The 44330-nt window shown below is 70.1% G+C and carries 35 protein-coding genes, 1 pseudogene and 1 riboswitch; of the genes and pseudogenes, 14 read left to right on the forward strand and 22 right to left on the reverse strand.

Features of this window, described 5'->3' with window-relative positions; genetic code table 11:
* Nucleotides 1-260, reverse strand: a pseudogene (locus tag ABT352_RS39245) (hypothetical protein); the annotation flags it as partial.
* Between the two features lie 145 nt (nt 261-405).
* Here ABT352_RS39245 and ABT352_RS39250 point away from each other — a divergent pair.
* A complete protein-coding gene (locus ABT352_RS39250; RefSeq protein WP_350950137.1) occupies nt 406-1044 on the forward strand; it encodes a DUF4190 domain-containing protein in 639 nt (212 codons plus the stop codon).
* Between the two features lie 52 nt (nt 1045-1096).
* Here the strand turns inward: ABT352_RS39250 and ABT352_RS39255 are convergent, their stop codons facing one another.
* A complete protein-coding gene (locus ABT352_RS39255) occupies nt 1097-1552 on the reverse strand; it encodes a sterol carrier family protein (protein ID WP_350950171.1) in 456 nt (151 codons plus the stop codon).
* 231 nt (nt 1553-1783) lie between these two features.
* Here ABT352_RS39255 and ABT352_RS39260 point away from each other — a divergent pair, with 231 nt between their 5' ends.
* Complete coding sequence (locus tag ABT352_RS39260) at nt 1784-3883, forward strand: PhoX family protein (protein ID WP_350950138.1); 2100 nt, start codon at nt 1784-1786, stop codon at nt 3881-3883.
* An 82-nt stretch (nt 3884-3965) separates the two neighbouring features.
* On the opposite strand, the gene ABT352_RS39265 is transcribed toward ABT352_RS39260, so the two are convergent.
* The gene (locus tag ABT352_RS39265; protein ID WP_350950139.1) at nt 3966-5402 is read right to left on the reverse strand and encodes an MFS transporter; all 1437 of its coding nucleotides are present in this window, start codon (nt 5400-5402) and stop codon (nt 3966-3968) included.
* A 95-nt stretch (nt 5403-5497) separates the two neighbouring features.
* Between ABT352_RS39265 and ABT352_RS39270 the strand changes: the two genes are divergently transcribed.
* The gene (locus tag ABT352_RS39270; RefSeq protein ID WP_350950172.1) at nt 5498-6163 is read left to right on the forward strand and encodes a TetR/AcrR family transcriptional regulator; all 666 of its coding nucleotides are present in this window, start codon (nt 5498-5500) and stop codon (nt 6161-6163) included.
* Here ABT352_RS39270 and ABT352_RS39275 read toward each other — a convergent pair.
* Genes ABT352_RS39275 through ABT352_RS39285 form a run of 3 tightly spaced genes read right to left on the reverse strand, consistent with a single transcriptional unit; the run spans nt 6149 to nt 10459 of the window.
* Nucleotides 6149-7633 (reverse strand): MFS transporter, encoded by a 1485-nt coding sequence (locus ABT352_RS39275; protein ID WP_350950140.1) that lies wholly within the window; start codon nt 7631-7633, stop codon nt 6149-6151. The two genes, ABT352_RS39270 and ABT352_RS39275, sit on opposite strands and share 15 nt — an antisense overlap.
* 42 nt (nt 7634-7675) lie before the next feature.
* Complete coding sequence (locus ABT352_RS39280; RefSeq protein ID WP_350950141.1) at nt 7676-8344, reverse strand: Crp/Fnr family transcriptional regulator; 669 nt, start codon at nt 8342-8344, stop codon at nt 7676-7678.
* Nucleotides 8345-8401: 57 nt separating this feature from the next.
* Nucleotides 8402-10459 (reverse strand): adenylate/guanylate cyclase domain-containing protein, encoded by a 2058-nt coding sequence (locus tag ABT352_RS39285; RefSeq protein WP_350950142.1) that lies wholly within the window; start codon nt 10457-10459, stop codon nt 8402-8404.
* A gap of 243 nt (nt 10460-10702) precedes the next feature.
* Here ABT352_RS39285 and ABT352_RS39290 point away from each other — a divergent pair, with 243 nt between their 5' ends.
* The gene (locus tag ABT352_RS39290; protein WP_350950143.1) at nt 10703-11725 is read left to right on the forward strand and encodes a collagen-like domain-containing protein; all 1023 of its coding nucleotides are present in this window, start codon (nt 10703-10705) and stop codon (nt 11723-11725) included.
* Between the two features lie 403 nt (nt 11726-12128).
* Here ABT352_RS39290 and purL read toward each other — a convergent pair whose 3' ends face one another.
* The 4 genes from purL to purS all read right to left on the reverse strand — a co-directional run bounded on the left by purL (nt 12129) and on the right by purS (nt 16181).
* The gene (gene purL, locus ABT352_RS39295; RefSeq protein ID WP_350950144.1) at nt 12129-14384 is read right to left on the reverse strand and encodes a phosphoribosylformylglycinamidine synthase subunit PurL; all 2256 of its coding nucleotides are present in this window, start codon (nt 14382-14384) and stop codon (nt 12129-12131) included.
* Entirely contained in the window at nt 14381-15064 is a 684-nt protein-coding gene (gene purQ / locus ABT352_RS39300) for a phosphoribosylformylglycinamidine synthase subunit PurQ (protein ID WP_350950145.1), read from the reverse strand. Before purQ ends, purL begins: the two co-directional genes overlap by 4 nt.
* Nucleotides 15065-15325: 261 nt before the next feature.
* On the reverse strand, nt 15326-15793 hold the full coding sequence (locus tag ABT352_RS39305; RefSeq protein WP_350950146.1) for an ATP-binding protein: 468 nt from the start codon (nt 15791-15793) through the stop codon (nt 15326-15328).
* Nucleotides 15794-15935: 142 nt separating this feature from the next.
* Nucleotides 15936-16181, reverse strand: a complete 246-nt coding sequence (purS, locus tag ABT352_RS39310) for a phosphoribosylformylglycinamidine synthase subunit PurS (RefSeq protein WP_350950147.1) — start codon at nt 16179-16181, stop codon at nt 15936-15938.
* A 410-nt stretch (nt 16182-16591) separates the two neighbouring features.
* On the opposite strand from purS, the gene pdhA reads away from it, so the two are divergent.
* The 5 genes from pdhA to ABT352_RS39335 all read left to right on the forward strand — a co-directional run bounded on the left by pdhA (nt 16592) and on the right by ABT352_RS39335 (nt 23304).
* A complete protein-coding gene (gene pdhA, locus ABT352_RS39315) occupies nt 16592-17683 on the forward strand; it encodes a pyruvate dehydrogenase (acetyl-transferring) E1 component subunit alpha (RefSeq protein ID WP_350950148.1) in 1092 nt (363 codons plus the stop codon).
* On the forward strand, nt 17680-18657 hold the full coding sequence (locus ABT352_RS39320; protein ID WP_350950149.1) for an alpha-ketoacid dehydrogenase subunit beta: 978 nt from the start codon (nt 17680-17682) through the stop codon (nt 18655-18657). The genes pdhA and ABT352_RS39320 overlap by 4 nt, the downstream gene beginning before the upstream one ends.
* 14 nt (nt 18658-18671) lie before the next feature.
* Nucleotides 18672-20288 (forward strand): dihydrolipoamide acetyltransferase family protein, encoded by a 1617-nt coding sequence (locus ABT352_RS39325; protein ID WP_350950150.1) that lies wholly within the window; start codon nt 18672-18674, stop codon nt 20286-20288.
* Between the two features lie 888 nt (nt 20289-21176).
* Nucleotides 21177-22907 (forward strand): ABC transporter ATP-binding protein, encoded by a 1731-nt coding sequence (locus ABT352_RS39330; protein ID WP_350950151.1) that lies wholly within the window; start codon nt 21177-21179, stop codon nt 22905-22907.
* A gap of 103 nt (nt 22908-23010) precedes the next feature.
* Entirely contained in the window at nt 23011-23304 is a 294-nt protein-coding gene (locus ABT352_RS39335; RefSeq protein ID WP_350950152.1) for a Dabb family protein, read from the forward strand.
* A 42-nt stretch (nt 23305-23346) separates the two neighbouring features.
* On the opposite strand, the gene ABT352_RS39340 is transcribed toward ABT352_RS39335, so the two are convergent.
* The 6 genes from ABT352_RS39340 to ABT352_RS39365 all read right to left on the reverse strand — a co-directional run bounded on the left by ABT352_RS39340 (nt 23347) and on the right by ABT352_RS39365 (nt 30039).
* Nucleotides 23347-23571, reverse strand: coding sequence for a DUF6458 family protein (locus ABT352_RS39340; RefSeq protein ID WP_350950153.1), 225 nt, complete (start codon nt 23569-23571; stop codon nt 23347-23349).
* A gap of 53 nt (nt 23572-23624) precedes the next feature.
* Entirely contained in the window at nt 23625-24851 is a 1227-nt protein-coding gene (locus ABT352_RS39345) for an adenylosuccinate synthetase (protein ID WP_350950154.1), read from the reverse strand.
* A gap of 325 nt (nt 24852-25176) precedes the next feature.
* Nucleotides 25177-26133, reverse strand: coding sequence for a hypothetical protein (locus ABT352_RS39350; protein ID WP_350950155.1), 957 nt, complete (start codon nt 26131-26133; stop codon nt 25177-25179).
* A gap of 139 nt (nt 26134-26272) precedes the next feature.
* Nucleotides 26273-27250: a lipopolysaccharide kinase InaA family protein gene (locus tag ABT352_RS39355; protein WP_350950156.1), complete on the reverse strand. Its 978-nt coding sequence runs from the start codon at nt 27248-27250 to the stop codon at nt 26273-26275.
* Nucleotides 27247-27999, reverse strand: a complete 753-nt coding sequence (locus tag ABT352_RS39360) for an NUDIX hydrolase (protein WP_350950157.1) — start codon at nt 27997-27999, stop codon at nt 27247-27249. The genes ABT352_RS39355 and ABT352_RS39360 overlap by 4 nt, the downstream gene beginning before the upstream one ends.
* Nucleotides 28000-28209: 210 nt before the next feature.
* Nucleotides 28210-30039 carry an acyl-CoA dehydrogenase gene (locus ABT352_RS39365; protein ID WP_350950158.1) on the reverse strand — a complete coding sequence of 610 codons (1830 nt, stop codon included), beginning with the start codon at nt 30037-30039 and terminating at the stop codon, nt 28210-28212.
* Nucleotides 30040-30230: 191 nt separating this feature from the next.
* Between ABT352_RS39365 and ABT352_RS39370 the strand changes: the two genes are divergently transcribed.
* From ABT352_RS39370 to ABT352_RS39380, 3 genes are all read left to right on the forward strand, one after another.
* Nucleotides 30231-31016 (forward strand): class I SAM-dependent methyltransferase, encoded by a 786-nt coding sequence (locus ABT352_RS39370; protein ID WP_350950159.1) that lies wholly within the window; start codon nt 30231-30233, stop codon nt 31014-31016.
* 21 nt (nt 31017-31037) lie between these two features.
* Nucleotides 31038-31103, forward strand: a riboswitch (guanidine-III (ykkC-III) riboswitch).
* A 19-nt stretch (nt 31104-31122) separates the two neighbouring features.
* Nucleotides 31123-31446, forward strand: coding sequence for a DMT family transporter (locus ABT352_RS39375; protein WP_350950160.1), 324 nt, complete (start codon nt 31123-31125; stop codon nt 31444-31446).
* Between the two features lie 280 nt (nt 31447-31726).
* Nucleotides 31727-32098: a VOC family protein gene (locus ABT352_RS39380; protein WP_350950161.1), complete on the forward strand. Its 372-nt coding sequence runs from the start codon at nt 31727-31729 to the stop codon at nt 32096-32098.
* A 210-nt stretch (nt 32099-32308) separates the two neighbouring features.
* On the opposite strand, the gene ABT352_RS39385 is transcribed toward ABT352_RS39380, so the two are convergent.
* The gene (locus ABT352_RS39385) at nt 32309-32776 is read right to left on the reverse strand and encodes a hypothetical protein (RefSeq protein WP_350950162.1); all 468 of its coding nucleotides are present in this window, start codon (nt 32774-32776) and stop codon (nt 32309-32311) included.
* Nucleotides 32777-32919: 143 nt separating this feature from the next.
* On the opposite strand from ABT352_RS39385, the gene ABT352_RS39390 reads away from it, so the two are divergent.
* Nucleotides 32920-33369: a GNAT family N-acetyltransferase gene (locus ABT352_RS39390; RefSeq protein WP_350950163.1), complete on the forward strand. Its 450-nt coding sequence runs from the start codon at nt 32920-32922 to the stop codon at nt 33367-33369.
* Nucleotides 33370-33452: 83 nt separating this feature from the next.
* On the opposite strand, the gene ABT352_RS39395 is transcribed toward ABT352_RS39390, so the two are convergent.
* The 3 genes from ABT352_RS39395 to ABT352_RS39405 all read right to left on the reverse strand — a co-directional run bounded on the left by ABT352_RS39395 (nt 33453) and on the right by ABT352_RS39405 (nt 38052).
* A complete protein-coding gene (locus ABT352_RS39395; RefSeq protein WP_350950165.1) occupies nt 33453-35471 on the reverse strand; it encodes a molybdopterin-containing oxidoreductase family protein in 2019 nt (672 codons plus the stop codon).
* 171 nt (nt 35472-35642) lie between these two features.
* The gene (locus tag ABT352_RS39400) at nt 35643-37478 is read right to left on the reverse strand and encodes a M28 family metallopeptidase (RefSeq protein WP_350950166.1); all 1836 of its coding nucleotides are present in this window, start codon (nt 37476-37478) and stop codon (nt 35643-35645) included.
* Between the two features lie 136 nt (nt 37479-37614).
* Nucleotides 37615-38052 (reverse strand): RpiB/LacA/LacB family sugar-phosphate isomerase, encoded by a 438-nt coding sequence (locus ABT352_RS39405; protein ID WP_350950167.1) that lies wholly within the window; start codon nt 38050-38052, stop codon nt 37615-37617.
* A 73-nt stretch (nt 38053-38125) separates the two neighbouring features.
* Here ABT352_RS39405 and ABT352_RS39410 point away from each other — a divergent pair, with 73 nt between their 5' ends.
* Nucleotides 38126-40552, forward strand: a complete 2427-nt coding sequence (locus ABT352_RS39410) for a lysylphosphatidylglycerol synthase transmembrane domain-containing protein (protein WP_350950168.1) — start codon at nt 38126-38128, stop codon at nt 40550-40552.
* A gap of 111 nt (nt 40553-40663) precedes the next feature.
* On the opposite strand, the gene mgrA is transcribed toward ABT352_RS39410, so the two are convergent.
* On the reverse strand, nt 40664-41692 hold the full coding sequence (gene mgrA, locus ABT352_RS39415; protein ID WP_350950169.1) for an L-glyceraldehyde 3-phosphate reductase: 1029 nt from the start codon (nt 41690-41692) through the stop codon (nt 40664-40666).
* Nucleotides 41689-43749, reverse strand: a complete 2061-nt coding sequence (locus tag ABT352_RS39420) for a S9 family peptidase (protein WP_350950170.1) — start codon at nt 43747-43749, stop codon at nt 41689-41691. The genes mgrA and ABT352_RS39420 overlap by 4 nt, the downstream gene beginning before the upstream one ends.
* Nucleotides 43750-44330 lie beyond the last annotated feature (581 nt).

The following is a 44330-nucleotide window of genomic DNA, read 5'->3' on the forward strand; positions in this document are numbered from 1 at the left end:
TTCTCGTTGAGCGTGTAGCCGTACTCCTCGTACAGCCTGCGCACCGGCACGTCCCACTCGTCCCAGCCGGGAGGCACGTGGGAGCCGTCGGTTCCCGAGCCGTGGGAGGAGCCGGACCCGGAAACACCCGTGCCCGATCCCAACGAGCCGACCTGGAAACCGTCCTCCATTCCCACGGAGCCGCGGCTGCCGCCGCACCCGGACACGCCGACCGCGCCCGAGGTACCCCCGCCCGACCAGGGGAGCGGCCGGCACGTCACGCCGGGCTCCTCCGGGACCCCGGGAAGTCCCGGGGCGCAGGGAGCGCCGATCGGCCCGTCGCCCGAGGGGGCGCCCGAGAGGACACCCGAAGGAGCACGGGAGGGGACGGAGGGAGCCGGGGAGCCCGAGGGGCAGCCCTACACGGTGCCCGGCACCACGCCGTCCGCCTACCCCGGCTGGGAGAGCGCCTCGGAGACCTCCGGCGAGTCCGGCAGGCCCGAGACGCATCACCCCGAGGTCCCCGAGCCTCCTACCCCGCCCTCGCGCTACGAGCAGCCGGGACCGGGGTACGAGCAGCCGAGATACGGGGAGGCGCAGCAGGCCGGGCAGCCCTACGGTGGTCCGGGAGTGCCGCCATCCGGGATCGACCCCTCCCAGCAGCCCCATGCCGGCACCCCGTATCCGGCGCCGCCGGGTGCGCCCGCCTATCCGTACCCCACGCCGTATCCGGCGTATCCGGACGAGGAGCGCCGGTCCAGCGGGAAGCTGGGCACCGCCGCGCTCGTGCTCGGGATCGTCGCGATCCTCTCGCTCGTCGTCTGCGGCTTCGGCGTACTGGTGGCGGTCGTCGGCCTGATCATCGGCATCGTCGCGCTCGCCAAGCGGTCGGCTCCCGGCAGGGCCTGGGTGGGAATCGTGCTGAGCCTGCTCACCCTGGTGATCGCGGCGGTGTTCCTGAGCTGGGTCTACAGCAAGGTCGGCGACTGCATGAACCTGCCTCCCGAGCTCCAGCGGCGCTGCATCGAGGACAGGTTCGGCGTCCAGGTGCGGCCCGCCCCGTAACGGCGGGTGGCCGGACCGGGGGTTGTCGCAGGGGCGGGTGGCCGGACCGGGGTTACCGCAGGGGCAGGTGGCCGGACAGGTCGGCGCGGGCGCCGCTCGCCGCGATCTTTCCCGCCGCCGTCGCCTCCGACCAGGTCAGGCCGCCGGTGGCGAGTTCCAGCCAGGTGCGCGCGTCGGTCTCCACCACGTTGGGCGGGGTGCCCCGGGTGTGTCGAGGCCCCTCCACGCACTGCACCGCCGCGTAGGGCGGGACCCGAACCTCGACGGTCCTGCCGGGGGCCGCCGTCGCGAGCTCGTCCAGCAGGTGCCGTACGGCGAAACGGGTGATGTCCCGCTCCGGGCGGACCTCCCGGGCGAAGGCTCGCAGCACCACGCTCACGCAGGCGCCGAGCAGCGCCGCGAGCCCTCCCGGCCCGTCGTAGGGTGGTTCGTCGAGGGCGCTCAGCTGGGTGTCGAGAGCGGCGCGGACCTTGGCCGGGTCGGGTTTGTGAGGTGGCACGCCCTCCATGATGCCCGCCCGAGCCGCGCCCACGGACGACGCGGACGACTCCGGACCCACTCGCGCCTTCCGGACGGTGTCGGAGCGGCCCGTACCGGCCACTCGTCCGGGGCGTGACGCTCACCTGAACAGCTCATTCGGACAGACGGTTCATTATCCCGGCAAACGTCGTTCACCTCAGGTTCGGTCGGCGCACGTAGCCTCCGGGCCGGAAGACCTCGCCCCTTTTTGGAGGACCCCGTGGCGAACACGTCACCGCGCCGACTGCTCCCCCTGCTCACGAGCCCGCACAAGGGGGGCCGCAGCGCGCTCACCTGCCGGTTCCGCTGCGGTGACCAGTGCGCCCACGATGTGGTGAACACCAGCGACAACACCTACTTCGGCGACGTGGTCGCCGAGGCGATGACCCGCAGGGGCATGCTGCGCGCCGGTGCCCTGGGCGCGGTCGTCGCCGGCGTCGGGCTCGGTACGGCGGCCCCCGCCCTCGCCGACCCGGACACGGATGTGAACGCGAAGACCCTCGGCGGAGGCCACGGTCCGGGCCACGGCCCCGGCCGGCAGGACGGCCTCCGCTTCACCGCCATCGCGCCGAACACCGACGACAAGGTGACGGTCCCCTCGGGCTACCTGTCGGCGGCCGTGGTGCGCTGGGGCGACCCGGTTCTGCCCGGCGCCCCCGCGTTCGACTTCGAGAGACAGACGGCCGCCGCGCAGGCCAAGCAGTTCGGCTACAACTGCGACTACGTCACCCTCTTCCCGATGGGGCAGCACCGGGGGCTGCTCTGGGTCAACCACGAGTACACCGACGAGAACCTCATGTTCCGCGGCTACACGGACGGCACCGCCGCGACGGAGGAGCAGATCAGGATCGCGCTGGCGGCGCACGGCGGTTCGGTGGTCGAGATCGAGCGGGTGAAGAACTCCGGCCAGTGGAAGCTGGTCACCAACGGCGCTCGCCGTTACAACCGCCGCATCACCGTGCAGACCCCGATGAAGTTCACCGGCCCGGCGGCCGGAAGCGCCCTGCTGAAGACCGCGGCCGACCCCCGGGGCACCACGCCGATCGGCATGCTGAACAACTGCGCGGGCGGCACCACGCCGTGGGGCACGGTGCTCAGCGGCGAGGAGAACTTCAACCAGTACTTCGTCAACGGCAACGGCGTGCCCGAGGCGCAGAAGCCGTACCTCGCCCGGTACGGGGTGAGCACCACCGCGGGCATCCCGAGCGGCAACCGCAGGTTCGACCGGGTCGAGGAGCGCTTCGACCTGGCCAAGCACCCGAACGAGATCAACCGCACCGGCTGGATCGTGGAGATCGACCCGTTCGACCCCGACTCCACCCCGATCAAGCGCACCGCCCTGGGCAGGATGGCCCACGAGGGCGCCACCACCTCCCTCGCCGCCGACGGCCGGGTGGTCGCCTACATGGGCGACGACTCCCGGTTCGAGTACGTCTACAAGTTCGTCTCCCGGCAGCGCTACATCCGGGGCTTCGACCGGCACAACCGGACCCTGCTGGACGACGGCACGCTGTACGTGGCGAGGTTCACCGGCGACAGCCCGGCCGCCGAGATCGACGGCACCGGCACGCTTCCCGCCGACGGGCGGTTCGACGGTTCGGGCGAGTGGATCCCGCTCGTCACCGGCAAGGTCTCGCACGTTCCCGGGATGACGGCCGAGGAGGTGCTCGTCTACACGCGTACGGCGGCCGACAAGGTCGGCGCGACGAAGATGGACCGTCCCGAGGACGTGGAGCGCAACCCCGTCACCGGCGGCGTCTACGTGGCCCTGACGAACAACACCAACCGGACCCCGGCCCAGGTGGACGAGGCCAACCCGCGTCCGGCCAACAAGCACGGCCACGTCCTGGAGATCGTCGAACGGCGCGACGACGCCGGGGCCACCACCTTCGCCTGGTCCCTGCCCCTGGTCTGCGGAGACCCGAACGACCCGGCGACCTACTTCGCGGGGTTCGACAAGACCAAGGTCTCGGCGATCTCCTGCCCCGACAACGTCGCCTTCGACGCGGACGGCAATCTCTGGATCGCCACCGACGGCAGCCAGCTCGGCGCCAACGACGGCCTGTTCGTCATGCCGGTCCGCGGTCCCGAGCGCGGCCACCTGAAGCAGTTCCTGAGCGTGCCGGTCGGCGCCGAGACCTGCGGCCCGCTGGTCAGCGAGGACCAGCGCAGCGTCTTCGTCGCCGTACAGCACCCCGGTGAGACCAACGGCGCCACCCCTGAGGCCCCCAGCAGCCGCTGGCCCGACGGCGGCACCTCCCAGCCCCGCCCGTCGGTCGTGGTCGCCTGGCACGCGAAGGGCGACAAGATCGGCTCCTGACCAGGCCGCCGGCCCGCGCCCTTCGGGAGGGGCGCGGGCCGGTGCCGTTCCAGATGTGCGGTCTCGGTAGGCGGGAGCCTCCCTAGCCCACCGGTACGGCCGGACGCTCCTCGGCGGCCATGGGCGGGTTCGCGGTCCGGGAGGCCCGCAGGGAGAGCAGGCTGACCGGCACGCCCACCAGCACGATGGCCGCGGCGACGACCAGTGTGTACCGGTACGCGTCCAGGAAGGCGGTCAGCTGTCCCACGCCCTCGGCCAGGAGCGAGGACTGCCGCGCGTTGAGGATCGCCCCCAGGACCGTGATCCCGAGCAGGCCGAAGACCTCGCGCGAGACGTTCAGCACCCCCGAGGCGACTCCCGTCCTGCCGGCGGGCAGCGCGCCGAGGATCGCCGTGGTGAGCGGCACCAGCATGCCGCCGCCCAGCCCGTAGACCAGGAACCACGGCAGCAGGTCGCCGAACGACCCGTCCTCCCCGATGAACGAGATCCCGAACACCGACACGGCCATCAGCAGGAGCCCGGCCGCCACGGTCCGCGCGGTTCCCAGCGCCCTGTCCAGTCTCGGGGCGAGGGTGGCGGTGACGGCCATCACCAGCGCCATCGGCACGAACGCGGCCCCGGCCTCGATCGGCGAGAAGCCCAGCGCGTTCTGCAGGTACAGCGCGGTGAAGAAATAGATCCCGAACACCCCGAAGGACCACAGGCCCATCGACAGCGTGCCCCCGCTGAACACCCGCGACCGGAACAGCGACAGGTCGATCATCGGCTCCCGGCTCCTGAGTTCGATCGTCACGAAGGCCAGCGCCGACACGGCGGCGATCCCGAAGGCGCCCAGGATCTCCGGCGAGGCCCATCCGGCACCCGCGCCCTCGATGAGCGCGTACGTCAGCGCGAACAGCGTCAGGCTCGATGTCACCAGGCCCGGGACGTCGAGACCGCGCCGTACGGTCTCCCGCGGGGCCGTCCTGATCGCCCAGAGAGCGAGGCCGAGCGTCACGGCCCCGATCGGCACGTTGATCAGGTAGATCCAGCCCCAGTGCCAGCGTTCGCTGATCAACCCGCCGGTCAGCGGGCCGAGGGCGAGGGCCAGCGCGCCGATCGCGCTCCACAGGCCGACCGCCGTGGCGCGTTCCCTGCCGTCGGGGAAGGTCGAGGTGAGCAGTGCCAGCGCCGTGGGGGTGAGGAAGGCCGCTCCCACACCCTGCACCGCCCTGGTGGCGATCAACACGCCGCCGTCGGTGGCCATCCCGGCCGCGAACGACGCCGCGGTGAACACGACGAGGCCGATCAGGAAGACGCGCCGCCGCCCGAAGACGTCGGCCAGGCGCCCGCCGACGAGCATCAGCCCGGCGAACACCAGGATGTAGCCGCTCACGATCCATTCCAGCCCGGAGATGCTCAGCCCGAGGTCACGCTGGATCGTCGGCAGCGCCACGTTCACCACGTTGTTGTCGAGATATGTCATGAAAGTGGCCAGTGAGATCGCTCCCAGCGCCCACCACCTGCGGGTGTCCGTCATTCCCCGTCCTCTACGTTGTACTTATACGTCGTACATGTACGGCGTACATGTACGGCGTACAGTGGAACCCGTACGGCGTATAGTTGTCAAGCGTGATGGGGAAACTGACCCGTGAAGCGGTCGTCGAGCAGGCGCTGGAGATCGGCGACGCCGAGGGACTGCCGGCGGTGACCATCCGGAGGCTCGCCCAGGAGCTGGGCGTCACCCCGATGGCGCTCTACTGGCACTTCAAGAACAAGGAGCAGCTGACCGTCGGCATGGCGGACCACCTGATCGAGGACTTCGTGATCGAGGGGGGCTACACGGGCCCGTGGCAGGAAGGGCTCCGTGAGCTCGTCGCGGGCCTGGTCAGGGTGCTCCGGCGCCACCCGTGCGCGGCGGACGTGCTGGACGCGGTGGACCACACGGAGGTGCCCACCTTCCTGGAGGTCTGGGACACGACCCTCGGTCTCGCCAAGCGCGGCGGGTTCTCCCCCGAGGAGAGCTGCATGATCTCCCAGTACCTGCTCAGCGGGGCGATCGCGCTGGCGGCGGGGCCGGGGCGGCATTCCCCTCCCGGGGTCTCCGAGCAGGAGGCGGCCGAGCGGATGCGCCTCAAGCGGCTCAGGCTCCAGTCGTTGCCGCCGGACGTCTACCCGCACATCGTGGAGATGGCCGTTCCCCTCTCCGAGGGCGGGGATCCCGACCTCTACGACACCTTCGGCGTCGACGTCCTCGTCTCCGGCATCGAGCTGCTTTCCGCCCGTTCAGGAGGGCGCTGACCTCGCGCGTCCCGGGCGGCGGGGACGGGCGAGGGCGGCCGTGAGGACACCGGTGAGCGCGACGGCGAACAGGACGGCGTAGGTCCGCTGGAAGCCGGTCATCAGGTGCTCGACGGCGACGGGGGAGAGGCGCGACAGCGTGCCCGCGTAGACCTGGCCGCGCAGCCCGGCACTGACCGAGCCGGTCAGGACGCTGAGCGTGAGGGCGACGCTCAGCACGATCCCGACGTTCATGATCATGAGTCGGAAGCCGTTCACCACGCCCAGGCTCCCCGCGGGCAGGGCGGACATGACCTGGGTCGTGTTGCCGGTCATGAAGGTGCCGCTGCCGCAGCCGCACAGGAACAGGCCCACCGCGATGATCCAGTACGGCGTGGCGGGGGCGGTGTTCAGCAGCAGGACGCCCAGCCCGGTCGCGCTCAGCAGGGCGCCGCCCACCGAGAGCGCGTACGGCCTGATGCGGCGGCCGAGGGCGCCGGTGATCGGGGAGGCGAGGGCCATGCCGATCGGGACGGGAAGCACGCCCAGGGCCGCGGTGACGGCGTCGAGGCCCCTGGCGGCCTGGAAGTAGAGGGCGACCAGCAGGATCAGCGCGGAGCGCGCCAGCGCGTTGCAGAAGGAGGCGAGGTTGGCGAAGGCGAGCACGCGCTCGCCGAACAGCCCCACGTCGAGTACGGGATGCGAGGCCCGGCGCTCCACCACGACCAGCGCCGGCACCAGTACCGCCGCGATCGCCGCGCCGACGATCACCACGGGGCTCGACAGGCCGCGCGATCCCGCCTCGGACAGCGCGATCAGGGCCGCGGAGAGGGCGGCGAACACGATCAGGTTGCCGAGCGCGTCCACCGGCCGGCGCGCCCCCCGCGAGACGTGGCGGAGCGTGAACGCGCCCCAGACGAGGGCGATCAGTCCCGCGGGCACGTTCATCCAGAAGACCCACTGCCAGCCCGCGGTGTCGGCGATGAGGCCGCCCAGGGTGGGACCGGCGAGCTGGGCGACCGAGAGGGTGCCGATGTAGACGCCCATGCCCTGGCTGAGCCGGTCGGGCGGGAAGGCGTCGGTGATGATCACGGTGCCGTTGGCGAGGATCATCGCGGCGCCGATCGCCTGCACGACGCGCATCGCGATCAGGAACCAGATTCCCGGCGAGAGCCCGGCCAGCAGTGATCCCACGGTGAACAGGACGAACCCCGCGAGGTAGATCTCCCGGCGCCCGAGCAGGTCGGCCACCCTGCCGAAGAACACCAGCGTCGCGGTGTTGACGAGCAGGAAGGCGAGCAGCACCCAGCCCGCGGAGAACGCGTCGGCGTGGAAGTGCCTGACCACGGTGGGAAGCGCCACGTTCAGGGTGCTGCCGGAGATGCCGATCAAGACCAGGCCGAGGCTGGTGACCGAGCAGACCCGCCATGCGTAGCGGAGCTTGGATGCGTATTCGGGGGATCCGGGTAGGTCTTGGGGGATTGCGACCATACCTACCAGTCTGCCGGACGTTGCACCTCGCCCCTCGGACCCTCAGCGGGCCCGTTTGCGCAGGCCCTCCATGTCGTGGATGATCACGCGGCGCCGGCCCGTCTCGATCAGCCCGCGATCGCGCAGGGAGCGCAGCGCCTTGCTGACCGCCTCGCGGGAGGCCCCGGTCCAGCCGGCGAGCTCGTCCTGGGAGAGCGGCAACGCCACCCGCACCCCGCCGTTGTCCGGCTCGCCGTACCGCTCGGCCAGCTCCACCAGCCGGGTGGCCACCCGGCCCGTGGTGTCGAACGCGCCGTACTCGATGCGCTTGCGGTCGGAGTCGCGCATCTTGCCGATCACCATCCGCATCAGCAGCACGGCGACCCTCCCGTGGTCGCGCAGGTACGAGGAGAAGTCGCGGACCGTGATCCCCTCCACGGGTTCGAGGGCGGTGACCGTGGCGGACCTGGGCAGCCCGTCGATCGCCGCGAACTCGCCGAGCAGCGCACCGGGTCCTCGTACCGCGAGGACCACCTCACTGCCGACCGCGGTGTGCGAGGAGACCTTGACGCGGCCGGAGGTGAGGACGAGCACCCAGTCGCTCTCGTCGCCCTCGGTGCACAGCGTGTCACCCCTGTCCCAGCGCCGGGGCCTCCCGGCGGCGTACAGGGCCTTCACCTCGTCCTCCGTGAGCAACGTGATGAATTCGCCCGGTTCGGGGGAAGAAATCATGACCACCTCCTGGCGACTTCGATTGTGTGCGCGCCGCTCTCGCGGCGAAAGGTACTTTTACCTGAGATCGGACAGTACGTAGGCATGGACGGGTTGCGCCCTTCCCTTGAGGCTGAGCGGGCCCAGCGATCGGGTCTCGGCCCGGGAGCCGATCAGGTCGAGGGTGCTCTGGCCGATCACGACGCTGCCCGGCTCGGCGATCCCCTCAAGCCGGGCGGCCACGTTGACGCAGTCGCCCATCGCGTTGAAACCGCGCAACTCGGGGCTGCCGATGTTTCCGACGAGCGCCTCACCGGTGTTGATCCCAATTCTGAAGCGAGGATATCCGGGCATTCCCTCCGCGATCTCCTCGGCGGCCCGCTGCATCGCGAGGCCCGCCCGCACCGCGGCGAGGGCGTGGTCCTCCTGCCGGGCCGGGGCGTTGAACAGCGCGAGCAGCGCGTCACCCACGAACTGCACGATCGTGCCGCCGTTGCCGAGCACGATGGGCACGGCCGCGGTGTGGTAGCGGTTCAGCATCTCGACGATCTCGCCGGGCGCCACCCGCTCGGAGAAGCTCGTGAAGCCCTTCAGGTCGGCGAAGAGCGCGGTGAGCTCCACCAGCTCGCCACCGAGCGCCGCGGTCTGGGGGTCGGCGAGCAGCGACTGGGCCACGTCCGGTGACATGTACTGCCGGAAGAGGGTCTCCAGCTCGCTGTAGAGCCGGGCGTTCTCCAGGGAGATGGACATCTGGCCGGCGAGCGTGGCGGCGAGCGCCTCGTCCTGCGGGGTCCTGCCGACCGGCACCTCGATCGCCCCGGCGAGCCTGCCCTTCACCATCAGCGGGTGGACGACCTTCCCCTCCAGCCGGATCGGCCGGTCCTCGGGGAAGTCCCGCCGGCCGTACTCCGTGGAGTTCACGGTGACCCGGCCGTTGTCGACCAGCTTGATCCGCACGTCCCCGTACGCCTGCCGGACGCGGTCGAGACCCTGGGCGAGCATCTCCTTCTCCGGCAGGCCCACCCGGGCCTGCCTGCCGATGTCGGCCAGCGCCGCGAGCCGGTCGCTCAGCTCCCGCTCGTTGGCGAGCGCCTCACCCGCCCGGTCGAGCACCGCCGCCTGCGACTCGGTGAGCCCGAACTTGCCCGCCAGCCGGTCCGCGATCGGGACCCTGCTCTCCTCCCCGCGCCGCAGGTGGCCGACGAGCTCCTCCAGGGCGGCCTCGTAGTCGGCCCTGATCCTGCGGACCGTCGCCGACAGCGCCACCGAGTCGAACAGCCCCGCGCTGGTGCCCTCCCGCCGGAACTGCAGATAGGCGCTGTAGGCGACGAAGACGAACGCGGTGGTCAGCAGCGCGTGCCACAGCCACCACGACAGGTGCCAGTTGCGGTGGGACAACCCCGCGACCAGCGCCTCGGCGAGGAGCGCGTACGCGGTGACCAGGCTGATCAGCACGACCGCCGGGCGCCTGCGGTGCAGCTGGAACATCATCGCCGACGCCGCCGCGAACAGAGCCACCCCGGCCCACTCCAGCCCGCCCAGGCCCGTCCCCATGGGAGGCGAGCCGCTGAGCGGGGTGAGGTCCGGCACCAGGCAGGCCACTCCCCACCCGATGATCAGGGCGGCGAGTCCTCCGCGCAGCCACATCTGGTTTCTCAGCACGGCCTCGGCCGCCCGCCCGCCCAGGGGCAGCGCCGACGCGAACGCGAACACCGAGGCGACGAGAAGACCGACCGGATGGGAGAGGTCGAAGCCGTAGCTCGTGCCCTCCAGGATGATCCCCGGCGTGGTCAGCCCGTGCACCAGGAACGATCCCGCGCCACTCAGGAAGACCAGGGAGACCAGCAGCAGGCGGGCGTCCGAGCGCCGGGCCGACGCCTCGCCGACCATGAGCCCAAGGACCAGGTTGATCCCGGCGATGGTGATGATCAGCCAGAAATGACTGGGATTGTCCTGCAACACGATGTTCAGGTCGGGCTCGGCGAGCAGCAGCCAGAGCCCGAGCATCGGCAGCGCCAGGTGCAGTGCCCACACCACGGTGCGGATCGGCTGGGTCGCCGGTGGAAGGTACGGTTCCCGCCGGGCGCGGTTTTTCGCGTCTTCCGCGACCGCGTCTGCCGGGTTGATGGTCGGCACGGTGGCCTCCGCGTCTGGAGAACCCTGTCGGTTCCCTGTCTTTGTTCGTCCGCGCCCAGCGGGCGGGTTCCCCCGAACGGCCCGATTATCCCGTATGCGGCAGGTGTCGGCAGGCGAGTCGAACGGCAGGGTTTCGAGGCCTAAGCGTGATGTTTGGCGTGCCAACCCTTGGAACGCTTGAAACGTGTACTACGTGTACCTCTTCAATCACACCAGGCTCTGGTGTCGCAGAAAGGAAGCCCAGTGGCTATCAGGTTGCCGGGCGGACGCTCGCTCGCCGCCGTCACCGTTGGCGTGCTCGTAGGAACGCTGTTCACCGCGGGCGGCAGTGCCGTCGCCTCGTCGGCGGGCGCGGAGATTCACGCGTGCGTTCACAAGCAGACGCGCTACACCCGGATCGTCAACGCGACGGCCAAGTGCAGGACGACCGAGATCCGGATCAGGTGGGGGCAGCAGGGCGAGGCCCAGCAGCAGGGCATCGCCAGCGCCGGCCCGCAGGGCGAGCGCGGTCCGCAGGGCCTCAAGGGCGACGCCGGACCGCAGGGCCCGCAGGGTCCGCAGGGGCTGCGCGGTCTCCCCGGCAAGAACGGCGCCACCGGCCCGCAGGGTCCCAAGGGCGAGGCCGGACCGCAGGGTCCGCAGGGTCCCAAGGGGGCCGACGGGGAGAAGGGCAACACCGGCCCGCAGGGTCCGCAGGGTGAAGAGGGCAAGCCGGGCGCCCAGGGTCCCGCCGGTCCCAAGGGTGACAAGGGCGACAAGGGCCTTCAGGGTCCCGCCGGTCCCAAGGGTGACAAGGGCCACCAGGGTCTTACCGGTCCCAAGGGCGACAGGGGTCTTACCGGTCCCAAGGGTGAGGACGGCAAGCAGGGTCCTGCCGGTCCCGCGGGTCCTGCCGGTCCCAAGGGTCTCCAGGGTGAGGACGGCAAGACCGGTCCGGCCGGTCCGGCCGGCCCCGCGGGTCCTGCCGGTCCCAAGGGTGACAGGGGTCTCCCGGGTGAGGACGGCAAGGACGGCAAGGATGGCAAGGACGGTAAGGGCGCTGTCCCGACCATCACCACCGTCACCGACTCCTTCAGCTTCGGCGGTCAGGGCGGAAACAAGAGCGTGAGCTGTGGCCCGGGCAAGGTCGTCACGGGCGGCGGCTTCAACAGCAGCGGCAGCGGTTCCGGTCAGATCTACGCGAGCCTGCCCAGCGGTGGCGGCTGGACTGTGGCGGGCAAGAACACCAGCGGCACCGTCTACGCGCTCTGCATGGGCACTTCCTGATCTCCGTTCCACGGCACGTGAGAGATCCCGGACGGTCGTCAGGGCCTCTCGCGTGCCGTGGAACGCCGAAGAACGCGGACGGCCGCGCGACCCACCGGGTGATGCCACCGGTGGAGGTCACCGGAGGGGAATCCTCGTGCTCGGCCGCCGTCCGTGTGATCCGTCCGGTCGCCCGACCCGTTTTCGCGGGAACGCGACCCACGTGATCCGCCCGACTCGTTTCGCGGGAACGCGAAGGGCGGGCGGCGCGGTGCGGACTCACCGTCCTCATCACGCCGTCTCCCCACGCCGACCGTGTGATCCACATAGATCGGTCGGGCCTCTCACCGTCACACGACGGTGAGGGGCCCGACCTCCCAAAAACCTCCGAGATCCCAGGGATCCCTGGGATCTCGTACGAGGATCAGCCGAAGATGCCCGGCAGGGTGGACGTGTGGGTCTCCCTGAGCTCGGCGACCGGGATCTCCAGGACGCCCTCCACCTTCAGCGCGTCGCCACCGGTGGTGCCCAGGCCGTAGCAGGGCACGTCGCGGGCCGCGCACAGCTGCGCGAAGGCGTCGAACGACTCCGGCGCGACGGTCACCAGCGCGCGGGCCGACGACTCGCTGAACAGGTCGACGAACGCGTCGTCGCCCGTCAAGGAGACCTCGCAGCCCACGCCCTGGGCGATGCACGCCTCGGCGAGGGCGATGGCGAGCCCGCCGTCCGACAGGTCGTGAGAACCGGTGAGCAACCCCTGTGAGGCGGCCTCCGTCAGGACGAGGGCGAGGTCGCGCTCCGACTCCAGCCGCGCCACGGGCGGCAGGCCGCCGAGGTGGCCGTGGGCCACGTGCGCCCACTCCGAGCCGCCGAACTCCTCCTCGGTCTCGCCGAGCAGGACGATCCTGTCGCCGTCGCCGGTGAAGCCGCTGCGAACCCGCGAGGCCACGTCGTCGATGACGCCCAGCACGCCGACGACCGGCGTCGGGTGGATCGGCACGGATCCCGTCTGGTTGTAGAACGAGACGTTGCCGCCGGTCACCGGGACGCCGAGGGTCTTGCAGGCGTCGGCGAGACCGCGCACGGCCTCGGAGAACTGCCACATGACCTCGGGGTCCTCGGGGGAGCCGAAGTTGAGGCAGTTCGTCACCGCGAGCGGCGTCGCGCCGGTCACGGCCACGTTCCGGTACGCCTCGGAGAGGGCGAGCTGTGCACCCGCGTACGGGTCGAGGCGGGTGTAGCGGCCGTTGCCGTCGGTGGCGAGCGCGATGCCCCTGGTCGTCTCCTCGGCGCCGGGCATCGCCTCGCTGATGCGCAACACGCCCGCGTCGGCGGGCTGGGCCAGCACGGTGTTGCCGCGGACGTACCGGTCGTACTGGGAGGTGACCCACTCCTTGGACGCGAGGTTCGGCGAGCCGAGGAGTTCGAGCAGCGCCGCGCGCAGGTCGGCAGGGCGGGCGAGACGGCCGGGGACGTCGCCGTTCAGCGCGACCTGGCCGGCGGGCTCGTGGAACGGCCGCTCGTAGACCGGGCCCTCGTCGGCCGCGGTGCCCGGCGGGATGTCGACGATGGTCTCGCCGTGCCAGGTCATCACGAGACGGCTGGAGTCGGTGACCTCGCCGATCACGGTCGCGGGGATGTCCCACTTCGCGCAGATCGCCATGAAGGCATCGATGTCGTCGGGGGTGACGACCGCCATCATGCGCTCCTGCGACTCGCTCATCAGGATCTCCTCGGGCCGCAGCGAGGGATCGCGCAGCGGTACGAGGTCGAGCCTGACGTCCATGCCGCCGGTGCCCTTGGCCGCGAGCTCGGTGGTCGCGCAGGAGACGCCTGCGGCGCCGAGGTCCTGGATGCCGACGACCACGTCCGCCTGGTACAGCTCCAGGCAGCACTCGATCAGCAGCTTCTCCATGAAGGGGTCGCCGACCTGGACGCTGGGACGCTTGGCCTGCGACTCGTCCTCGAACGTGGCCGAGGCGAGCACGGACGCGCCGCCGATGCCGTCGGGGCCGGTGAGGGCGCCGAACAGGACGACCTTGTTGCCGGGCCCCGGTGCCACCGCGAGCTTGATCTGGTCCTTGCGCAGCAGGCCGACGCACAGGGCGTTGACCAGCGGGTTGCCGATGTAGCAGGGGTCGAAGACGACCTCGCCGCCGATGTTGGGCAGGCCCAGGCAGTTGCCGTAGTGGCTGATGCCCTCGACCACGCCGGGCAGCACCCGGCGGGTGTCGTGGGCGTCGGCCGCGCCGAAACGGAGCGCGTCCATCACCGCGATCGGCCGGGCGCCCATCGACATGATGTCGCGGACGATGCCGCCGACGCCGGTCGCCGCGCCCTGGTGAGGCTCGACATAGGACGGGTGGTTGTGCGACTCGATCTTGAAGGTGGCGGCCCAGCCGTCGCCGATGTCCACGACCCCGGCGTTCTCCCCCATCCCGACGAGCAGCGCCTCCGATTTGGGAGCCTTGGTGCCGAACTGGCGCAGGTGCACCTTGGACGACTTGTAGGAGCAGTGCTCGCTCCACATGACGCTGTAGATGGCGAGCTCGGAGCCGGTGGGCCGGCGGCCGAGGATCTGGCGGACCCGCTCGTACTCGTCGAGCTTCATGCCCAGCTCGGCGTACGGCTGGCGCTCGTCCGGGGTGTCCTCGGCCCGCTTGACGGTGTCGAGACTCATGCGTTCACCAGATTCTTCAGGATCGAGGAGAAGAAGCCGCGGCCGTCGACGCTCGGGGCGCCGGTGAGGTCCTCGACGGCGTGCTCGGGGTGCGGCATGAGCCCGACGATGTTTCCGGCCTCGTTGCGGATGCCCGCGATGTCGTTCAGGGAGCCGTTGGGGTTGCCGCCCGCGTACCTGAAGACGACCTGTCCGCCCGCCTCCAAGGCGCTCAGGGTCGCCTCGTCGGCGACGTAGCGGCCCTCGCCGTGCTTGATCGGCAGCACGATCTCCTGACCCTCGGTGAAGTCGGAGGTCCAGGGGGTGGCGGTGTTCTCGACCCGGATGCCCTGGTCGCGGCAGACGTAGTGCAGCCCGGCGTTGCGCATCAGCGCCCCGGGCAGCAGGTGGGCCTCGCAGAGGATCTGGAAGCCGTTGCAGGTGCCGAGCACCGGCAGCCCGGCCCTGGCGGCGGGGATCAGCTCCTCCATCAGCGGCGCGAACCTGGAGATGGCCCCGCAGCGCAGGTAGTCTCCGTAGGAGAATCCGCCGGGCAGGAAGACCGCGTCGACTCCCTTGAGGTCGGGGTCGGCGTGCCACAGCGGGACGGCCTCACCGCCCGCGTGGCGCACGGCGCGAGCCGCGTCCTGATCGTCGAGAGTTCCGGGAAAAGTGACCACGCCCACGCGGGCAGCACTCATCGTGTTCCTTTCAGCGCGGAGACCCTGCCTTCGGCTTCAGCCGTGGGGGAAGAAGTCAAGACAGCGTTCCCCTCCACAAACGAGCACCGCGCCGGCGTCTCACACACTCGGACGTCGGTCCGCGGCGGTGCTCCCAGGTTATCCGCTCCCGGTGGGCGCTCAGCCGCGGAGTGTCCGATCGCACAGCTCAGCGGGCGGTGGCCGGGTTCGTACGGCCTTCTACGATCTTGTACGGCCTCGGGTGCGCGGCCGGGCGGGCCTTCAGACGGCGGCGAGCATCCGGTCGCGGAGGTAGGCGGCGTCGTGGTCCCAGTCGAGGTGCTTGCACAGGTGCACGACGGTCCCGCGGCCGGGAGTGATGTCGAAGGAGATCTCGTCGACCACGGCCTGCATGATCAGCAGGCCCCTGCCGTTCTCGGCGTCGGTCGGCGGGTAGTGCTCGGGCACCCGGACGAGGCCCTGGCCCCGGTCGATGATGCGGACGTCGCAGCGGCCGTGGCCGATGGTGGTCTCGACCTCGTAGCGGGTGGCCGGACCTCCGTGTCGCACGGCGTTGGCGCACGCCTCGGTCACCGCCAGCAGGATGTCGGAGACGCAGTCTTCGGTGACGCCGAGCGAGCGCAGGGAGTCACCGAGCGCCCTGCGGACCATCGGTATACCGACGGCCTGTCGTGGCAGAGCCAGCGAGAACTCCATGTCCACCGGTTTCCTCCCGGGGTCAGACGTCACCTTGTGAAGGCTTCCCTGCAGAATCCGGGCTAACCGCAAAATAACCGTAATGTTATTGACTGGTGGTCAAGCCGTGGGATTGCTCCGCCCCTAAAGCCGGATATAACCGGATTTGTGCAGTCGATCTGCGTGGAGTGATGGCCTAGGACTCGACGGTGACGGTGTAGTCCTCGATCACCGTGTTGGCGAGGAGGGTCTCGGCCATTTTTCGGACGTCCGCAATTGCCGCCTCGTCGGCGGGCCCTTCGAGCTCCACCTCGAATCGCTTGCCCTGCCGTACCGCTGAGACACCCGCGAAGCCGAGCCGCGGCAGTGCACGGGCGATCGCCTGCCCCTGCGCGTCGAGAATCTCGGGCTTCAGCATGACGTCGACGATGACGCGCGCCACGGTGTTCCTCCTGGTTGAGACGGGGACGGTCCGGCGCCTCAAGAGTAACGGGCTCCGGCCGCGCTCCGGTGCGGGGGCCGGACCCAGGGATCCCGCGCGAGAGGTCACGGACGGTGAACGGTCGCGGATCTCGCGGATGAAGGGACCCGGCGGCGGGTGACACCCCTGGATCCCCGACGTGGCAGGCGATACGCCGGATCTCGCGTGGAGGTACGGGTGGGTGAAAGGGGACGCGCGGGGAACGGGGAGCATATGGACGTCGAGGCAGGTCTTGCGCACAGGTATGTGACCTCTGCCACGATGGCCACAAGCGCGGACGAACCACCACCAGAAGGGTCGAACGCGTCGCGAATCGGCCGGACGACGGTGGAGAACCCATCCAGACGGCCCCGAGCACACAGGAGTGGCACGTGACAGCCGACGCCTCTCGTGGTGCGGAAGCACCTCCGGAGCTCATCCAGCTGCTGACCCCCGAGGGAGAACGGGTCGAGCATCCCGACTACGACATAGATCTGACACCCGAGGAGATCCGCGGGCTCTACCGGGACCTGGTCCTGGTCCGCCGCGTCGACCTGGAGGCCGTCGCACTGCAACGCCAGGGCGAGCTGGGGCTCTGGGCCTCGTTGCTCGGGCAGGAGGCCGCGCAGATCGGCTCCGGCCGGGCGCTGACCGAGGCCGACATGGCCTTCCCGACCTACCGCGAGCACGGGGTGGCCTGGTGCAGGGGGGTCGACCCGGTCAACCTGCTCGGCCTGTTCCGCGGCGTCAACCACGGAGGCTGGGACCCCGCCGAGCACAACTTCCACCTCTACACCATCGTGATCGGCAGCCAGACCCTGCACGCGGTCGGCTACGCGATGGGCATCCAGCGCGACGGCGCCGAGGCCGCGAGCATCGTCTACTTCGGCGACGGCGCCACCTCCCAGGGGGACGTGAACGAGTCGTTCATCTGGGCGTCGGTGTTCAACGCGCCGGTGGTGTTCTTCTGCCAGAACAACCAGTGGGCGATCTCGGAACCGCTGGAGAAGCAGTCGCGCATCCCCCTGTACCGCAGGGCGAGCGGGTTCGGGTTCCCCGGCGTCCGTGTCGACGGCAACGACGTCCTCGCCTGCCTCGCCGTCACCCGCAAGGCGCTCGCCGACGCCAGGTCCGGGCAGGGGCCCATGCTCATCGAGGCCTTCACCTACCGGATGGGCGCCCACACCACCTCCGACGACCCGACCCGCTACCGGGTGGCCGCCGAACTGGAGGCGTGGAAGCTCAAGGACCCGATCGAGCGGGTCAGGGCCTACATGTTCAAGAACCAGCTCGCCGACCAGGAGTTCTTCGACGCGGTCGACGCCGAGGCCGACGAGCTGGGACGTGACGTCCGCAAACGCTGTCTCGAACTGCCCGACCCGGAACCGTCGGCCATCTTCGACCACGTCTACGCCGAGCGGCACTCCCTGATCGACGCCGAGCGTGCCGAGTTCGCCACCTACCTGGAGGGGTTCGAGGCATGAGCATTCTCACGATGGCCAAGGCGCTCAACGAGGGGATGCGCAAGGCCATGGAGGACGACCCCAAGGTCCTCGTGATGGGGGAGGACGTGGGCAAGCTCGGCGGGGTGTTCCGGGTGACGGACGGCCTGCAGAAGGACTTCGGCGAGCAGCGGGTCATCGACACCCCCCTGGCCGAGTCGGGCATCGTCGGGACGGCCATCGGCCTGGCGCTGCGCGGCTACCGCCCGGTCTGCGAGATCCAGTTCGACGGGTTCGTCTTCCCCGCGGCCGACCAGATCATCACGCAGCTCGCCAAGATGCCGCTGCGGTCGCTGGGCAAGCTGAGGCTGCCGGTCGTCGTACGGATTCCGTGCGGCGGGGGCATCGGCGCGGTGGAGCACCACAGCGAGTCGCCCGAGGCCTACTTCACCCACACCGCGGGCCTGCGCGTCGTGGCCTGCTCCAACCCGGCCGACGCCTACACCATGATCCAGCAGGCGATCCGCTGCGACGATCCGGTGATCTTCTTCGAGCCCAAGCGGCGCTACTGGGAGAAGGCCGAGGTGGACGTCGACTCCTCCGGCTGGCCGCCCTTCGACGAGGCCAGGGTGGCGCGGCCGGGGACGGACCTCACCCTGCTCGCGTACGGGCCGATGGTGAAGACCTGTCTGGAGGCCGCGAAGGCGGCCGAGGAGGACGGCCGCTCCCTGGAGGTCGTCGACCTGCGCTCGCTCAACCCGCTCGACATCGCGAAGGTCACCGAGTCGGTGCGCGCGACCGGGCGCTGCGTCGTGGTGCACGAGGCGCCCGTCTTCAACGGCTTCGGCGCCGAGGTCGCCGCCCGCGTCACCGAGGAGTGCTTCTACCACCTGGAGGCGCCGGTCCTGAGGGTCGGCGGACCCTCCACCCCCTACCCGCCCTCGCGGCTCGAGGACCACTACCTGCCCGACCTGGACCGGGTCCTGCACGCCGTCGACCGCGCGTTCGCGTTCTGAGGAGGGGCGGAGAGATGAAGGAGTTCAAGCTCCCCGACGTGGGGGAGGGCCTCACCGAGGCGGAGATCGTCCGCTGGCACGTGAAGGCCGGGGAACCGGTCAAGGTCAACCAGATCATCGTGGAGATCGAGACCGCCAAGGCCGTCGTCGAGCTTCCCTGCCCGTTCGAGGGCGTGGTGGCCGCGCTGATGGCGGACGAGGGCGAGGTGGTGGACGTCGGCAGGCCGATCATCTCGGTGGACGACGGTACGGGCGCCTCTCCGGCCCCCGCCCAGGCCCCCGCTCAGGCCACGGCCCCTGACGGGGCGGCGGTGCGGACGGAGGCCCTCGCCGACGACATGGTGCCGACCCCGCCGGCCGAGGTCCGGCAGCCGGTGCTGGTGGGGTACGGCGTGAAGCCGGGCGCGGCCAAGCGTCGTCCCCGCAAACCGGTCTCGCCCGGCACGTCCCCCGCGGTGGGGGCGACGCGGCCCGGTGAGGGTACGGCGGGTGCGTCCACGGGGACGGCGTCCACGACGAGGGCCGCCGAGCCGGCGCCGTCCGGTGTGAACGGTCCGGCTCGTCCCGGTATGAACGGTCCTGCCTCGTCCGGTGTGAACGGTCCGGCTCGTCCCGGTGTGAACGGTCCTGCCTCGTCCGGTGTGAACGGTCCTGGTCCGGCCGGTCCCGGGGTGGCCGGTCCCGGCGCGGGTCCGGCCTCGTCACCGGGGAAGATCGCGGTTCTGGCGAAACCCCCGGTGCGGAAGCTCGCCAGGGACCTGGGGGTCGACCTGGCCTCCCTGGTGGGGACGGGCCCGCACGGCTCGATCACCAGGGGTGACGTCCAGGCCGCCCTCGACGCCGCCCCCACCTCCGGGGACGCCGTCGAGACCGGGCTCCCTCCCGGGAACGACGTCAGGGCACGAGTACCGGCCGCGACCTGGGAGGGCGAGGACGAGGAGCGAATCCCGATCAAGGGGGTGCGGAAGGCGACCGCGCAGGCGATGGTGTCCTCCGCGTTCACCGCGCCACACGTGACGGAGTTCCTCCAGGTGGACATGACGGCGACCATGGACGCGGTCCGGCGCCTTCGCGGGCTGCCCGACTTCGCCGAGGTCAAGGTCTCCCCGCTGCTCATGGTCGCGAAGGCGGTGCTCGTCGCCGCCCGTCGTCACCCGATGATCAACTCTGCCTGGGACGAGGCCCGCCAGGAGATCGTGGTCAAGCACCGCGTCAACCTGGGCATCGCCGCGGCCACCCCGCGCGGCCTGCTCGTTCCCAACGTCAAGGACGCCCACCGCCTGTCGCTGCCCGACCTGGCCGCCGCCCTCGGAGCCCTCGCCGAGACCGCGAGGGCGGGCCGTACCCAGCCCGCCGACATGGCGGGGGGGACGATCACGATCACGAACGTGGGTGTCTTCGGGGTGGACGCGGGCACCCCGATCCTCAACCCGGGGGAGTCGGCGATCCTGGCCTTCGGGCAGGTGAGGGAGATGCCGTGGGTGGTGGACGGGCAGGTCGTGCCGCGCAGGGTCTGCACGCTCGCCCTCTCGTTCGACCACCGGGTGGTGGACGGGCAACTCGGCTCGCTCTTCCTGCGCGACGTCGGCGCCATGCTTGAGGACCCTCTCCGCATGCTCGCCTGGGCCTGACCCCGTGACGTCGTGACTCGGCGACGTCGTGACCCCGTGACGTGGTCTCCCCCTCCTCCCACGGAGGGGGAGACCACGTGCGCGTCCTCTCCCGCCGCGGTGAGAACTCCCTCCCGCGCCCGAGAGCGCGGATTTCCCGCGGCCGCGAGCGTCTCTTCCCCGCGCGGGTAAGGGTTCTTTCCCGCCTGTCAGGAGGGATGGGGTCCTTCCCATATGTCCGTGAGGGCGCCTTTCCCTTCGTGCCCGTCGGGAAAGTGGGGTGGGAGAGAGAGGGGCGATATACCCCCGGTGCTCGCCTTCCCTTTCCCGGCTTCACAAGTCGATTACCTCGGTGGGAAAACGAGGGGGCGCCTCGGGAGGGTCCGTACCGAACAGCCGGGACGCGGTACGAGCCGTCACCCGGCCGGTAATGGGAAACCCCTTTTTTCTCCTGCGGATCGATCTTTAAGGTGCGCGTCCCCGGCTCCGGCGGGGCGGCGGAGCGATGCCGGGAAGCCGAGGCGGTCTTTACTCGCGATCCGTTTGCGGCCTTTACGAATCGCTTGGCGAAACATCTTGAATGCGTGATAAATGTGACGGTTTGTCCGGGTATGAGAGTTAGTGTCGTGATTGGTAAGCGCGACAAGCTCAATGCGAAGGGGGAAGCCATGTCTTTCAAGCAGCTCTTCCCGGCCGGCCGTTATCTGGACTGGGGAGGCGGCTGGGGGTGCTGCCGTCGCCGCCGCCGCTGTGGATGCCGCTGCGGCGGAGGGTGCGGTGGCGGATGGTGGTGGTGAGCCGGATCCGGTGCTAGCGGAAACAAATGAGAGCCGGCGGGTCAACCGTCGGCTCTCATTCTCAGAGTCGCTCTCGCCCCACGGAGCGAGGGCCACCGTACGCCGTCCTCCGGTGGCACCCACGGTCTCCATCCGCAGGACCTTCCGGGAGTTCTGGCCGTACACCCGCGGCCTCCGTCATCTGCTCGTAGCCGGTGGCGTACTCGCCGTCGTCGCGGCCGTCTGCGAGGTCGCCGCGATCGGCCTGTTCGGGTACATCACGGACGAGGTGCTCAGCAGACAGAACCTGGGGGCCTTCTGGCTCCCCGCCGCCGCCTGGCTCGGCCTCGCGGCCGTCGCGGGTCTGGTCTCCTTCCTGGGGGCCTACCTCACCGCCCTGGGCGGCGAACGCTTCCTGCTGAGGTTGCGCGACAGGGTGTTCGAGCACATCCAGACGCTCACGCCCGACTTCTTCGACAACCGCCGCCTGGGGGACCTGATGGCGAGGCTCACCGACGACATCGAGGCGATCGAGGAGCTCGTCGGCTCCGGCCTGGTCAAACTCTTCACCACGCTCGTCAGCGTCGTCTTCTTCGCCGGTGCCGCCTTCTACATCAGGTGGGACCTGGCGCTGCTGACGTTCCTGCTGGTCCCGGCCTTCCTGCTGGTCGCCAAGGGTTTCGCGAGCAGGTTCAGGATCGTGTCGGCGCGCGAGCGGCTCAGCAACGGGATCATGAACAGCGTCATCGAGGAGGGCCTGTCCAACCAGTCGCTCGTCCAGGCGTACAACCGCCAGGGCGCCGAGGCCGAGCGGCTGCACTCCGAGGGACACACCTGGATGCGGGCGAACGTGGCGCAGGCGTGGCTCTCCTCCCTGTACGGACCCGTCGTCCAGGTCATCGAGACCGCCTGCCTCGTCATCATCCTCGGGTTCGGCGCCTGGGAGATCTCCTCGGGGCGCCTCACCATCGGTGGCCTCCTCGCCTTCGCCGCCTACCTCGCCTACCTCTACCCGGCGGTGCAGAGCCTGGGGCAGATCGCCCTCACCGTCTCCGAGGCGGCGGCGGGCTCCGACCGTGTCATCGAGATCCTGGCGACCCGGCCGACCGTCGTCGATCGCGACGACGCCGTTCACCTGGGGCGCGGACGGGGCCGCATCGAGTTCCAGGAAGTCGGCTTCACCTATCCGAACAGGAGAAGACCCACGCTGCGGGACCTGTCCTTCACCGTCGAACCCGGAGAACTGGTCGTGTGCACCGGGCCGAGCGGCGTGGGCAAGTCCACGCTCGCGAAGCTGCTGCTGCGCTTCCACGACCCCACCGCGGGACGCGTCCTCCTCGACGGGGTGGACCTCCGGGACCTGTCGCGCGAGTCGCTGCGTGACAACATCACCATCCTGCAGCAGGAGAGCCTGCTCTTCTCAGGGACCGTACGCGAGAACATCGCCTACGGAAGTCCCGGTGCCGACCTGGACGCCGTCGTGCGGGCCGCCGTGCTGGCGGACGTCCACGACTTCGTCACCACGCTCCCCCTCGGGTACGACACTCCGATCGGGCAGCGCGGCCGGTTGGTGTCGGGCGGGCAGCGCCAGCGGATCGCCATCGCGAGGGCGATCCTGCGCGACGCTCCCGTCCTCGTCCTCGACGAGCCGATGACGGGCCTCGACGCGCCCACGGCGGCGCGGATCATGGAACCGCTCAAGAGGCTCATGGCCGGGCGCACGACCATCCTGATCACCCACGACCTCAGGTTCATCCCCGAGGCGGCCCACAAGATCGTGCTCGAAGCCGTGCCGAGACGCTCCGGCCGGATAAGGATCAAGTCTGCCGGACGCCGTCGAGGGTCCACATCGCGTCCCGCGTGATATCGGCTCCCGTGCCGTGGGGGCGCCGCCGCGTCCCGGCGCGTCTGGCCGTACGCTGGCCGGGCGCTCAGGGCACCTGGGATACCCGAGGGAAGGGAAGATCATGTTCCGGCATGTCGTGCTGTTCACCTGGACGGAAGAGGCCACCGAGGAGCAGAGGGCCAGGGTCGCCACGGAGCTCGCCAAGCTGCCCGGAGCCATCACCGAGATCCGCTCCTACACCATCGGCTCCGACGCGGGCGTGAACCCCGGCAACCACGAGTTCGCCGTCGTCGCGGACTTCGACAGCGCCGACGACTTCCTCGTCTACCGCGACCACCCGCTGCACCAGGCCGTGGTCGTCGAGCACATCAAGCCGATCGTGGCCTCGCGGGCGGCGGTGCAGTTCGAGGTCTAGAACGACACGGCCGGCACGGCCGAAAAAGGCCCCCCGGAGGTCCTAGACCTCCGGCGGGTGGTTCTCGCGGTGCATCAGGCGGTCCTCGGACGTGTGCCCGCGCTTGGGGGACATCACGATGCTCAGCACGATCCCGACAGCCCCGACGATCATGAAGATCAGGCCGATCACGTCGATGTGCACCGCCTCGCCGAGGACGTCGGGATCGATGGCGAAGCGGAGGATGGCGCCGAGCGTGAGAAAGAAGATGCTGACCCCGACACCCATGAGTTCCTCCGGGTAAAGGCTGTACGCCAGGCAAAGAGAGAGTCCGGGATTGGTCATACCCTTTCCGGCGTGATCACACCACCGAGAAGGACCTTGTCTGCGGCGGTGGGTCCCGACGAGCCCAGCCACACCGGCACCCCGAGGGCCTCGGCCACCGCCGCGGGCCAGTCGTCGATCCCGTCGGCGTAGCGCGGCCCGGCCCCCGTCAGCGGTTCCAGAAGCCGTTCCGTCAGCCGGGCCTGCCCGTCGAGGTCGCCCGTCACGCCCACGGGAAGCTCGCCGATGTCGTACGAGACGCACATCCGCGACACCGGCGCGTCCAGGTGGGTGAGCGCGAGGGCGTCTGCCCCGCCGCAGACCGCGAGCGCGTAGCGGTGGGCCACCGCGTCGAAGTGGCCGGCGCGGAAGGGGCCCTGCCAGGGGCCGGTCCCGTTGTGGGCCTCGGGCAGCGCGAGGTCCGCGTCCTCGGTGACGAGCGGTCCCGGGCCGTGCCGCGGGGTGTAGGTCCGCAGCACGCCCAGCCGCGTGGCGGGCACCCCGTCGAGCAGTTCCAGCGCGTTGGCGAAGGTCGTCGTGCTCCAGGTGGTGTACGGATGGAAGCCGTGCCACTCGTCGAGCAGCACACCCTGCGCCCCCTCGAAGACCACGGGCCGCCTGCGCAGCAGCGCCGCCGTGAACGAGGAGCCGACCAGGATCACCCGCTCGGCGAACGCCCGGTAGGCGTCCACGCAGTCCGCCACGGGCGGCCCGCTCCCGCCGAGGGCGTCGCGGAGCGCGCGCAGCTTGCGGGTGAGCCGGACAGGTTCCTCGCAGTCGCCCGCGACCGGCGCGAGATCGGGGTGCTCCAGGGCGTAGGCCATCGTCTCCCCGACGCCCATCCCGCACGACCCGTGCCGGTCCTCACCGCGCGCCAGCTCCCTGGCCCGCCCCGCCGCCACGTGGTACGGCGTGGCGAGCAGGGCGTCCCGGTCCACGGTGAGCAGGCGGAACGGGTCGGGAACGCCCAGCGCCTCCAGATGGGCCGCCTCCCCGGCCAGCGAGAGCGGATCCACGACCATGAACCTGGACAGGTGGGTCGGCACTCCTCTGAACGTGCCCGACCCGAACTGCGCGAACGTGTGGTGTCTCCCGTCGGGCAGGACGACGTTGTGCCCCGCCTGCGCGCCCCCGTTGAACCTGACGACCGCCTGGACGGGCTCGCGGGCGCAGAGCCAGTCGACGACGGTGCCCTTCCCCGCGTCGCCGTACCCGAGGTCGGTCACGATCACGTGCTCACGCATACGGCCACCCGTTCACCCTCGTCTCCTCTTCCTCTTCCTCTGTTTCTCTTCCGGTTCTCTTCCGGATTTCTCTCCCGGACGAGCCGTTCTCCGGCCGGTCTCTTCAGCCGGAAGCCCCTGCCGGTCCCTCTGCCGGAGCCGTCGGTATCTTTCGCCGGAGGGACCTCGAAGGTTCGCGTCAGCGGGGGCGCCAGGACGGTCTCCTCCGTCGAGGCCCGTCGAGGCCCCTCCCCGGCGGGTTTCGTCCCGCCGGGGAGGAACCGTCTCCCTTCGTGGTGGCACTCCCCGCCGCTTTCGCGGTGGCCGCCGCACGGCGGGGAGGTTCTCAGAGCCGCATCACGCCGCTGTCGCCGCCCAGGTCGAGCCCGTCGGACACCACGAGGGCGCCCCGGTCGAGCTTGGCGAGGGCCTTGCCCACGGCGCTTCCGGCGTTCGAGCCGATCTCGTCGAGGTCGTCCAGCCCTTCTCGCAGGTCGATGGCGTCCTCGCCGAGGCCGACGGTGAGCGCGATGGTCTCGCAGACCGCGTCCAGGTCGTCCAGCTCCAGCACGTTCTGGCCGAGCAGTTCGCGCCAGGCGGCGAGCACCCGGCCGTCCCCGGCGTAACTCGATCCGGCGGGGAGGATGTAGTAGACGTCGTAGATCCTGGTCAGCTCGGCGACGAGGTCCTTGGTCGGGATGTCGCGCTGGAGCCGCTCGCCGACCACCTTCTCGACCTCGCGCCGCTTGACCTGCGGATAGGGCAGCTCGTCGCCGATGATGAACAGGTAACCCCGGCGGCCACGCTTCTCGAAACAGTCGATCGAGGTGTGCCTGGCCATGAAGTACATCGCCAGCTCGTACGACTCGGACATCTGGCCGCCGCCCCCGCCCTCGAGCAGGATCTTGCCCAGGTGCTCGTCCATCCGGTTGTCGGACTCGAACTGGCCCACCTGAAGGGGAGCGCGGTCGCAGGTGGCGTCGCCGATCGCGCCGAAGAGGATCTGCGGGTCGGTGGCGTACCCCTTGCGGAGCAGCAGTCCGAGCAGGTCGGGCAGCTTGGTCTGGAGGGTGCGGGGCACCCCGCGCATCGAGCCGGTCACGTCGAACAGGACGGCCACGGCGAGGGAGTTGGGGTGCTCGGCGGAGTCGCGGCTCTCGCGGAGCGCGACCTTGTGCGGGTCGAGGTCGGGGTGAGCGGAGCGGGCGCCGCTGTCGCTGTAGGCGAAGGCGCTCGAACCCTTGGCCGCGCGGTAGCTCGCGGCGGCGGAGTAGACGTCGGTGGACCAGATTCCGCTTCCCACGGGGGATCTCCTCGGATCAGGTGGAACGTTCTATGAGGTCGTTCCTGAGGTCGTCAAGGTCGTTTCGAAGGTCGTTCTGGGAGTCGAGGGTTTCGAGGGTCGAAGGGGCGAGGGTTTCGAGAGGCGGAGATTTCGAGGGTCAGAGATGGAGCGGCCGGTATTTCCTCGGCCCGTACAGGTCGTCGAGCAGCTCGTCGAGCTCTCCCAGGAGCCGCCAGGCGTCGTTCGGCGGGCTGAGCAGGCTGCCCCGGACGAAGTGCCTGACCGGGGTGGGGACGCGGTCGCCCATGAGGGCGGCCACACAGCGGGTGGCGAGGTGGATGTCGGTGGCCGGGGTCGCGGGCTTCCTGTCCAGGACCCAGGGCGGATAGTCGTCGCGGTGCCTGGCCACCAGGGCGGTGATCGGGGTGCCGAGCGGGACCGACTGGCTCCAGTCGACGAGCACCAGGCCGTGGTCGAGCGGGTGGACGAGGACGTGGTGCCCGAACACCGCCCCGTGCACGACCCCCGCCCGGTGAGCCGCGCCGACGGCCACCAGCAGCCGCCGCCAGATCCACGCCGCGTCCCGCACGTCCAGCACCGGCCGGCGCCGCCGGACCTCCTCCAGGCTCAGGAACCCGTCCGGCACCCGGCTGATCACGTTGGCCTGCCGCTCGACCCCGTCGGAACGGTGCCGGAACGACTCCACCAGACGAGGCACGTACGGCAGGAGCAACGGGTCGCCGTCGTGCGCGATCGTCCTCAGCGACTCCGCCTCACGGCGTATGAGGTCGTTGTCCGCGTGGCTGCGCGGGAGCTTGAGCAGCGTGTCGGTGCCGCTCTCGTAGAGCACGGCCGACGCGCCCCGCCGGAAGACACCCCCGATCCGGTAGGTGCCCCGCCTGGTGGTGATCACCACCTCCTTGGCCCGCTCAGAAGCCCCCTTCGAGGCGTCCTCGCGGGCCGCCCACAGCTCCGCCAGCCGGGTGAACGCCACGGCGGCCTCCGCTCCCGGCGCGAGGTCGGGGTGGAGCAGCCTCGCGAGCCTCCGGTACGCCCGGTGGGGGGAGTCCCCGCCGAACAGGTCCTCGGGCGTGTGAGCGGCGGTCACCAGCGCGATCGCCTCGGCCGTGGTCATCGGATCTGCTCCTCCCTGGCCGGTCGCAACAGGGCGGGGTGCAGGAGCCGGGCGTCACCGGCCCGATAGAGCTTGGCGCGCGGCCCGCCCCTGGCCCCGCCGCTCTCGGTGGTCTCGCCCGTGCTCTCCACGAAGCCGGGAACCGACAGGATCTTGCGGTGGAAGTTGCCCGCGTGCAGCTGCACCCCCCAGACCGTCTCGTAGACGCCGCGCAGCTCGGAGATCGTGAACCTCTCACCGGCGAACGCGGTGGCGAGCGGGGTGTACTCCAGCTTGCCGCGCGCCCGCTCCAGCCCGTGCGCCAGGATGCGGTCGTGGTCGAACGCGAGCTCAGGAAGCTTGTCGACCGGGTGCCAGGAGGCGTCGGCCGCGTCCGAGCCCGCCCGGGGATCGGGCAGGTCGGGGGCGAAGGCGAGGTAGGAGATCGACACGACCCTCATCCGCGGGTCACGCTCGGGAGCCCCGTAGCTGGCGAGCTGCTCGATGTGGATTCGGCCCAACGGCCCAGACCGGTCGGACAGCCCCGTCTCCTCGGCCAGCTCCCGCGCCGCGGCCTGTGGCAGGTCCTCTCCCGGCCGGATGAACCCCCCGGGCAGCGCCCACAGCCCCGCATGGGGTTGCTCGGCCCGCCTGATCAGCAGAACGCGCAACCCGCCCCCGCGAATGGTGAGCGCCACCACGTCGACCGTCACCGCGACCGCCGGGTATGCCCGAGGGTCATAGCCGGCGAGGAACTCCGATTCATCCATCCCATGTCCTTCTCAAGTTGAGACAAACTCAGTATGAGAATAACAGAGGGCCGCTGTCAAGAACTTCGCGGTGATCCGTCCTGGCGGAGAAGCGGAAAACGGACGAGGGACCGGCCCCGGGAGAGCGGGGCCGGTCCCTCGTCGTGCCTGCCGCGGGAGCAGGTGATCATGCGGCCTGAACCGACGGGGATCAGGCCGGGATGAGGCGGGTCAGAAGGCCTCTTCCGGCAGTTCCATCAGGTCCTGGTCCGTGGCGTCGAGCGTGCGGCGCTCGGCGGCGATGCGGGGCAGGACGGTCTGCGCGAAGAACGAGGCCGCGGAGACCTTGCCGCTGTAGAAGGCGTGGTCGCTCCTCTCGGCGGTCGAGCCGAGCGCGGCCAGGGCCACCTCGGCCTGGCGCAGCAGCAGCCAGCCGATCACCAGGTCGCCCAGGGCGAGCAGGAACCGGGTGGTGTTGAGACCGACCTTGTAGACCTCCTGCGGGGTCTCCAGCGAGCCGATCGCCCAGCCCGCCATCGTGTCGGCCATCGCCTTGACCTCGTCGGCGGCCTCGTCCAGGAGCTTGCGCCCCTCCTTCAGCCGCCCGTTGCCCGCCTCGGAGGCGGCGAAGGCCTTCACGTCGGCGTACAGCGAACCGAGGGCGGCCCCCTGGTTGCGCAGGACCTTGCGGAAGAACAGGTCCAGGCCCTGGATCGCGGTGGTGCCCTCGTAGAGGGAGTCGATCTTCGCGTCCCTGATGTACTGCTCGATCGGGTAGTCCTGCAGGTAGCCGGACCCGCCCAGGGTCTGCAGCGAGCGGGCGAGCAGCTCGTACGAGCGCTCGGAGCCGACGCCCTTGACCAGCGGGAGCAGCAGGTCGTTCATCGCCTCGGCGTGCTCGTTCCTGCGGCCCTCGTGCTCGGCGAGCAGCACGTCGTCCTGGTAGGTGGCGGTGAACATGACCAGGGCGCGCATGCCCTCGGCGTACGACTTCTGGAGCATCAGCTCCCGGCGTACGTCCGGGTGATGGGTGATCGTCACGCGGGGGGCCGACTTGTCGGCCATCTGGGTGAGGTCGGCGCCCTGCACCCGCTGCCTGGCGTATTCGAGGGCGTTGAGGTAGCCGGTGGAGAGCGTGGCGATCGCCTTCGAGCCGACCATCATCCGGGCGTGCTCGATGATCATGAACATCTGCTTGATGCCCTCGTGTACCTCGCCGATGAGCGTGCCCACGGCCGGGTGCTCGCCGCCGAAGGTGAGCTCGCAGGTCGTGGAGACCTTGAGGCCCATCTTCTTCTCGACGTTGGTGACGTACACGCCGTTGCGCTCGCCGAGCTCGCCGGTCTCCAGGTCCACGTGGTACTTCGAGACCAGGAACATCGACAGGCCCTTGGTGCCGACGCCGTGCCCCTCGGGGCGGGCGAGCACGAGGTGGAAGATGTTGTCGGACAGGTCGTGCTCGGCGCTGGTGATGAAGCGCTTCACGCCCTCGATGTGCCAGGTGCCGTCGTCCTGACGCACGGCCTTCGCGCGGCCGGCGCCCACGTCGGAGCCGGCGTCCGGCTCGGTGAGGACCATGGTGGCGCCCCACTGCTTCTCGATGGCGAGCTCGGCGTAGCGCTTCTGCTCCTCGGTGCCGATCACGTGGAGCACGTGGGCGAAGGCCGGGCCGCTGGAGTACATCCAGATGGCCGGGTTGGAGCCGAGGACCATCTCGGCCAGCGCCCAGCTCACGCTGCTGGGCAGACCGGGGCCGCCGAGCTCGGCGGGGAGACTGAGGTTGGTCCAGCCGGCGTCACGGTAGGCGGCGAAGGACTTCTTGAAGCCCTCCGGCATCGTCACCGTCCCGGTGGCGGGGTCGAACACCGGCGGGGTGCGGTCGCCCTCCTCGAAGGAGTCGGCGAGCACGCCCGTGGCGAGGCGGTTGACCTCGTCGAGCAGGCTCCGCACGACGTCCTCGTCCAGATCGGCGTAAAGACCGCTGCCCAGGATGTCCCGGCGTCCGAAGACCTCGAAGAGGTTGAACTCCAGGTCACGGACATTGCTCTTGTAGTGGCCCATGGGGTCTGCTCCTTGAAACCGGGGGATCCGGAACTTTCCATACTCGTCAGTAACGTTACCGGTAATGCTACCCGCGGGTAACCCCTAGAAAACACCCCTGACTGGGACGTTCATCACGCCTCCGTACTGCTGGAACGGTGCCCGGGTGACGCCGATCGACGGGGAGGGGAGGGCTCTTCTAGGCTCTTCCCATGGACGAGCAGTGGCGGGCCGACCTCGGGATGTGGGGCATTCCCGCGGAGATCGCGGCGAGGGCGCCGGCCGATCCCTGGGGCCACTCTCCCGCGAGGTTCGCCGAACGCACCGACCTCGCCCTCGCGGCCCCCGAGGGACCCACCCTGGCGCGGATCGCCGAGGCGCTCCCACCCGGCGGGAGCGTGCTGGACGTCGGCGCGGGGACCGGGGCCGCCTCCCTGCCGCTGGGCCGGGACCTCGGGCGGCTGATCGCTGTCGACACCTCGGAGGCGATGCTCGCCGAGCTGGCCGTCAGGGCCGAGGCGCTCGGCGTTCCCACCCTCGTCGTCAACGGCCGCTGGCCCGACGTGGCGGCGCGGACACCGGTGGCGGACGTCGCGGTCTGTGCCCACGTCGTCTACAACGTGCCCGGACTGGCGGGATTCCTTGCAGAACTCACTCGCCACGCCCGCGCCCGGGTCGTCCTGGAGCTCACCGGCCGGCACCCGATGAGCTGGCTCAACCCCCTCTGGCAGCACTTCCACGGCATCACCCGCCCCAGCGGGCCCACGGCCCACGACGTGATCGCCATCGCGGAGGGCCTCGGCCACGAGGTTCGCCACGAGCGGCGCGTGGCCCCGCTGCCCCGCTTCACCCGCCTGGAAGACCTCGCCGAGAGCGCCTGCCGCAGGCTCTGCCTCGGACGGGAGCGGGCGGACGAGGTCATCGCGGCGGTGGTCGAGCTGGACATGTGGCCGGTGCCCCGCGACCAGTGGTTCACAATCTGGTGGGAATCAAAGTGAGGCTCTGCTACGTTCCACTGTCACAACGCTCAAAAGGAGCGTTTCCGGACGAGACGCGCCGTACCCGGTAGGCAAAGACGACGCTCCTGATCAAGGGGGAGTTGTCATGGCCTGGATCTTCATCGTGGTCGCCGGTCTCTTCGAAGTCGCGATGGCGTACTCACTCAAGTTGAGCAACGGATTCTCCGTGCCACTGCCGAGCATCGGCTTCCTGGTCTTCGGCGCGTTCAGCTTCGGTCTGCTCGCCCTGGGCCTGAAGACCCTGGAGGTCGGTACGGCCTACGCCGTCTGGACGGGCATCGGAGCCGTCGGCACCGCCACACTCGGCATCGTCGCCCTCGGCGAGGACGCGTCGGCCCTCAAGATCGCCTCGGTCCTGCTCATCGTCGCGGGCGTCGTCGGGCTCAACCTCGCCGCCGGCGGCCACTGACCGCGCACCCGGACGTCCCGGCGGGCTGTACGCGTACATCCGGCGTCACGATCCGCGCGCTCGGCAACCCGATCCGCGCGCTCGGCGACCGGACCGGTACGTCCGGTCATTCGACCGGCGAGAACCGAGAGGCGTACATCCGGTGACGTGACCCGTGCACCCGGCGACGTGACCGGCGAGAACCGAAACGCGTGGGTTCGACGGCGTGACCCGCCGGAACCGAACCGGGCTATCCGGAAACCTGCTTGACGGCTTTGGTGGTGTCGGGTTGGGTGGAGCGATGATTGACGTTCACTGCGTGACCTTCGACTGCGCCCAGCCGTACGAGCTGGCGACCTTCTGGCGCGACGCCACCGGTGGAAAGCTTCACCCGGATACGGAGAAGAACGACGACGAGGTCCTTCTCCAGGGAGGCAAGATCGACCTGCTGTTCATCAAGGTCCCCGAGGACAAGGCGGTCAAGAACCGCGTCCACCTGGACCTCACCGGCTCCGCGGGCACCACCCGTGACGAGGAGGTCGAGCGCCTGGCCGGACTCGGCGCCACGGTCTCCGAGGACCACCGCGACCCCGAAGGCGGCGGCTGGGTCACGATGCTCGACCCCGAGGGCAACGAGTTCTGCGTCTGCCGCGCCGAGCACGAGAGGGTCTAGCGTCTCCGGACGCCCTTGGCCCGGTCACGCGGGAAGGCCCGGCCGGGCCGCGAGACCGGGCGACACACACGCCCCGGCCGCTCGCCGTGGCCCCTGAACACCCATCGGAGCCTGAACGTCCACCGGAGATCTTGAGCACTCGTCGGGACCTTGAACGCCCGCCCGGGAGCCGGACGGTCACCCGGGAGCCGGACAGCCGGGTCGTGGGGTTCAGCGGCCACCGGGGAGCGAGGTCTGGCCGCGTCCCTTGAGCGTGAGGGCGACGATCGCCGTGATCAGATAGACCACGACACCACCCTGGAGCGCGTCCAGCGCCGCCCCGAACACGCCCTCGCCGTCGAAGACGAGCTGCACCGGATACATCAGGATCGCGGAGCCGAGTGCGGGATAGAGGGAGAACTTCCAGGGATGGCGCAACGCCCAGAGCCGGGCCTGCCGGGTGACCCGGTCGCCGACGTCGGGCTTGCTGACCGAGCCGATGGCCGCGATGAGCGAGAACAGGCCGATACCGACCACCATCGCCCACGTAAGATCCAGATCTCCGGCGAAGAGCAGGTCCATCCCCAGGCTGGCCGCCGCCACCGCACCGCCGGTCACCGCCGCGGCCTTCCAGGGAGCACCGCGCAGCGCCGCTCCGGCGAGGGACATCTCGTCACGTTGAGTCAGTTCGTCGTTCATGCCTCCAGGGTGCCCCTCGCCTCCCCTTGCTCACATCGGGGAGCAACCCTGAATTGTCCCCCGAGACGACGCATCGGAGGAGGCCGTCCGCACCGCTGGTGGGAGAGCGTGGGAGGTCAACGGTTCCGGGTAGGTTGGCCGTCATGCCGGTGGAATTCCGTATCGCCCGTGCCGAGGACGTCCCGCTCATCGTTGCCATGCTCGCCGACGACGCCGTCGCGGCCGCGCGCCAGGGAGCCTTCGGCGACGAGCACCGCGCCGCCTTCGAGGCCATCGACGCCGACCCCGGCAACGAGCTGATCGTCGCGGAACTGGACGGCGAGGTGGTGGGCACCATGCAGCTCACCTACATTCCCGGCATCTCCCGTCGTGGCGCGCTCCGGATGCAGATCGAGGCGGTGCGGATCGCCTCCGGCCTGCGAGGGCGAGGGCTGGGACGCACGATGATGGAGTGGGCACTCGACCGAGCCAGGACCAGGGGATGCGCCATGGTCCAGCTGACCACGGACAAGTCCCGCAAGGACGCTCACCGCTTCTATGACTCCCTCGGCTTCGTCGCGTCCCACGAGGGGTACAAGATCGCGCTGACCTGATCAGCCGGTGGATCGCCACAGGATGACGCTGACCTGGCCGTCGAGGTGTTCGTGACGATCGGCCACGAGTGCAGGGCCGCCGGTCATTCCGTGGTGGTGCAGGGGGCGAGTTCGACCAGGTTGTCGTGGTAGAGGGCGCCCCGGCCCATGTCGGCGTCGCGGGCGGCCACCACGGCGTTCGCCGTCGCGCCCCCAGGGCTGAGCTTGCGCCAGTGGCCCTTGGTGGACGCGACCACGCCGGGCCGTACCCTCTCGGTGATCTCGACCACGGCCTCGAACTCGCCCTCGTCGTTGAACACCCGCGCCCGCTGCCCCTCGCTCAGCCCTCTCCGCGAGGCGTCCTCGGGGTTGACCAGGACGCGCGGGCCCTTCGAGCGCCTCAGCAGCTCGGGGTTGTTGCCGAAGGTGGTGTTGAGGAAGGTGTGGGAGGCGGGCGTGATGAGCGCGAGCGGGTACGGCCCCGACGCGGCCGAGGCCGTGTGCGGGGGGACGTAGGCCGGTCCCGAGCCGAACTCCATCCGGCCGGAGGGCGTCGGGAAACCGTCGGTGAACGGCACGAACGGCTGGGGGACGTTGAGGCGGACCCAGCCCTCCTTGCGCAGCCGGTCGAGGGTGATCCCATCCAAGGACGGGTGCCCCGAGGTGAGCAGCTCCTCGGCCAGCTCCAGGTCGGAGTCGTACAGGGACGGCTCGGTGAGCCCCATGTGCCGTGCCAGGCGGCGGAACGTCTCGGTGGTGGACAGGCACTCGCCGGGCGGCTCGACGGCGGGCTCGTTCCACATCAGGTACATGTGCCCGTACCCCGCGTGCAGGTCGGCGTGCTCGATCTGCATGGTGGCGGGAAGGACGATGTCGGCGTAGTCGACGGTGTCGGTCGGGAACTGCTCCATCACGACGGTGAACAGGTCCTCGCGCAGCAGCCGCTCGCGGATCCGGTTCTGGCCGGAGGTGGAGCCCATCGGGTTGGCCGCGTACACCCACAGGCACTTGACCGACTCGTCCAGCTCGTCGGCGAGCCGCGTCATCGTGAGCGTTCGGACAGGCCCGGGGAGCAGGTCGTCGCGGGTGTCGATGTTCAGGTGGACGTGCCCGCTGGTGGAGTACACGATCCCGCCGCCCGGGTGGCGCCAGTCGCCCGTCACACCGGGGATGGAGGCGATCGTACGCATCGCGGTGCCGCCGCCCGCGTGCCGCTGCATGCCCATGGTGGCCCGGATGCCGGTGGGCCGCGTACGCGCCAGACGCGTCCCCAAAGCCCGGATGTCGGCCTCGGGCAGCCCGGTGATCTCCGCCACACGCGCCGGAGGGTGGCGCAGGATCTCCTCGCGGAGGTTCTCCCAGCCGTTCGTGTGGTTCTCCAGGTAGTCGCGATCCTCGGCGCCCTCGGCGAGGACGACGTTCATCAGCCCCAGGGCGAGGGCGGCGTCGGTGCCGGGCCGGATCGGCAGGTGCTCGTCGGCCTGCTCGGCGGTGCGGGTGCGGATCGGGTCGATCGCCACCACGTGCGCCCCGGCCGCGCGGGCGTCCTGGATGAACTTCCACAGGTGGTGCCCGGTCGTCAGCGTGTTCGTCCCCCACAGCAGGATGAGCCTGGACAGCGCGAACGTCTCCGGATCCATGCCGCCCGGCGTGCCGTAGACCTGCTGCAGCCCGTGGTTTCCGGCCGAGGCGCAGATGTTCAGGAAGTGCCTCGACGCGCCGAGGACGTTCCAGAACCGCCTCCCGGCGATCCCCTCAGAACCCTGGACGTATCCCAGCGTTCCGGTGCCCACATAGGGCCAGATCGCCTCGCCGCCGTGCTCGTCGACGATGCCGCGCAGCCGTACGGAGATCTCCTCCAGGGCCTCGTCCCAGCTGATCCGCTGGAATCGGCCGGACCCCTTGGGGCCGACCCGCCGCATCGGGTGCAGGATGCGGTCGGCCGCCCCGGTGTGCTCCAGGTAGCGGTTCACCTTCACACAGAGCGCGCCACGGGTGTAGGGATGGTCCGGGTTGCCGCGCATCTTGACGGCACTGCCGTCCTGGACGGTCACCACCCAGGAACAGGTGTCCGGGCAGTCCAGCGGGCACGCCCCCAGCACTCGCAATTCGCCTGACGACATGTCCCGACTGTAGCCGCGCTCTCCGCGCGGGGTGCACGCGCGTTCCCCTCCGCTCCCCGCTCCCCGCTCCCCGCGTCCCGAGTTCCGCGGTCCGCCCGGCCCTCCATATCCCGTCGTTTCCCGTGTCCGGCACCCCGCACCCTCGTGGCCGTACGCCACGCGGCCCCCGTGCTACCTGAGGAGGCCGCCGTGGTCGTGGTCGTGGTCGTGGCCGGATTCCAGGCCGCCCGCGCCGGTGCCCGGCCTGCCGGGGACGACGGCCCCCTTGCCGGGCACCCCGGGCACTCCGGAGCCCTTGGAACCCCTGGAACCCGGGGAATCACCGGCGTTCGGCGGGCTGTTGGGAGCGTGGGGGAGGTCGTCGGCGTACCCGTAGGTGAACGCCGCCGCCGCGATCGCGCCGCTGTTCACCAACAGGGCCCTGTCGTTGATGTTGGCGATGGTGTCGCACGCCTGGTGGTAGCACTTGTCGTACGCGACCCCGGCGGTGCCGCCGAACTTCTTGGCCTCCTCGGTGCGCTTGAGGCCCTCCGCGCCGGTGAACAGCCCGCCGGCGGGGATGCCGATCCCGATGAAGGGGCCGTAGTCGGATCGGCCGCTGAAGTCGGCGTCCTGGTACGGCTCGCCCACCGCCTCGAAGTACGCCTGGAGGAGCTTCTCGATCTGGCCGGAGCCGGGAGGAGGGGTCGCGCTGATCACGTTGCCCGACGAGTCGCCGTCGTAGATCCCGAAAACGTGGTTCGGTGAGGCGATCATGTCGAAGTTCAGGTAGAGCTTGACCTTCGCCCGCTCCGCGGGGGGCAGGGCGGACACGTAGTACTTCGACCCGAGCAGGCCCAGTTCCTCGGCGCCCCAGAAGGCGAAGCGCAGCCTGTTCTTCGTCCGCAGCGACTTCGCCGCCAGCGCCGTCTCCAGGACGCCGGCGGTGCCCGAGCCGTTGTCGTTGATGCCGGGGCCCATCATGACGCTGTCCAGGTGGGCGCCGAGCATGACGACCCTGTCGGGGTCACCCCAGGTGCTCTCGGCGATGAGGTTGCGTGTCCTGCGGTCGGGGGCGATCTCGGTCCGCACGACGAGCGCCGCCGTCGTTCCCCGGGCGGCCAGTTGCTCACCGGTCGCGAAGTCGGCGCTGACGACCGGGATGCGCACGGTGGAGGTGTTGATCGAGCCGCCGAACAGGCCCTTGTGGGTGTCGGCTCCCTCGGCCCGGCCGTCGTTGAAGATGATCACGCCGGACGCGCCGGCGGCCTCGGCCCGCTCCGCCTTGGCCTGGAAGCTGCAGGTGCCGCGCTGGATCAGCGCGATGTTGCCCCGGACGAATCTGGAGAAGTCGCTCGCCTCGCACCCCGAGGTGGATTCATGCCCCTTCTTCGGCGGCAGGACCAGGTCGACCGCCTGAACCGGGGCTGTCACCTCCCCCGAACCGGAGTACGTCATGGTCCTGAAGTCGGTCCCGGGCACGTACCTCTTGGCCAGGGGCCGTGTCCGCTTGAGCACGGGTGTCGCGACCTCGCGGAAGAAGGAGATCTTGAACTCCTGCGAGGTGAGCTTGTATCCGGCCTCGCGGAGCCTGTCCGCGACGTAGGCGAGCGAGGCGGCGTAGCCGGGTGTGGCCGCCGCCCGGTTGCCGCCGTTGGCGTCGGCGATGCTCTGGAGCCTCTCCAGGTGCCCCCTGAGGGCGGCGAGTTTGATCGACGCCCCGAACGCCTTCGCCTCCGGCGGCAGAGGGCTCCCGGCCGGCGGCGCGGAGTCGCCGCCCCCGGAAACAGGTGCCGCGCCGGCCGGGATGACGGCCCCGGCGGCCCTCTCGGAGTCGTCGCCTCCCGCGAGGGGTGCGGAGCCCTTCGTGACGGGTGTCACGTCTCCCGCGAGGGATGCCGCGTCGGCCACGACGGGTCCCGGGCCTCCCGCGACGGGTGCCGCGTCGGCCGGGGCGGGGGTCGCGGCCGACACCTCGGCGGACACGGTGGCCAGGGACAGGACCGAGACCGCGGTGATCGCGGTCATCAACTTCCTGGGGACGACGGAAGGGGCTTCCCGCCCCTCGGACGCGACTCGGCGGGACGCGAGCGGGTGACGGAACATGGTGTTCAGCCTTCCAGCCCTTCACCCATCGAATTGATTGTTCTCGCAGGTAGAACGGTCAATTCTCCATCTGCGACAGGTACGCTGTGTTCGCCCGGTCCTTCTCGTCGAGGCTGGGACTCCCCGCGAACCAGGCGTCCAGGATCTCCCCGAGCAGCGGGGCGGAGATCAACCGGAGGCTGATCGCCAGCACGTTGGCGTCGTTCCAGCGACGTGCCCCGTCCGCCGTGGCCGCGTCCGCGCACAGCGCGGCCCGTACGCCGGGCACCTTGTTCGCCGCGATCGACGCGCCCGTCCCGGTCCAGCAGCACACGATCGCCTGATCGGCCACCCCCGAGGCCACATCTGCGGCGGCACGCGCGCAGCACCACGCCCAGTCGGCCCGCTCGTCGGCCAGGGCGCCGTGAGGTATCACCATGTGGCCTCGTTTTTCGATTTCGGAGACCAAGATGGAGGCCACACCGTCAAGACTGTCAGAGGCGACCGAGATGCGCATGACTCTGATTGTGAACACTCAACGAGAAGATCGGTGACGCACCTGTAATGCGGAACATGCAGAATCGCAGGCGGTGACGGAAATCAAGGAACTGGACGAAACGGCGTCCGTCGACGGCACACGGCCGCCGGCAGACGACGATCTCGCCGTGCACGTCGTCGAGCCGCTGCTCCCGCAGCGGATCCGCCGTCCCTCCGACCTGCTGCGGTTCCTGGCGACCCTGCTCGTGCTCACGGCCGTGGTCCTGCTCGCCCTCGTCGCCAAGAAGACCCTGAACGGCCTGGAGGGCGACGTCGCCGACGGCACCAGCCGGGCACCGTTCCTGCTCAGCGGTCTGGCCGGGGTGCTGAGCGCGTCGGCGATGCTCGGCGTGCCCGTCGCCTTCGCCATCGAGAGAGTGCTGCACCGCGACGGACTCAGGGTGGCCGAGGGGCTCTTCGCGGCGATCGCCGCGATGGTGTTCTCCTTCGCGCTCGGCGAGTGGATCCTCAAGGCCGGTCCCGAGGACCTGCGGGTCCTGCTGACCGGCGGGCGGGCCGGGGTCGAGCCGATCAACACCCTGCTCACCCCGATCATCGCCTACGTCACCGCGGTGCGGATATCCCGCCGCCCCACCTGGCGGGCGGCCCTGTGGAGCGCGGTCGCGCTCAACGCCGTCGCCCTGTTCGCGGGGCTCGCCGCGACGATCCTCGGCATCGTCGTCTCCATCCTGATCGGGCTGGCCGTCGGCTACGCCACCCTGTACGGCGTGGGCAGCCCCAACACCCGCCCCCCGGGCAGCACGGTCGTCGCGGCGCTCCGCAAGCTGGGTTTCGTCCCCGTCAAGGCCCGCAGGCTCGACGACGACCACCAGAGCAGCCGCCGCTACGCCGTCGACCTCAGGGACGGCAGCCGTCTCGACGTCACCGTCCTCGACCGTGACCGCCAGGTCGCCGGTGTGCTCTACCGCCTCTGGCGGCGCATGCGCCTCAACACCGAGACCCGCCGCAAGGCCATCCGCTCGCTCCGCGCCGAGCTGGAGCGCGAGGCCCTCATGGCGTACGCCGCGCAGGCGGCCGGAGCGAGCACCCCCAGGCTCGTCGCCACCAGCGAGATCGGCAGCGAGGCCGCACTGCTCGCCTACGAGCACGTTCCCACCCGCGCGCTCGACGACATCCCCGACAACGAGATCGACGACAACCTGCTCGCCCAGATCTGGGAGCAGGTCCTGCTGCTGCAGGTCCAGCGGCTCGCCCACCGGCGACTGACCGGCGACAGCATCCACGTCGACGGCGACGGCCGGGTCGTCCTGATGGACGCCCGAAGCGGCGAGATCGCCGCCGGTGACCTGCTGCTCCGTCTCGACGTCGCCCAGCTGCTCACCTACCTCAGCCTGCGCGTCGGCGCCCAGCGGGCGGTCGCCGCCGCCGCGGCCGTGGCCGGGTCCGGCGTGCTCGCCGACGCGCTCCCCCTGCTCCAGCGGATCGCGCTGACCCGCGAGACCAGGGCCGCGCTCACCAGGAACAAGGAGCTGCTCACCGAGATCCGCGACCGGATCGTCGAGCTCAAGCCGAAGGTCGAGGCCGAGGAGGTGCGCCTGGAGCGCTTCCGTCCCCGGACCCTGATCACCATCATCGGCACCGCGTTCGCCGCGTACTTCCTGGTCTACTACCTGACCCAGATCAACCTCAACATGATCACGTCGGCGAAGTGGAGCTGGACCGGAGTGGCGCTCGCCGCGGCGATGCTGAGCTACGTCGCGGCCGCCCTCATGCTGAGGGGGTTCGTCCCGGAGAAGCTGCCCCTCGGCCGTACCGTTCTCGCCCAGTTCGCCGGGTCGTTCGTCAAGCTCGTCGCGCCCGCCGCGGTGAGCGGGGTCGCGGTCAACACCCGCTACCTGCAAAAACGGGGTATCCCTCCGGGGCAGGCGGTGGCCAGCGTAGGGGCCTCCCAGCTCATCGGGCTCGCCTTCCACGTCGGCCTGCTGCTGCTTTTCGCCTACGTCACCGGTTCCAACACCGCCTCGTCGTTCACCCCGTCGCGCACGCTCGTGATCACGCTGCTCGCCGTGGCCGTACTGACCCTGGTCGTGTTGAGCGTCCCGCGCCTGCGCCGCCTGATCACCGCACGGCTCCGCTCACTGTTCTCCGGCGTCGTCCCGCGTCTGCTCGACATCCTCCAGTCACCTCAGAAGATCATCGAGGGCTTCGGCGGCACCCTGATGCTCACCCTGTCCTTCGTGATGTGCCTGGACGCCTGTGTCCGCGCCTTCGGGGGTTCCATCAACTTCGCCGCCGTCGCCATCGTCTTCCTCGCGGGCAACGCCATCGGCTCGGCCGCCCCGACTCCCGGCGGGCTCGGAGCCGTCGAGTTCTCCCTCACGGCCGGCCTCACCCTGGCGGGTGTGCCGCGCGAGGTGGCGGCCCCGGCCGTGCTGCTGTTCCGGTTGCTCACCTTCTGGCTGCCGGTCCTGCCCGGCTGGGCCTCGTTCACGTACCTGCAGCGAAACGAGGCGCTCTGACCTCGGCGTTCGTCCTGGGCTTTCCGCTTTCGAGAACGGTTCCGACAGGCGGAGGCCGCCGGTCACCTGGACCGGCGGCCTCCTCGGAAACGCGCGGACGGGCGGGACGGGTCAGACCTCGCTGGACCTGGCCCAGATGTTGATGCCCGCGTCAACCGCGTCCTTGTCGATCGTCTCCAGCTCCCTGTCGTCGAACGACAGGTTCTCCACCGCGGAGAGGCTGTTCTCCAGCTGCTCGACGCTGCTCGCGCCGATCAGCACCGAGGTGACGCGCCTGTCGCGCAGCGCCCACGCCAACGCCATCTGCGCCAGCGACTGACCGCGCCGGTTCGCGATCTCGTTCAGGATGCGGATGTGCCGCATCGTCTCGTCGGTGAGCATCTCCGGGGTGAGGAAGCGCCCCTGCGAGGCCCGCGACCCCTCGGGGATCCCGTTCAGGTAGCGGTCGGTCAGCATGCCCTGCGCCAGCGGCGAGAACGCGATGCAGCCCACGCCCTCCTCCTCCAGGACGTCGAGCAGCCCGCCCTCGATCCACCGGTTCAACATCGAGTACGAGGGCTGGTGGATCAGTAGCGGCGTGCCCATCTCCCGCAGGATCCGTGCCGCCTCCTTGGTGTGCTCGGGCGAGTAGGACGAGATGCCCGCGTACAGCGCCTTGCCCGACCGGACCGCGTGGTCCAGCGCGCCCATCGTCTCCTCGAGCGGGGTGTCCGGGTCGAACCGGTGGCTGTAGAAGATGTCGACGTAGTCGATCCCCATCCGCTCCAGCGACCGGTCCAGGCTGGACAGCAGATACTTGCGCGAACCCCACTCGCCGTACGGGCCCGGCCACATGTCGTAGCCCGCCTTGGTGGAGATGACCAGCTCGTCCCGGTACGGGGCGAAGTCCTCGCGGAAGTGCCGCCCGAAGTTGGTCTCCGCGCTCCCGGGCGGCGGGCCGTAGTTGTTGGCAAGATCGAAGTGGGTCACCCCCAGGTCGAAGGCCCTCCTGAGGATGTCCCGCTGGACCTCGAAGGACTTGTCGTCGCCGAAGTTGTGCCAGAGCCCCAGGGAGACGGCGGGCAGCTTGAGCCCGCTCTTGCCGACCCTGTTGTACGGCTGACGGTCGTCGTACCTGTCGTTCGCCGCGATGTACGTCACTGAGCCACCTTTGCCGTGTCGAGGATCCAGGAGAGGGTGAAGGCCTCCTCGCGCCAGGAGTCGTACCTGCCGCTGCGGCCGCCGTGTCCGGCGCCCATCTCCGTCTTGAGCAGGAACGGCCCGCCGCGCGCCACCTCGCGGAGCCTCGCGACCCACTTGGCGGGCTCGTGGTAGAAGACCCGGGTGTCGTTGAGGCTGGTGATCGCGAGGATCGGCGGATACACCCGGCCGTCCACGTTCTCGTAGGGCGTGTACGACTTCATGTACGCGTACACCTCGGGGTCGTGCAGCGGGTCGCCCCACTCGTCCCACTCGATCACGGTCAGCGGCAGCGACGGGTCGAGAATCGTGTTCAGCGCGTCCACGAACGGCACCTCCGCCACCACGCCCGCGAAGGTCTCCGGTGCGAGGTTGGCGACCGCGCCCATCAGCAGCCCGCCCGCGGAGCCACCCCTCGCGATGATCGCGCTCGACCAGCCGGAGGCGGAGAGGTGCTCGGCGGCGGCGACGAAGTCGGTGAACGTGTTCTTCTTCTGCTGGAACTTGCCGTTCTCGTACCAGTGGCGGCCCATCTCACCGCCGCCCCTCACGTGCGCGACGGCGAAGACGAAGCCCCGGTCGAGCAGGCTGAGCCTCGCGACGGAGAACGAGGGGTCGATCGAGATCTCGTAGCTTCCGTAGCCGTACAGCACGGTGGGAGCGGGCCGCTCCGTACCCTTTTTGACCACGATCGAGATCGGCACGCGGGTGCCGTCCGAGGCGGTCGCCCACTCGCGGAACTGCTCGTAGTCGGCCGGGTCGTAACCGCCCAGCACCACCTTCTGCTTGAGCAGGACCAGCTCGCCCGCGCCCAGGTCGTAGTCGTAGACCGACGGCGGGGTGATCATGCTGGTGTAGCCGAGCCGCAGCCGTCCCGTGACGAACTCCGGGTTGCCGGAAGGGGCGACGTCGTAGATCGGCTCGGGGAAGGGGATCTCGTACGCCTCCCCGCCGCGGGGCAGGATGCGGATGCCGGTGAGGCCGTCCCTGCGGAAGTGCACGACGGTGTGGCCCTCGAAGGCCTCGACGTCGAGCAGCCGGGTGTCGGCGCGGTGCTCGATGAGCGGCGTCCAGTCGCCGGGGGCGTCGAGGGGCGCGGTGGCCAGCTCGAAGTTCTCCGCGTTCCGGTTGTGCAGGACCAGGAAGTGGTCGCCCGCGTGGTCGACGCCGTACTCGACACCGGTCTCCCGGGGCCTGACGACGCGGAACTCACCGGAGGGGTTGTCGGCCTCCAGGATGCGCACCTCGCTGGTGATCTTGCTTCCGGCGGAGAGGACCAGGTAGCGCTCGCTGCGGCTGAGCCCGATGCCGACCCAGAACCGCTCGTCGGACTCCTCGTGGACGAGCACGTCGTCCTCGGCAGGGCTTCCGATCGTGTGCCGGTGGACCTGGTTGGGGCGCCACGCGTCGTCGACCGTCGTGTAGAAGAACGTCGTGCCGTCGGCGGACCAGGCGCCGCCGTAGAAGATGCCGGGAATCTCGTCGGGGAGGGTCTCGCCGGTGGCGAGGTTCTTCACCTTCAGGGTGAAGCGCTCGTCACCGGTGAAGTTGGTCGAGTAGGCCAGCAGGGTGCCGTCGGGGCTGACCGAGCTGGTGCCGATCGAGAAGAAGTCGGAGTCTCCGGCGAGCTCGTTGCCGTCGAGCATGACCTCCTCGCCGGGAAGCGACTCCCCGGCCTTCAGCTCGGGCGGCGTCTCGCCGTCCGCGGCCACCCGGCACTGGATGCCGTACTGCTTGCCCTCCTCCGTCCGCGAGTAGTACCACCAGCCGCCCTTGCGGGTGGGAACCGAGAGATCGGTCTCCAGGGTGCGTGCCTTGATCTCCTGGAAGAGCGTCTCCCGCAGGGGCTTGAGGTGGGCGGTCGCCTCCTGCGTGTAGGCGTTCTCCGCCTCCAGGTAGGCGACCACCTCCGGGTCGTCCTTGACCGTCAGCCACGCGTAGTCATCGACCACGGTGTCCCCGTGGTGCACGCGCTCGCTGGGAACCTTCTTCGCCGTCGGCGGCGTCTGGCTGCTCACTCGGCCGAGTCTATGTTTCCGCCGGTGCCTGTTCGGGTGTACCCGCTCGGTCGTCGCGCTTCGTCCCATCCGGTTTCGCCGGGTCCCCCTTGGCGCTGCCTGTCGCGCTTGGTCTGTCCCTCCGCGCGGGCACGCTCGGCCGAGGCCCTCGGGGACTTGAGCTCTCAGCCCTCGGCTCGCCGGCTCCTCCCGGCTCGGGGAGTCCGGGGAATACGGCCGCGAGGTTCGTCGTTGTGTCCTGAGCGGTCCGCGAGGGCTGCTAATCTTTCGATGTCGGCGAGGTCCGGCGCAAACCACTTTGATCACTCCGGTGACTTCCGTATGGCTTGCGTCGTGTTCGCCGATAATCCCTTTGAAGCCAACGGCCTCGGAGCTCGGTTCGCAGAGCTGCTCAGAGGCTGGTAAGTTTGAGGGGTTGCTCTGGAAACGGAGCCGCCTGAATTCCATCAGGATCTGCCAGATCGAATCAACCGGATTAAAACGAGCCGGTTTGACACGAAAAAGCGGGCCTGAAAGAATAAAGGCACAACGAAAGAACAGAATAAAACGAACGCCCCGGAGTTCTGCCGGACCGGTTGGTC

It is taken from the genome of Streptosporangium sp. NPDC000563, assembly GCF_040299985.1.
Classification (GTDB): Bacteria; Actinomycetota; Actinomycetes; order Streptosporangiales; family Streptosporangiaceae; genus Streptosporangium.

Coding starts and splice junctions, on each gene's coding strand:
- ABT352_RS39355 (WP_350950156.1), bottom strand. CDS start 27,250: ATGACCACGGCCGAGGCGATCGCGCTGGTGACCGCCGCTCACACGCCC.
- ABT352_RS39390 (WP_350950163.1), top strand. CDS start 32,920: ATGCCGGTGGAATTCCGTATCGCCCGTGCCGAGGACGTCCCGCTCATC.
- ABT352_RS39340 (WP_350950153.1), bottom strand. CDS start 23,571: ATGGGTGTCGGGGTCAGCATCTTCTTTCTCACGCTCGGCGCCATCCTC.
- purL (WP_350950144.1), bottom strand. CDS start 14,384: ATGAGTCTCGACACCGTCAAGCGGGCCGAGGACACCCCGGACGAGCGC.
- ABT352_RS39325 (WP_350950150.1), top strand. CDS start 18,672: ATGAAGGAGTTCAAGCTCCCCGACGTGGGGGAGGGCCTCACCGAGGCG.
- ABT352_RS39270 (WP_350950172.1), top strand. CDS start 5,498: ATGGGGAAACTGACCCGTGAAGCGGTCGTCGAGCAGGCGCTGGAGATC.
- ABT352_RS39400 (WP_350950166.1), bottom strand. CDS start 37,478: ATGACCGCGATCACCGCGGTCTCGGTCCTGTCCCTGGCCACCGTGTCC.
- ABT352_RS39375 (WP_350950160.1), top strand. CDS start 31,123: ATGGCCTGGATCTTCATCGTGGTCGCCGGTCTCTTCGAAGTCGCGATG.
- ABT352_RS39335 (WP_350950152.1), top strand. CDS start 23,011: ATGTTCCGGCATGTCGTGCTGTTCACCTGGACGGAAGAGGCCACCGAG.
- purQ (WP_350950145.1), bottom strand. CDS start 15,064: ATGAGTGCTGCCCGCGTGGGCGTGGTCACTTTTCCCGGAACTCTCGAC.
- ABT352_RS39380 (WP_350950161.1), top strand. CDS start 31,727: ATGATTGACGTTCACTGCGTGACCTTCGACTGCGCCCAGCCGTACGAG.
- ABT352_RS39255 (WP_350950171.1), bottom strand. CDS start 1,552: ATGGAGGGCGTGCCACCTCACAAACCCGACCCGGCCAAGGTCCGCGCC.
- ABT352_RS39395 (WP_350950165.1), bottom strand. CDS start 35,471: ATGTCGTCAGGCGAATTGCGAGTGCTGGGGGCGTGCCCGCTGGACTGC.
- ABT352_RS39320 (WP_350950149.1), top strand. CDS start 17,680: ATGAGCATTCTCACGATGGCCAAGGCGCTCAACGAGGGGATGCGCAAG.
- ABT352_RS39360 (WP_350950157.1), bottom strand. CDS start 27,999: ATGGATGAATCGGAGTTCCTCGCCGGCTATGACCCTCGGGCATACCCG.
- ABT352_RS39280 (WP_350950141.1), bottom strand. CDS start 8,344: ATGATTTCTTCCCCCGAACCGGGCGAATTCATCACGTTGCTCACGGAG.
- ABT352_RS39265 (WP_350950139.1), bottom strand. CDS start 5,402: ATGACGGACACCCGCAGGTGGTGGGCGCTGGGAGCGATCTCACTGGCC.
- ABT352_RS39345 (WP_350950154.1), bottom strand. CDS start 24,851: ATGCGTGAGCACGTGATCGTGACCGACCTCGGGTACGGCGACGCGGGG.
- ABT352_RS39365 (WP_350950158.1), bottom strand. CDS start 30,039: ATGGGCCACTACAAGAGCAATGTCCGTGACCTGGAGTTCAACCTCTTC.
- ABT352_RS39370 (WP_350950159.1), top strand. CDS start 30,231: ATGGACGAGCAGTGGCGGGCCGACCTCGGGATGTGGGGCATTCCCGCG.
- ABT352_RS39405 (WP_350950167.1), bottom strand. CDS start 38,052: ATGCGCATCTCGGTCGCCTCTGACAGTCTTGACGGTGTGGCCTCCATC.
- ABT352_RS39385 (WP_350950162.1), bottom strand. CDS start 32,776: ATGAACGACGAACTGACTCAACGTGACGAGATGTCCCTCGCCGGAGCG.
- ABT352_RS39275 (WP_350950140.1), bottom strand. CDS start 7,633: ATGGTCGCAATCCCCCAAGACCTACCCGGATCCCCCGAATACGCATCC.